Origin of the sequence: Arthrobacter sp. ISL-65 (assembly GCF_018613795.1) — a bacterium.
Lineage (GTDB): Bacteria > Actinomycetota > Actinomycetes > Actinomycetales > Micrococcaceae > Arthrobacter.
On the sequence record NZ_JAGGPN010000034.1, the window covers coordinates 111,058 to 168,610 of the forward strand.

General features: G+C 67.0%; 51 protein-coding genes and 1 tRNA gene (2 of these 52 running past the window's edge). 28 read left to right on the top strand and 24 right to left on the bottom strand.

Annotation, left to right across the window (positions count from 1 at the left end):
* Both topA and J7I85_RS14590 read right to left on the bottom strand, forming a co-directional pair.
* Positions 1-1,660, bottom strand: the 5' portion of a protein-coding gene (gene topA, locus J7I85_RS14585; RefSeq protein WP_214852825.1) for a type I DNA topoisomerase. It extends 1,064 nt beyond the left edge of the window; 1,660 of the gene's 2,724 nt are visible here — the first part of the coding sequence; it begins with the start codon at positions 1,658-1,660; its stop codon lies off the left edge, out of view.
* Between the two features lie 174 nt (positions 1,661-1,834).
* Positions 1,835-2,515, bottom strand: coding sequence for a helix-turn-helix transcriptional regulator (locus J7I85_RS14590; RefSeq protein WP_214852828.1), 681 nt, complete (start codon positions 2,513-2,515; stop codon positions 1,835-1,837).
* Between the two features lie 184 nt (positions 2,516-2,699).
* Here J7I85_RS14590 and J7I85_RS14595 point away from each other — a divergent pair, with 184 nt between their 5' ends.
* A complete protein-coding gene (locus J7I85_RS14595; RefSeq protein WP_214852830.1) occupies positions 2,700-3,014 on the top strand; it encodes a hypothetical protein in 315 nt (104 codons plus the stop codon).
* Between the two features lie 95 nt (positions 3,015-3,109).
* Here J7I85_RS14595 and J7I85_RS14600 read toward each other — a convergent pair whose 3' ends face one another.
* Positions 3,110-4,729, bottom strand: a complete 1,620-nt coding sequence (locus J7I85_RS14600) for a methyltransferase (RefSeq protein ID WP_214852833.1) — start codon at positions 4,727-4,729, stop codon at positions 3,110-3,112.
* Positions 4,730-4,877: 148 nt separating this feature from the next.
* Here J7I85_RS14600 and J7I85_RS14605 point away from each other — a divergent pair, with 148 nt between their 5' ends.
* The 3 genes from J7I85_RS14605 (at position 4,878) to J7I85_RS14615 (ending at position 6,604) form a co-directional block, all read left to right on the top strand.
* Positions 4,878-5,468 carry a hypothetical protein gene (locus J7I85_RS14605; protein ID WP_214852836.1) on the top strand — a complete coding sequence of 197 codons (591 nt, stop codon included), beginning with the start codon at positions 4,878-4,880 and terminating at the stop codon, positions 5,466-5,468.
* A 10-nt stretch (positions 5,469-5,478) separates the two neighbouring features.
* Positions 5,479-5,922 (top strand): hypothetical protein, encoded by a 444-nt coding sequence (locus J7I85_RS14610; RefSeq protein WP_214852839.1) that lies wholly within the window; start codon positions 5,479-5,481, stop codon positions 5,920-5,922.
* A gap of 121 nt (positions 5,923-6,043) precedes the next feature.
* Positions 6,044-6,604 carry a hypothetical protein gene (locus J7I85_RS14615; RefSeq protein ID WP_214852841.1) on the top strand — a complete coding sequence of 187 codons (561 nt, stop codon included), beginning with the start codon at positions 6,044-6,046 and terminating at the stop codon, positions 6,602-6,604.
* Positions 6,605-6,681: 77 nt separating this feature from the next.
* On the opposite strand, the gene J7I85_RS14620 is transcribed toward J7I85_RS14615, so the two are convergent.
* Positions 6,682-7,575 carry a rhodanese-related sulfurtransferase gene (locus tag J7I85_RS14620; protein WP_214852843.1) on the bottom strand — a complete coding sequence of 298 codons (894 nt, stop codon included), beginning with the start codon at positions 7,573-7,575 and terminating at the stop codon, positions 6,682-6,684.
* Between the two features lie 124 nt (positions 7,576-7,699).
* Here J7I85_RS14620 and J7I85_RS14625 point away from each other — a divergent pair, with 124 nt between their 5' ends.
* Complete coding sequence (locus tag J7I85_RS14625; protein WP_111902120.1) at positions 7,700-8,392, top strand: GNAT family N-acetyltransferase; 693 nt, start codon at positions 7,700-7,702, stop codon at positions 8,390-8,392.
* Positions 8,393-8,533: 141 nt separating this feature from the next.
* Entirely contained in the window at positions 8,534-10,930 is a 2,397-nt protein-coding gene (locus tag J7I85_RS14630; RefSeq protein ID WP_214852845.1) for a DEAD/DEAH box helicase, read from the top strand.
* Positions 10,931-11,053: 123 nt separating this feature from the next.
* On the opposite strand, the gene J7I85_RS14635 is transcribed toward J7I85_RS14630, so the two are convergent.
* From J7I85_RS14635 to ssd, 7 genes are all read right to left on the bottom strand, one after another.
* Entirely contained in the window at positions 11,054-11,449 is a 396-nt protein-coding gene (locus J7I85_RS14635) for an Rv3654c family TadE-like protein (RefSeq protein ID WP_214852847.1), read from the bottom strand.
* Positions 11,446-12,000, bottom strand: a complete 555-nt coding sequence (locus J7I85_RS25740; RefSeq protein ID WP_308159493.1) for a TadE family type IV pilus minor pilin — start codon at positions 11,998-12,000, stop codon at positions 11,446-11,448. Before J7I85_RS25740 ends, J7I85_RS14635 begins: the two co-directional genes overlap by 4 nt.
* Positions 11,997-12,284: a DUF4244 domain-containing protein gene (locus tag J7I85_RS14645; RefSeq protein ID WP_214852849.1), complete on the bottom strand. Its 288-nt coding sequence runs from the start codon at positions 12,282-12,284 to the stop codon at positions 11,997-11,999. The genes J7I85_RS25740 and J7I85_RS14645 overlap by 4 nt, the downstream gene beginning before the upstream one ends.
* Positions 12,285-12,577: 293 nt before the next feature.
* Complete coding sequence (locus J7I85_RS14650; RefSeq protein ID WP_214852851.1) at positions 12,578-13,192, bottom strand: type II secretion system F family protein; 615 nt, start codon at positions 13,190-13,192, stop codon at positions 12,578-12,580.
* Between the two features lie 43 nt (positions 13,193-13,235).
* Positions 13,236-14,039: a hypothetical protein gene (locus J7I85_RS14655; protein ID WP_214852854.1), complete on the bottom strand. Its 804-nt coding sequence runs from the start codon at positions 14,037-14,039 to the stop codon at positions 13,236-13,238.
* Positions 14,036-15,541, bottom strand: coding sequence for a TadA family conjugal transfer-associated ATPase (locus tag J7I85_RS14660; protein ID WP_308159496.1), 1,506 nt, complete (start codon positions 15,539-15,541; stop codon positions 14,036-14,038). Before J7I85_RS14660 ends, J7I85_RS14655 begins: the two co-directional genes overlap by 4 nt.
* Entirely contained in the window at positions 15,538-16,848 is a 1,311-nt protein-coding gene (gene ssd / locus J7I85_RS14665) for a septum site-determining protein Ssd (protein ID WP_308159498.1), read from the bottom strand. Before ssd ends, J7I85_RS14660 begins: the two co-directional genes overlap by 4 nt.
* A gap of 224 nt (positions 16,849-17,072) precedes the next feature.
* Between ssd and J7I85_RS14670 the strand changes: the two genes are divergently transcribed.
* A complete protein-coding gene (locus J7I85_RS14670; protein WP_214852857.1) occupies positions 17,073-18,914 on the top strand; it encodes a bifunctional 3'-5' exonuclease/DNA polymerase in 1,842 nt (613 codons plus the stop codon).
* Between the two features lie 343 nt (positions 18,915-19,257).
* On the top strand, positions 19,258-19,449 hold the full coding sequence (locus J7I85_RS14675; protein ID WP_214852860.1) for a DUF1508 domain-containing protein: 192 nt from the start codon (positions 19,258-19,260) through the stop codon (positions 19,447-19,449).
* A 60-nt stretch (positions 19,450-19,509) separates the two neighbouring features.
* Here J7I85_RS14675 and J7I85_RS14680 read toward each other — a convergent pair whose 3' ends face one another.
* From J7I85_RS14680 to J7I85_RS14690, 3 genes are all read right to left on the bottom strand, one after another.
* The gene (locus J7I85_RS14680; protein ID WP_214852863.1) at positions 19,510-20,187 is read right to left on the bottom strand and encodes a CoA pyrophosphatase; all 678 of its coding nucleotides are present in this window, start codon (positions 20,185-20,187) and stop codon (positions 19,510-19,512) included.
* On the bottom strand, positions 20,184-20,951 hold the full coding sequence (nth, locus tag J7I85_RS14685) for an endonuclease III (RefSeq protein WP_214852985.1): 768 nt from the start codon (positions 20,949-20,951) through the stop codon (positions 20,184-20,186). Before nth ends, J7I85_RS14680 begins: the two co-directional genes overlap by 4 nt.
* Positions 20,952-21,134: 183 nt before the next feature.
* On the bottom strand, positions 21,135-22,718 hold the full coding sequence (locus J7I85_RS14690) for a hypothetical protein (protein ID WP_214852865.1): 1,584 nt from the start codon (positions 22,716-22,718) through the stop codon (positions 21,135-21,137).
* A gap of 403 nt (positions 22,719-23,121) precedes the next feature.
* Between J7I85_RS14690 and acs the strand changes: the two genes are divergently transcribed.
* The 5 genes from acs to J7I85_RS14715 all read left to right on the top strand — a co-directional run bounded on the left by acs (position 23,122) and on the right by J7I85_RS14715 (position 29,328).
* Complete coding sequence (acs, locus tag J7I85_RS14695; RefSeq protein ID WP_214852989.1) at positions 23,122-25,119, top strand: acetate--CoA ligase; 1,998 nt, start codon at positions 23,122-23,124, stop codon at positions 25,117-25,119.
* Between the two features lie 176 nt (positions 25,120-25,295).
* A complete protein-coding gene (locus J7I85_RS14700; protein ID WP_214852868.1) occupies positions 25,296-26,606 on the top strand; it encodes an ABC transporter substrate-binding protein in 1,311 nt (436 codons plus the stop codon).
* A gap of 16 nt (positions 26,607-26,622) precedes the next feature.
* Positions 26,623-27,594, top strand: coding sequence for a carbohydrate ABC transporter permease (locus J7I85_RS14705; RefSeq protein WP_214852871.1), 972 nt, complete (start codon positions 26,623-26,625; stop codon positions 27,592-27,594).
* Positions 27,591-28,502 carry a carbohydrate ABC transporter permease gene (locus J7I85_RS14710; RefSeq protein WP_214852874.1) on the top strand — a complete coding sequence of 304 codons (912 nt, stop codon included), beginning with the start codon at positions 27,591-27,593 and terminating at the stop codon, positions 28,500-28,502. Before J7I85_RS14705 ends, J7I85_RS14710 begins: the two co-directional genes overlap by 4 nt.
* 43 nt (positions 28,503-28,545) lie before the next feature.
* Positions 28,546-29,328 carry a DeoR/GlpR family DNA-binding transcription regulator gene (locus J7I85_RS14715; protein WP_214852876.1) on the top strand — a complete coding sequence of 261 codons (783 nt, stop codon included), beginning with the start codon at positions 28,546-28,548 and terminating at the stop codon, positions 29,326-29,328.
* Between the two features lie 13 nt (positions 29,329-29,341).
* Here J7I85_RS14715 and J7I85_RS14720 read toward each other — a convergent pair whose 3' ends face one another.
* Together J7I85_RS14720 and J7I85_RS14725 are read right to left on the bottom strand one after the other, a co-directional pair.
* The gene (locus tag J7I85_RS14720; RefSeq protein ID WP_374102474.1) at positions 29,342-30,361 is read right to left on the bottom strand and encodes a LacI family DNA-binding transcriptional regulator; all 1,020 of its coding nucleotides are present in this window, start codon (positions 30,359-30,361) and stop codon (positions 29,342-29,344) included.
* Positions 30,362-30,387: 26 nt separating this feature from the next.
* Entirely contained in the window at positions 30,388-31,590 is a 1,203-nt protein-coding gene (locus J7I85_RS14725) for a Gfo/Idh/MocA family protein (protein WP_214852882.1), read from the bottom strand.
* A 214-nt stretch (positions 31,591-31,804) separates the two neighbouring features.
* On the opposite strand from J7I85_RS14725, the gene J7I85_RS14730 reads away from it, so the two are divergent.
* The 6 genes from J7I85_RS14730 to J7I85_RS14755 all read left to right on the top strand — a co-directional run bounded on the left by J7I85_RS14730 (position 31,805) and on the right by J7I85_RS14755 (position 39,190).
* Positions 31,805-32,755 (top strand): carbohydrate ABC transporter permease, encoded by a 951-nt coding sequence (locus J7I85_RS14730; RefSeq protein WP_214852992.1) that lies wholly within the window; start codon positions 31,805-31,807, stop codon positions 32,753-32,755.
* Positions 32,756-32,765: 10 nt separating this feature from the next.
* Complete coding sequence (locus J7I85_RS14735) at positions 32,766-33,707, top strand: carbohydrate ABC transporter permease (RefSeq protein WP_214852884.1); 942 nt, start codon at positions 32,766-32,768, stop codon at positions 33,705-33,707.
* A 47-nt stretch (positions 33,708-33,754) separates the two neighbouring features.
* The gene (locus J7I85_RS14740) at positions 33,755-35,095 is read left to right on the top strand and encodes a sugar ABC transporter substrate-binding protein (RefSeq protein WP_214852886.1); all 1,341 of its coding nucleotides are present in this window, start codon (positions 33,755-33,757) and stop codon (positions 35,093-35,095) included.
* Between the two features lie 132 nt (positions 35,096-35,227).
* Positions 35,228-37,435 carry an alpha-galactosidase gene (locus tag J7I85_RS14745; RefSeq protein WP_214852888.1) on the top strand — a complete coding sequence of 736 codons (2,208 nt, stop codon included), beginning with the start codon at positions 35,228-35,230 and terminating at the stop codon, positions 37,433-37,435.
* A gap of 187 nt (positions 37,436-37,622) precedes the next feature.
* Positions 37,623-38,099, top strand: coding sequence for a type II 3-dehydroquinate dehydratase (aroQ, locus tag J7I85_RS14750; RefSeq protein ID WP_214852892.1), 477 nt, complete (start codon positions 37,623-37,625; stop codon positions 38,097-38,099).
* A 2-nt stretch (positions 38,100-38,101) separates the two neighbouring features.
* Positions 38,102-39,190, top strand: a complete 1,089-nt coding sequence (locus J7I85_RS14755; RefSeq protein ID WP_214852895.1) for a DUF2332 domain-containing protein — start codon at positions 38,102-38,104, stop codon at positions 39,188-39,190.
* Between the two features lie 56 nt (positions 39,191-39,246).
* Here J7I85_RS14755 and J7I85_RS14760 read toward each other — a convergent pair whose 3' ends face one another.
* Positions 39,247-40,434: a MarP family serine protease gene (locus J7I85_RS14760; protein ID WP_214852897.1), complete on the bottom strand. Its 1,188-nt coding sequence runs from the start codon at positions 40,432-40,434 to the stop codon at positions 39,247-39,249.
* A gap of 192 nt (positions 40,435-40,626) precedes the next feature.
* Here J7I85_RS14760 and J7I85_RS14765 point away from each other — a divergent pair, with 192 nt between their 5' ends.
* A complete protein-coding gene (locus J7I85_RS14765; RefSeq protein WP_003797871.1) occupies positions 40,627-41,304 on the top strand; it encodes a Crp/Fnr family transcriptional regulator in 678 nt (225 codons plus the stop codon).
* Positions 41,305-41,615: 311 nt separating this feature from the next.
* Here J7I85_RS14765 and J7I85_RS14770 read toward each other — a convergent pair whose 3' ends face one another.
* Genes J7I85_RS14770 through J7I85_RS14780 form a run of 3 tightly spaced genes read right to left on the bottom strand, consistent with a single transcriptional unit; the run spans position 41,616 to position 43,234 of the window.
* Positions 41,616-42,527, bottom strand: a complete 912-nt coding sequence (locus tag J7I85_RS14770) for an NUDIX hydrolase (protein ID WP_214852898.1) — start codon at positions 42,525-42,527, stop codon at positions 41,616-41,618.
* A gap of 16 nt (positions 42,528-42,543) precedes the next feature.
* Positions 42,544-43,077: a RidA family protein gene (locus J7I85_RS14775; RefSeq protein ID WP_214852899.1), complete on the bottom strand. Its 534-nt coding sequence runs from the start codon at positions 43,075-43,077 to the stop codon at positions 42,544-42,546.
* A 1-nt stretch (position 43,078) separates the two neighbouring features.
* Positions 43,079-43,234: a DUF4177 domain-containing protein gene (locus J7I85_RS14780; RefSeq protein WP_003797879.1), complete on the bottom strand. Its 156-nt coding sequence runs from the start codon at positions 43,232-43,234 to the stop codon at positions 43,079-43,081.
* Between the two features lie 37 nt (positions 43,235-43,271).
* On the opposite strand from J7I85_RS14780, the gene J7I85_RS14785 reads away from it, so the two are divergent.
* The 5 genes from J7I85_RS14785 to J7I85_RS14805 all read left to right on the top strand — a co-directional run bounded on the left by J7I85_RS14785 (position 43,272) and on the right by J7I85_RS14805 (position 50,568).
* Positions 43,272-45,608, top strand: coding sequence for a transglycosylase domain-containing protein (locus J7I85_RS14785; protein ID WP_214852900.1), 2,337 nt, complete (start codon positions 43,272-43,274; stop codon positions 45,606-45,608).
* A gap of 2 nt (positions 45,609-45,610) precedes the next feature.
* Positions 45,611-46,558: a metallophosphoesterase gene (locus tag J7I85_RS14790; protein ID WP_214852901.1), complete on the top strand. Its 948-nt coding sequence runs from the start codon at positions 45,611-45,613 to the stop codon at positions 46,556-46,558.
* 157 nt (positions 46,559-46,715) lie between these two features.
* Positions 46,716-48,533, top strand: a complete 1,818-nt coding sequence (locus tag J7I85_RS14795) for an ABC transporter ATP-binding protein (RefSeq protein WP_214852904.1) — start codon at positions 46,716-46,718, stop codon at positions 48,531-48,533.
* A complete protein-coding gene (locus J7I85_RS14800; protein WP_214852907.1) occupies positions 48,530-50,407 on the top strand; it encodes an ABC transporter ATP-binding protein in 1,878 nt (625 codons plus the stop codon). Before J7I85_RS14795 ends, J7I85_RS14800 begins: the two co-directional genes overlap by 4 nt.
* 84 nt (positions 50,408-50,491) lie before the next feature.
* Positions 50,492-50,568, top strand: a tRNA-Pro gene (locus tag J7I85_RS14805).
* Between the two features lie 142 nt (positions 50,569-50,710).
* On the opposite strand, the gene J7I85_RS14810 is transcribed toward J7I85_RS14805, so the two are convergent.
* Entirely contained in the window at positions 50,711-51,064 is a 354-nt protein-coding gene (locus J7I85_RS14810) for a hypothetical protein (protein WP_214852910.1), read from the bottom strand.
* 100 nt (positions 51,065-51,164) lie between these two features.
* On the bottom strand, positions 51,165-51,398 hold the full coding sequence (locus tag J7I85_RS14815; protein WP_214852913.1) for a hypothetical protein: 234 nt from the start codon (positions 51,396-51,398) through the stop codon (positions 51,165-51,167).
* Positions 51,399-51,530: 132 nt separating this feature from the next.
* Here J7I85_RS14815 and J7I85_RS14820 point away from each other — a divergent pair, with 132 nt between their 5' ends.
* A complete protein-coding gene (locus J7I85_RS14820) occupies positions 51,531-52,793 on the top strand; it encodes a helix-turn-helix transcriptional regulator (RefSeq protein WP_214852916.1) in 1,263 nt (420 codons plus the stop codon).
* Between the two features lie 77 nt (positions 52,794-52,870).
* Here J7I85_RS14820 and J7I85_RS14825 read toward each other — a convergent pair whose 3' ends face one another.
* Together J7I85_RS14825 and purD are read right to left on the bottom strand one after the other, a co-directional pair.
* On the bottom strand, positions 52,871-53,809 hold the full coding sequence (locus tag J7I85_RS14825; RefSeq protein WP_214852918.1) for a phosphoribosylaminoimidazolesuccinocarboxamide synthase: 939 nt from the start codon (positions 53,807-53,809) through the stop codon (positions 52,871-52,873).
* 2 nt (positions 53,810-53,811) lie between these two features.
* A complete protein-coding gene (gene purD / locus J7I85_RS14830; protein WP_214852995.1) occupies positions 53,812-55,143 on the bottom strand; it encodes a phosphoribosylamine--glycine ligase in 1,332 nt (443 codons plus the stop codon).
* A gap of 158 nt (positions 55,144-55,301) precedes the next feature.
* On the opposite strand from purD, the gene J7I85_RS14835 reads away from it, so the two are divergent.
* Positions 55,302-56,879: a molybdopterin-dependent oxidoreductase gene (locus J7I85_RS14835; protein WP_214852921.1), complete on the top strand. Its 1,578-nt coding sequence runs from the start codon at positions 55,302-55,304 to the stop codon at positions 56,877-56,879.
* Positions 56,880-56,975: 96 nt separating this feature from the next.
* Positions 56,976-57,553, top strand: the 5' portion of a protein-coding gene (locus J7I85_RS14840; protein ID WP_214852924.1) for an asparaginase. Its footprint extends 439 nt past the window's final position; 578 of the gene's 1,017 nt are visible here — the first part of the coding sequence; its start codon is at positions 56,976-56,978; its stop codon lies off the right edge, out of view.

Sequence of the window (57,553 nt, forward strand, 5' to 3'; positions counted from 1 at the left end):
AGTGCTGTTCGAGGAGCCGCACCACGGAGAAGGCGATCCAGCTCGGCACCAGGGCAGAGCCTTGCTTCCGCACGTAGCCGCGGTCCTGGATGGTGGAGATGGTGGAGGCGTAAGTGGACGGGCGTCCGATGCCCTTTTTTTCCAGCTCGGCGGTCAGGGAAGCTTCCGTGTAGCGCGGCGGCGGCGAGGTCTCGTGGCCGACGGCGATGATCTCCGAGGCGGTGAGACCGTCACCCTTGGCGACGTTCGGCAGGCGGCGGGCCTCGTCGGACTCGTCGTCGCCGCGGCTTTCGTCCTTGCCCTCTTCATAGGCGGCCAGGAAGCCGGGGAACGTGATGACCGTACCGGAGGCGGAGAACTCGGCGTCGCGGCCGTCGGCGGCCAATGCGCCCAGCCGGATGGTGGCGGTGGAACCCTTGGCGTCGCCCATCTGGGAGGCGACGGTTCGCTTCCAGATCAGCTCGTACAGGCGGAATTCGTCCCCGCTGAGCTGCTTGGCCACCTGCGCCGGCGTACGGAAGGAGTCGCCGGCAGGACGGATGGCCTCGTGGGCCTCCTGCGCGTTGGCGGCCTTACTGGTGTAAACGCGCGGCGACTGCGGAACGTATTCGGGACCGTACAGCTCGGCAGCCTGCCGGCGCGCGGCCGTGACGGCCTCGTCGCTCAGCGCCGAGGAGTCCGTACGCATATACGTGATGTAGCCGTTCTCATACAGCCGCTGCGCGACCTGCATGGTGCTCTTGGACGAGAACCGCAGCTTGCGGCCGGCCTCCTGCTGGAGCGTGGAGGTGGTGAAGGGCGCGGCGGGGCGGCGCGTGTACGGCTTGGTGTCCACCGAGCGGACGCGGAAATCGGCGTCCTGCAGCGCGGCGGCCAGTGAGGTGGCGAGTTCCTCGTTGAGGTGCGCAACATTGCGCGAGGTGAGTTCGCCGTCGTCGTTAAAGTCCCGGCCGGTGGCCACCTTGGCGCCGTCAACGGCGGCGAGCTTCGCCTTAAAGGAACCGGCGTCGGAACCGAACTGCCCGGTCAGATCCCAGTAGGACGCGGCCTTGAATGCCATGCGCTCCCGTTCGCGGTCCACCACCATTCGGGTGACCACGGACTGCACGCGGCCGGCGGACAGTCCGCGCGCCACCTTGCGCCACAGCACCGGGGAGATCTCGTAGCCATAGAGGCGGTCCAGGATGCGGCGGGTCTCCTGCGCGTCAACCAAGGCGGCATCGACGTCGCGCAGGTTGTCCATAGCGCGGTGGATGGCTTCCTTGGTGATTTCACCGAAGGTCATCCGGTACACGGGGACCTTGGGCTTCAGGACCTCCAGGAGGTGCCACGCGATGGCTTCGCCCTCGCGGTCCCCATCGGTTGCGAGATAGAGCGCGTCGGCGTCTTTGAGCTGGGCCTTGAGCTCGGCCACCTTTTTCTTCTTGTCCGGGGAGACGACGTAATAGGGCTTGAAGTCGTTTTCGACGTCGACGGCGAACTTGCCCAGGGAGGTTTTCTTCAGGTCCGCGGGGAGCTCGGACGGCTGCGGCAGGTCGCGGATGTGACCGATGGAGGCCTCAACGATGAAGCCCTCGCCCAGGTACTTGGCGATGGTCTTGCTCTTGGCCGGAGACTCCACGATCACGAGTTTCTTGCCGGTTTTGGCCTTGCTTGGCACAGTGCTCCTACAGAAAAAGGTTGCTCGGGCAGATCAGCCCATACTGGCCTAGTTCACCATATTTTGCAGAATTCTGCGCTGTCATGTGGAAAACGGTGGCCCCCGTCACTGCCGTGGCTGCCGGCCGCCCGGGCGTGTCCCCGCGGGCCGGCACGCGCCCGTCCGCCGCGCCCGTCAGGTGCCGCCGTTGCCGCCGGAGGCCCCCGGGAGGGTGCGGTCGTCGGGAATCATTGACCACATGGTGGCGATCCGCTCGGCGCCTGGTGGAATGCGGTTGGGATCCTCCAGCTCGTAGTCCCGTAGCAGCTCAAAGACCCTTTCCGTCAGTTCATTGCGCTGCTCGGCCGTCAGATAGAGAAGGTTGTTGGCGAGCAGCACCGCCGACGCCGGCTCGGCGGACTCACCGCGTTGGCGCTGTTCGTCGCGGGCCCGGGCGTAGGCGCTGGCGCGGCGCCGGAATGCGTCCAGTTCGAGGTCGATCACGGCGAAGTCCGGACCGGCCACCGCCCCGCCGGAGTTGATCGCAAAATCCGTGCCCGCCGCCTTCCACCGGCGTTCGCGGGCGTCGGCCGACGCCTCGGCCGGGACCACGATGCCCCACTTCTGCAGTGCCCGCAGATGGTAGCTCATCGCGCTGGGGGTGAGCCCGGTCTGCTGGGCAAGTTCCGTGGCCGTGCGGCTGGACTGCGTGGAGTACAGCTCGGAGATGACCTCCAGGCGGGCGGCATGGGCCAGGGCCCGGATCGCCTTGGGGTCGGTGATTTCCACCTTCTTTTCCGGCCGGGTCCTGCGGCGCGGGGCGGCTTCCGGCGCCGGTCCCGGGGGCGTCGCCGGTGCCGGCGTGTCAGTACTCACTTCATCAGTTTACGCAGCACCAAGGAGCTCTGAAAGAAATGCTTGATATCCACGGTCCTGGGCCAGCCGGCTTGCCCGGAAATACTAAGCATGCTTTGCTTACATGCGTAAACAGACCTCCCGCAAGCAGTTCGCGGCGGGGCCGCCAGCGTTGGCAGCCCCGTGAGAAGCCCAAAGGATGACCATGATTACCCTCGACGAAGACGCTTTGATGCCTGCAACCCGGCCCGGGGGAGAAATGGCAGGCTCAAGCCTGGACGCGGGCACGGCCACCGACAGCTCCCTGCTGGCGGCAACGGGCACCCCGCGGCACTGCCGGCGGTCAATGAAGCGCCTGGATCAGGAATTCTCCCTGGAAATGGCCATTCGGGTGGACGGCCAGCGCCTGATCCGCTCCATGAAGGCCGTGGGCGCCGCCGACGCCGTGACCTACCGGTGCACGTGCGGCTTCACCATCGACGTTCCTGCTCCCGGGATGGGCCGCGCCCTGATTAACTGAAAGTGCCTGCGCGCTCCCAGCGCGAACGTACAGTTGCGGCCCCGGATCCACTGAGATTCGGGGCCGCAACTGTCCTTCGCGCTACGGGGCCGGCGTCATTCCGGCTCAACAGGCAGCAGGAATCCGTCCCGGACCAGATTGGCCACTTCGGTGAGCAGGCCAGCCCGGAAGGTGCCGCCGTCGAACCCCTCCGTTCCACCCAGCAGCGCCTCAAGGGCGCCGATAATCTGTCCGGCGGTCAGGTCGCCGTCGCACGCGGAGACAAAGCCCGCCAGTTCGGTGCTCAGCAGGTTGGTGCGGCGGAGGCCGGCTCCCTGGCGCAGCAGGATGACACCGGGGTGTTCGGCACCGGGGCGCTGGTGCCGCTCCTCGGTGACGTCCTCGGCCACAAGAAGGTGGGCCGCGGTCACGTCGTGGGCGGCGAGCCAGTCAGCCCGTTCCACCGCTGCCGCCAGGTGCGGGCCGACAGGCTGTTCAATCGGGTAGGTGATCTCTTCGAACCGGCGGATCCGCCGTTCACCGGCCGGCCGGCGCAAAAAGACCATGCCGAAGCCGATGCCGCCGACATTCCGCGACGCGAAGTCGTCCAGGTACGCGGCGTAGGCCTCCTGGTAATGCCGGCGGTCCCGGGTTTCGGAGGCATCCTGCAGCCAGGTCTCGGCGTACAGCTCCGGCCCCACCTGTTCGCGCTGGATGAACCACGCGTCAGTGTCCGGACCGGCCCAGCTTTGCGGCCGCTCATCCCACGCCGAACCCTCCGGGATTTCCCAGTTGCCCAAAAGCTGGGCTGTTCCGCCCGGGGCCAGCACGTCAGGCAGGGAGCGGATGAGCGATGCGACGATATCATCTCCCGGCAGGCCGCCGTCGCGGTAGGTGAACTGGTCGGCCGCGGCCTCCCCCGCACTGCGCGGTGTGATGACAAAGGGCGGATTGGATACGACGAGGTCAAAAGCCTCGCCGGCAACAGGCTCGAGGAGCGATCCGACCCGCAGGCTCACCCGCTCTTCCGGCCGTGCCGGATCAATGGCCAGGGCTTCGGCATTGAGCAGGAGGTTGAAGCGAGTGAATGCGAGTGCGCGCTCCGAGATGTCAGTGGCGGTGACGTGGCCGCTGTGCTGCAGGAGATGGAAGGTCTGGATGCCGCAGCCGGTGCCCAGGTCCAGTGCTCTTTCGGCATGGCGGCGGATGGTGGTCTGGACAAGGGTGGTGGATGCCTGCCCGATGCCCAGGACGTGGTCGTGCCTGAGGACGCCGGGCCGCTGGTGCGCGGCGAGGTCGCTGGCCACCCAGATTTCGACGCCGGCGTTCCCGCCCGACTCCCAGCCGTAGGGGCGCAGGTCCAATTCGGCGGCGGCCTCGGTCCCGGTGATTTTCGCCAGGCCAAGAGCCACCAGGCCTTCGGCGCGGGTCCGCGGCAGCACGGCGTCGAGCACCCCCGCTTCCTGCGGAACGGCCAGAAGCCAGAAACGCACGACGGCGGCCAGCGCCGCGGTGCGCGGCTCGCCGGCGGCTGCTGCTTCAGTCGCGATCAGTGCCGGGATGAGCTGGTCCCTGTTCAGGGCCGCATACGCCGAGTCCCCCAGCAGGTCCGCCACGCCCTCGAGGGTGTAGCCCACCGCGCGGAGGTCTGAGGCCAGGGCCTGCAGAAGGTCGGGCAGGTCGCTGCGCGGTGCGTCGGGAATGTTGCCGGCGGTGAAGTGCGTTGGTTCGGTCACCGGCCAAGTCTATTTCCCGGCTATGCCTGCGTGCCGGTCATGCCCTTCCGGCCACTCCCGCCCTCAGTCCGAGGATCGGGCATGGCGTGTGGTGCCTCCTTATTGTCGGCGTCTGATTATTGTCGGCACCTGAAGCTACAGTTGGGCCATGTTCGGAACCCAGGCGGTGGCGGCCGATCCCGATTGGCTGCGGTACGCGGCGGCATTCGCCCCGCTGCTGGCCGCCGTCATTGCCGGCTGGATCGCCTGGCGCGCGCTCGCCCAGCGGCGCGAGGCGGACCGTCGTGACCAATGGTGGAAGCGGACCCAGTGGGCCATCGACCTTGCCATGGACCGCGACTTCAGCAGGGCCATCGTGGGCCTGGTCGCGCTGAAGCACCTTGCGGCCAGTGATCTGTGCACCGACGAGGACTACGAGATGCTGGACAAAATCGGCGGCGCCAAGATCGATGCCCTGACCCTGTCCGGGGAGAGCGCCAGGCGCGAGGCCGCGAAACCCCCACCCACGGAACCGCAGCGGCCGGCACCGCAACCCCCACATCACGAGACGGCAGTGCCGCCCGGTGCGGGACGGACCACGGTCATTCCCGTGCCCCTGGAGTCACGGGGCGAGCGCGTGCTGGCGACCTCCGCCGGCATGGCCAAAGTGCTGGCTGAGGCAGACAGACTTGTCTCTTTTGTGGCCTCACGGCGGAGCGGGAGGAGGGGAACGGAAACCGGCATTACCTCGAACGGGTAAGTTTGAAGTCATGCCTGACCGTTCTCCTCTGTTTTCCCGTGCCCTGGGCGGGACGGCCGCATCCGCCGTCATGGTTCTGGCAGTTACTGCCTGCTCCCCCGTGGTGTCGATCGAAAATGCCGATGTTCCGCAGTGGCGGGCCACCGCCCTGCCCTCCGACGGCCAGGCAGTGCTGGAGGACGCCGGCAAGATCCTCAACCGGGACCGGATCATCCAGGCGGCAGCCAGCGTCCCGGCAGGCGCGTACACGCTGACCATTACCTGCGACGGCGGCGGGAAGGCGTTCTTCGCGGTGACGCTCGCCGGCAAGGAACTGGCGGAAGCCGGAGCGGCCTGCAACGGCAGCCGCGAAGCCGCGACGATCACCGTACCGAAGGCCGGGCGAATGGAGATCAGCGCCTCCAGCGTGGACGCGCCGCTCCTGTACGCCTACCATCTGGTTCCAGCGCGCTAATCCGGGGCCCATCGGCGGCGGGGCCGCATGGACCCGCAGCTCCGGGACAGCCAAGGGAGAATTTTTTCTCCCGGCGGATTGCCATCTGTACCGGCGCCTCCGCCAGGCCTAAAGTCGGGGTATGCCCACGGTGCGGATCGCCTCCGCGCGTCGTTTCCCGGGGCGGGCGCAACGCACGGTTTGGCTGCGGGCGCCGGCAGCCGCCGTCGTGCTTTTCTTTGTGCTGGTTGCCGCCGTCCTGGGCGGCTGTGAATACAGCTATGACGACGGCCGGGGCGAACTTCCAGACGCCCCTGCGGTGACGGATCCCGTGTTGCCCCGGGACCCGCTGGAGAACGTGCCGGTGTCGGGCGAGGAGCTCACCGAATGGGCGAAGGAAGTCATGCCTGACGCCGAGGGACAGGTTTTCAATACGAACTACGGCAGCGTTGAGAGGGGACACAGCAAGACGGAGTCCACGGGCCAGCTGCCGAGCGGCACGTACTCCCTCACCCTCGCCTGCCGGAGCGAGCGGCGGGTCTCATTCACAGTCCGCGACGCCGAGTTCGCCCTGGTTGACCTGAGCCTCCGTTGCGGCACGTCCCGCGTCAATGTGGTGCACCTGTCCAAGGACTCCGTGCTTCGGGTGACGGTGGAGGTGCGATCGGACGCCAATTTCGCCTACCGGATCAGCCGGATCTGACGCAACGCCTTTGCAGCCGTCCAGGTTGTCCAGGCCGTCCAGGGCAGCCGTCGCTCCAGCCCAGCCGTCCCTGCCGTTCAGGCGGCGCAGCCGTCCGGGCAGCGCAGCGTCTCGGGGTTGGCAGCGCACCCAGCGCAGTACAGGGTGAGCGTGCGGCAGCTCAGGTTCGAGCAGTTCTCGAACTTGCTCGTGGGCGTCTGGCACCGGACGCACTCGCCGATGGTCTTGGCATCTTCGCTGAATTCGAGGTGCATGCGCTTGTCGAAGACGTACAGGGAGCCCTCCCAGAGGCCCTGGTCCTTGAACTTTTCGCCGTAGCGCACGATGCCGCCGTCCAGCTGGTACACCTCTTTGAAGCCGCGGTTCACCATGAGGCTGGACAGCACCTCGCAACGGATGCCCCCGGTGCAGTACGTGACGACGGGCTGGTCCTTGAGGTGGTCGTACTTGCCGGAGTCGAGCTCGGTGATGAAGTCGTGAGTGGTGGCAACGTCAGGGACAACGGCGTCCTTGAACTTGCCGATCTGTGCTTCAAAGGCGTTGCGGCCGTCAAAGAACACGACGTCCTGGCCGCTGGCCTTCCTCGAGTCGACGAGTTCGTGGAGTTCCTCGGGCAACAGATGCGTCCCGCCTCCCACGACGCCGTTATCGTCCACCTTCAGTTCGCCGGGCGCACCGAACGAGACGATCTCGTCGCGGACCTTGACGCTCAGGCGGGGGAAGTCCTCCGCACCGCCGCTGGACCACTTGACGTCGATGCCGTGGAAGCCCCTGTATTCGCGGGTGGTTTTCACGTACTGCTTGACGGCCCCGATCTCCCCGCCGACGGTCGCGTTGATGCCGTCCTTGGAGATAAGGATCCGTCCGGTCAGGCCGAGCTTTTCGCACAGGGCACGCTGCCAGAGCCGAACAGCGTCCGGGTCTGCGATGGGAGTAAAGCCGTAAAAAAGTACGATTCGGTTCAAAGCCACGTATTTAAGGGTACTTGGTGGCTGCCGGGGACGGATTCAGACCCGGGAAGAGCCGCCTATCACAATTGCATAAGCAAGCACCAAAGCCCTGTTGCTTATGACAGCGCTGGAATACTCTCGTCACATGACGCCAGAAGCCATGGTTGGAGACATCACTCATCTGCTTGAAGTTTGGGTAGCCGGTTGGGCTGGTTGCCGGGGCTATGAGACGCGCACCGAGGGACGGTTCCCCGCCGCCCTTCGTGCTGACACGACCGGGGACTGGGAATACTTCGCCTCTGATCCTACGGACGCCGAGTTCGCGGACCTGGCAGCAAAGACTGCCGAAGCCCCCAAGCGGGTCCTGACCATCCTGACCAATGATGTAGGACGCTACAAGCTCCTGGCTGAACAACACAACCTCAACGCCACGTCAGCGTCCCAGACCATGATGGTCGTGGACATGGAAACCCAGGACTCCGAGGACCCGTGGCTCTCGGACGACGACCTGTCCCTGAAAACGTGGGAGTCCGACGGTGTCCACTTTGCCGAAGTTCGATCCGGCGACACGCTGGCCGTGAGCGGCCGTGTGGTGGTCATCAACGGCACCGCGGTGTTCGACAAGATTGTCACCGAACCCTCCTTCCAGCGCCGGGGCCTGGGCAGCTTCATCATGAAGGCGCTGGCGGCGCAGGCGTTTTCACACGATGTGGAGGACGGCCTCCTGTTGGCTTCCTTGGATGGGCAGAAGCTTTATTCACATCTGGGCTGGTCCTCTGTGTGCCACGTCCTGATGCTCTCCGCCTCCGATGAGGGCTCCGACCTCTCCGTGGTCTGACCCTTCCCTGCACACGCCCCTGCCTGATTCCGTCCCGGGCCAGCTGTTGTTTGCAGGTTCGCTGTTCCGTGCCGGTTCACTGTTCCGTGCCGGTTCACTGTTCCGTGCCGGCGATTTTTGCCCGGATGAAACAATGTTGGGGTGAACCCCCATGACTCGCTGATTCCGTTGCTGGGCCGTGGCCCGGACCCGGAGCAGCTCCGGCACGTGCGGACCATTCCGGCCCGCAACGCCGTGCACGAACCGTGGCCGGCCTGGGCACACCCGGACCTTGTCGCGGCCTACGGCAGACTCGGCATCCACCAGCCCTACCGGCATCAGATCCGGGCGGCGGATATTGCCCACGGCGGCGGACACGTGGTGATTGCAACCGGGACGGCATCCGGCAAATCCCTGGCCTACCAACTGCCGGCGCTGGATGCGATTCACCGGTCCGAGCTACGCGTCCTGTCAGACCCTGGAAAAATCCACGACGACGGCGCGGTGACGCTCTACCTCTCCCCCACCAAGGCGCTGGCTGCGGACCAACTCGCGGCGATCCGGTCCCTGAACCTGCCAACCGTCCGGGCTGAAACCTACGACGGCGACACCGACCAGGCCTCCCGCCGCTGGATCCGCGACCATGCGAACTTCATTCTGGCCAACCCCGACATGCTGCACTTCGGCATCCTGCCAAACCATGCCTGGTGGGCGGGGTTCTTCCGCCGCCTGCGCTACGTGATTGTGGACGAGGCGCACAGCTACCGTGGTGTCTTCGGCTCCCATGTGGCCAACCTGATGCGCCGGCTGCGGCGCATCAGCGCTTACTACGCGACCGATGGCAGCTCCGCCGGACCGGTGTTCATCGCGGCGTCTGCCACCGCTTCCGAACCGGAGCAGTCGTTTGGCCGGCTCATTGGCGCCGCCGTCCAGGGAGTCTCCGAAGACTCCTCGCCGCACGGGTCCACGACAGTGGCGTTCTGGGAACCTGCGCTGAGCGAGGTGCGTGGCGAAAACGGGGCCAAGGAACGCAGGACGGCGGTGGCCGAGACCGCCGACCTTCTCGCGAACCTTGTCTCGTCACGGGTCCGCACCATCGCTTTCATCAAATCCAGGCGCGGCGCCGAAACCATCTCCTCCATCACAAAGCGGCTCCTGGACGAAGTCGACCCAAGCCTGCCGCAACGGGTGGCGGCTTACCGCTCCGGATACCTCCCGGAGGAACGCCGTGCCTTGGAAAGGGCGCTGCGGACCGGCCAGTTGCTGGGTATTTCGAGTACTTCGGCCCTCGAACTGGGCATCGACATCTCGGGGCTCGACGCGGTGCTGGTGGCCGGCTGGCCCGGCACCAGGGCATCCCTTTTCCAGCAGATCGGCCGGGCTGGCCGCGCCGGACAGGACGCCATTGCCGCCTTCGTGGCCAGCGACGATCCGCTGGACACTTACCTGGTCAATCATCCGGAAGCCATCTTCGACGTGTCCGTTGAGGCGACTGTGTTTGATCCGTCCAACCCCTATGTCCTGGGCCCGCACCTCTGTGCCGCGGCCGCTGAGCTCCCGCTCGGCGTGGCCGAGTTGCCGCTGTTCGGAGCTACAGCAGAGAAACTCCTCGGGCAGCTGGTGGCACAGGGGTACCTGCGGCGGCGCCCGGCCGGCTGGTTCTGGACCCACCCGCAAAGCGCGGCCGCCATGGTGAACCTGCGGGCCGACGGCGGCGGGCCGGTGAGCATCGTGGATGCCGACACAGGTTCGCTGCTGGGAACCATGGATTCTCCGCAGACGCACTACCAGGCCCACACGGGGGCCGTGTACGTCCATCAGGGCGCCAGCTACGTGGTGGAGGACCTGAACGAGGACGATCACTGCGTGGTGGTACGCCGGGCCAACCCGGACTACTACACGACTGCCCGGGACATCACGCAGATCGAGGTACTCGAGACCCAGCGGACGGAGCAGTGGGGCGATGTTGCCGTGCACTTCGGTGACGTCAAGGTCACAACGCAAGTGGTCTCCTTTCAGCGGAAGGCCCTGATTTCCAATGAAGTCCTGGGTGAGGAACCCCTCGAGCTGGGAGCCAGGGACCTGTTTACGAAGGCCGTGTGGTTTGTGGTGGAGAACCGGTCACTCACAGGCGCCGGACTCATCGAAGCGCAGTTTCCCGGAGCCCTCCACGCGGCCGAGCACGCCGCCATCGGACTGCTGCCGCTGGTTGCCTCGAGCGACCGCTGGGACATCGGCGGGGTTTCGACCGCAATCCATGCCGACACCGGTGTACCCACGATTTTCGTGTACGACGGGCACCCAGGCGGCGCTGGCTTTGCCGAGCGGGGCTTCGAGAAAGCCAAGGTGTGGCTCTCGGCCACGCGAGACGCGATCGAGGCCTGCGAGTGCGAATCAGGTTGCCCTTCCTGCGTCCAGTCCCCCAAATGCGGCAACAAGAACAACCCATTGGACAAGGACGCTGCCGTCACCCTGATCGATGTCCTGCTGAAGGACGCGCCGGACGCGGCAGCGCCACAAGATTCCAGGGCGGACGCGGCGGCGCCCAACGCAGTCTAGTTAACGAACACGGTCTGGTGACAAGCGCCGCCTATGTTGACGCCGGGGTCCGACCTGGAACGGAGCCCCAAGAGTAAGGGTCAAGTACCGTCTAAGCCCCGCGCGTTTGGAGCCGCGCGAAGTTTAGGGCGGCGGCCCCGCCCTGGCGCGGCCGGTGGCGATGCCCAGGAGCTGCCCGGCAGACAGCTCCGTGCTGACTTCGACTGACTGGTCGCCTCCCGCGGTGCAGCTGGTGAGCGTTGCCTTGTGGCGGGCAGCCACCGCAGCAGCCACGAGGCAGGGCTCGCCCGGTGACACGCCGCGGAGTGCGTCAGCCGCCGCCAACGCAGCGAGGTCGGCCGCGGCGGCGGCCTTGGACGCCGCCGCGGACGCCTGCGCCAGCAGAAGGAGCAGTGACATGACCATGACAACCACCATGCCGAGCGCCGCGGCCAGCACAGTGCCTGATCCGCGTTCCGATCCGACTCCCAGCACCGGATTCCAGCGCTGGCCGAGCGGCTGTTTGTGCCGCTGGTTCACAGGGGCCGCCGCCCGGCAGCAACGCCGTATCCGAGGTCGGCCCGTGCCGACCGCACCGCCTGCACCGGTCCCGGCGGCGGTGCCGATGTTGCCGTTTCGCTGCGCGCCTCGGCCCTGGCGGTCAACGTCCAGGGCACCATGCGGCCCAGGGGCCCCGCCGCCCGGTCGGACACCGTGACGCTCATCCATTCACCGCCGGGCACGACTGCCGACGACGCCGAAGGGCCAGCCAGCTTCCGGACAATACCGCCGACGGCGGCAGGATCCTCACCCCTGGCGAGTGCCCTGGCACCGGCCCGGGCCGCATCCTCAAGCCGCAGCTGGGTGATCCCCGCCGCAGACCCCGCCAGCAGCATCGCCAGAAGCAGCAGGACCGCCGGAAGAGCGACGGCAAATTCAGCGGTCACCGCGCCGCGGCTGTTCCCGTGGTCGCTCTCGGCGCCGCGGGCCTTCCCCTGACCGCGGCTGCCGGCCTCATCTCCGGTTGGGTTCCTGTGCTGCCGGCAGGACACAAGTCCGGCCGCCTGAAGGGTCTGCGGAGCGGGTTTCACGGCAGGGCCAGCGCCGTACGGATCAGGTTGAGCAGGAAGCCACGGACTTCGTCGCTTCGCAGGATGAACACCAGGAGCCCGGCGAAGCCTACCGCCGCAAGCGTGGCGATGGCATATTCGGCAGTCGCCATGCCGACTTCCGAGCCCACGAGACGCCTGCGTGGCCGTGGCTTCACCCTCGGCGCCATGCTGGCTCCCGGATAGATCTCCAGCACATCCGCTTCTTCGGAGTCCTGGCGCAAGGCATTGGCGGCTTCACCCGTGGTGTGGTGGTTGAGGGACATGAATTTTCCTTTCTGGAGTCCCGGCGAATTGCCGGTGCATTCGACTCTCCCGTCCGCCGCCCGGACCGGTAAGCCTTGACCTTCCCTAAGTGGAAAAGCGACTAGATCGGCCGCATGTGGAGGGAGAGTACCGGTGTATCCGCGGCGTCCGCACGGGCAGAGTGCCCGCGCGGCAGCGTCAAAATGCGAAACAGCGGTAATGCATGGCAGCGCTGCATTCATGGCAGCGCGACAAAGGCTGGAGATTGCCGCGCGGTCTCACGCACCAACCTGGCTTGTAAGACCGAGGGACCTCAGCTGCCCGAAGGAACCAGGGCGAGCAGCACTGGAACGACTCCCAGGCATATGAAGGCGGGCAGTGAACAAAGCCCCAGCGGAACCACCAGCTTGACCCCGAGGGAGGCCGCCCGTTTCTCCGCGGCCCGGAAGCGTTCCCGCCGCATTCTGGCGGCCTGGGCATAAAGGATGGACGACGACGGCGCACCAGTCAGCGCAGCGAAGCCCAAGGCGTCTCGCAGAGCGAGTATGTCCGGCGAGCACACGTCTGAACTCCGCCATGCCGTCTCCCAGTCGGCACCAATGGCCATGGCTCCCACGACAGGCCGCAGGGCACGGCCGTACTCGGGTGAGGCCGCAGCGGCCACCAGTTCCAGGGCTCGTCCGATGCCCGACCCTGCGTGGAGCATGGCGGCAATCAGCTCAAGCATCATGGCGGTATCCCGCAATCCTGGGGACTGCCCTGACCGATCTTGAGAGTCGTCGACCCCATCCGCAATGCCGTTGCCCGCCGCCCGGCCCCGCTGGCGGAGGAGCCCTGATCTCCCGTTAGCGGTTCGACTAAAGGCGAGGCCTGCGGATGCAGCCAGCGCAAGGAAGATAAGGGCAGCAGCCAGAACTGATCCGCTCATTGGCCCGATCCTGTCATGCAGGGGCAATCCGATTGGTGGGTTTTCATGGCACGGCCTCGCCGGCCGCTGCCCGGACGAGCCTCGCGGACCAGATGCGGCCAGCAACGGTCAGTCCGATGCCCGCGACCAGCGCAGCCATCCCGAACGGCGTACCCAGCAGCATCGCCAGCGGGTCCACGCCGAGGCAGACACCCAGTCCCAGTCCCAGCAGCGGGAGCCAGGTCAGCAGTGCGACCGTCGCTTTCGGTCCGGCGAGCGCCGTCTGCCGGGCTGCTTCAGCGTCGTCTTCAACCTCCAGCTGAGCCGCAAAGCGCATCAGGACGTCAGCCAGCGGACAGCCGCTGGCGGCCGCTATCTCGAAGCAGGCTGCCAACTCAGCCCAGATCCGGGGCTCTCGGCTACCGGCTCCATGACGCGAGGGCCAACATGCAGACCGCATTGCGTCCGCTACCGGCGCTCCCCGCAGGGCCGCTCCCCGGGCGGCTGACAGGACGGCCGCCGATCCGGGGCTGAGCCGTGGTTGGCGGGGGTCGTCATCTTCGGACCCCTGCTCCACGTAGAGCTGCCACAGCTCGTCCCACAGGCGCGACGGAGACCGGCCACCCTTCAGCAGGGCAGCCAGCTGCTGAACCACCACGGTTAGGGACACGGAGGTCTCCTTGCGGCGGCCCCGGGCGCGGCCAAAGCCGCCCCGGCCCGTTGTGGCAGGCCTGCTGCCGCGGCGAACACGGCCGCCAGTTGCGACACCCGGGCCGAAGGCACTGTGTGCCCGCCGAAGTGGCCCACGCGCAGGGCTCAGGATCAGCCACGAGGCAAGCACCAGTACGCCAACAAAGACCGCGGTCATGCTGCTGCCCTGCGGGCTCCACGTTTTTCACTCGTGATCCCCGGACCGTCGAGTCGCGTCGACACGGCGGGCGCGTTCGGCTGCGCCCGCTTCGGCCCGTCAGCCCCTGTCCCACCCAGACCGGCGCTGTTGGCGGGGTAGGAGTCGCAAGCGGGGATGGAGCCGCGTACGTGGCCGGCATCGGGGACAGTGCCTGCATCCAGGGCAAGGCGCGGATCGAGGGCCAGGCCCGGATCCAGGGCCAGGCGCTGGGCAAGGATCCCCCACGCCGGCCCGGGAACCGGCCCGCCGGCTGAAACGTCCAGGGCGCCGGCGACGTCGAGGCCACCCGGCCGCTCGGCCAGGACGCCGATGCACGCGACATAACGCCCGTGCCTTGACCGGGCCACATGCACCACCACATCAAGGGCGCTGGCAACCTGCAGCCGGACCGCATCCTGTCCAAGCCCAGCCAGGGCTCCGAGAGCGGTGAGCCGGGCCGGAACCGCACCTGCGGCGTTCGCGTGGATGGTGCCGCCGCCTCCGGTGTGGCCAGTGTTCATGGCCGTCAGGAGTTCACGCACCTCGGCACCCCGGCACTCCCCCACAATCAGGCGATCAGGCCGCATCCTCAGGGCCTGGCGAACGAGTTCCCCAAGGTCCACGGCGCCGCCTCCCTCGAGGTTGCCATGCCGCGACTCCAGCGAGACGACGTGAGGGTGCACCGGATTCAGCTCCGAGGCGTCCTCGATCAGGACCAGCCGCTCCCCCGGATGGCAGAGCCCCAGCAGGGTGGACAGGAGGGTCGTCTTTCCGGAGCCTGTGGCTCCGCTGACCAGGAAGCTCAGCCGCTGCTCCACCATGCGTTCCAGAACGCATTGAACCAGCGGCCCAAACATGCCCCCGTCCCGGAGTTCGTCCATGCTGAAGACCTGTTCCCGCCGGATCCTGATGCTGAGCAGCGTGCCAGCCGCCGAGATGGGCGGCAGGACGGCATGGACCCGGTAGCCGCCCTCGAGCCGCACATCCACGCACGGCGATCCGTCGTCCAGCCGCCTGCCGCCCGATGCCACCAGCCTGGCGGCAAGGGCCCTGAGCTGCGCCTCCCCTGCGAAGGTCACAGATGTCCGTTCGATGCCGCGGCCCCTGTCCAGCCACACGGAGTCCGGGGCGTTCACGAAGATGTCCGTGACCGACGGGTCCCGGACCAGGTGCTGCAGCGGCCCCAGGCCGTTGAGCTCAGCGCTGATGCGCTCAGCGGCGGCGAGGGAACCGGCTGTGCCCAGCAGCTTCCCGGTGGCCTGCACCGCGGCCGCCACCCGCGACGGGGTCACCGGCCCGGCGTCGGCCATGACCGACTCGCGGACGGTCTCAAGAAGCCCAGCATCCAGGACCCGGGCCGCACGCCGGCGCCCGGCAGTCTCCGCGAGCGCGGCGCGGGAGGCGGGTGCACCGGGAAAACCGGGTGCGGCGCGGCCGCCGGTATCGGCACCGGCCGGGGGCACTCCCAGATGCGCACTCACCGGCCGTCCCCGGCCTGCAGGTCGCCGGCGAGGAGGCCCAGCACCGATGAGGCGAAACGCCGGACAGTCTTCCGCCTTCCCTGGTCGAGCAGGCGGCCCAGCTCGGTGGCCGAGGCCGTCCCCCGCACTTCGGGCATCACTCCGTGCAGGGGGAGCCCCACGGATTCGGCGACCAGTGCGGCGTCAAGAGCAACCCCGGCCTTTCCCCTGATGACCAGGGCCGATTCGACCGGCGGAAGCTCCTGCAGCAGCCGGGCGGCGGCGACTGCAGCCTTCAGCTGGGCCGGTACGACGACGAGGAGGCGGTCGCAATCCCAGGCGAACGTGCGCAGCGGCTCGGCGTTGCGGCCGATATCGACAATCACCACCTCGTAGCCCCGGCGGGCGGCGTCGAGGACGTTTCCTACGGTGACCGGGTCAACGAGCGGCGGCCGTTCCCTGCTTCCGGGCCAGGACAGAAATGAGAACCCGCCGGCCACAGGTAAGGCGTCAGCGAGCTGCTGCGGGTCAATGCTGCCACTCGCATCGGCCAGGTCCGGCCAGCGGAGACCCGGGGATTCCTCCGCTGCAAGTGCCAGTTCGAGTCCGCCGCCCCACGGATCGGCATCGACGAGCAGGACCCGGGCACCGAGTTCAGCTGCTGCCTGGGCGAGCCACGCCGCCGCGGTGGTGGCGCCTGCCCCTCCGCAGCCCCCGGTAATGCCGAGCACCAGGCCTCCGGCCTCCGGTGAACGTGACCGGCTGAGGTACTCGGCCAGCCACGCGGCGGCGTCGGGAAGAACGGCGACGCGTTGTGCACCCAACGCTGCACCCAGATGCCAGAGAGTATCCCCTTCCCCGCTCAGCCCGACGAGGACGGCAGGGGCACGGCGCCGGGGCGGCAGTTCACTGACGTCGCTGCCTACCAGGACGTCGGCGGCGGAATCCCAGAATGGCGCGGCCTCCGCCACGTCGTCCACCACCCGGAGCCGCCCTCCGGCGGCTGCAACAATCCGTTCCACTTCACCCCGCAGGAATTCAAAGCCCGTGACCAGCAGGACGTCACCACCATCAGCGGGAAGCCAGGTTCCGGGTTCAGAATCGGTCAGTGAGCCCACCTGCGCCGGCCCGGGCTGGGCCGCTGGCCGCCGGCTGCTCCGAGGCGCCGGTGAGGGTCCATCCGGGAAGCCGCCCGTCGGCTCTGCCCAAAGTCCGTTTGCACCAGGCGCCGCAGCACCGGGCAGCCTGCCGTCCGGCGGCGCAGCATCCGGCAGCGCGGTGTCCGGGTCTGATGGGAGTCGCCGGTTCCGGGCGTGGTGCCTGCTCATGCAGCAACTGTGCCCAAAGGACCGGCCGCCCGTTAGAGACGAATGAGTGTATGTGGAAAAACCTGCCGCCACCTCGAGCCGGGAAAGCCCAGCTCCCGTGGAGGAGAAGAGGCAGCGGACATGCGGCAGAGGACAGGAGCGGCGGGACCTTGCGGACAATCTGCTGGCCCACCAGACGCTGGCCACGACGCCAAACAGCGCGGCGGCAGGGCAGAATTGGACCTATGTATCTGTTGCTCGCCGCCCACCCCGACGGCGCAGCCATACAGGAACTCACGGCGGAGGGCCTCCCCCACCCCGCCAATCCCGAACCACGGATCGTTCGCCTGACCCCGCAGCGAGCCCACCAGGAAGCCCCGCCAGCCCCGCCAGCCCCGCCACCCGCGGCGCCCCAGACGGCGCCCCCGACCGCACCCCAGACCGCACCCGGCAGCGAAACCGGACTTGCCGGCGTCGTCCGTGAACTCGAGAAGCGGCGCCCACGCTGGATCTGGCATCGCACCCAGGACTGGTACCCGTCTCTGCTGGCGGCGGGCGTGGACGTGGAACGCTGCTACGACCTCTCCCTGTGCGGCGCTATCCTGGCCCATTCCGAGTTCACGGCCCACACCCCGTACGCCAAAAACGCCGAGAAACTCACCCAGGACGACGAGCTGCAGCCGCCCCGGCTGCTCCAGCCGCCCCCTCCGCCTGCGGACCAGGGCGCCCTCTTCGACGACCCGGGCGCGGCAACCGAACCGAGGCAGACCCTGGCCGAACTGCGCGCCGAATACGCTGCTCAGCAGGAGGCCCTCGCGGCCGCCGCGGGCGCAACCGCCGCGAGAGCAACCGCCGCAGGTGACGGCACGCGGCGGCAGCGGCTCCAGCTCCTCCTCGCCGCAGAATCGGCCAGCGCCCTAGTCGCGGCCGAGATGCAGCATGCCGGCGTGCCTTGGCGGGAGGAACTGCACGAGCACATCCTGGCCGAGCACCTGGGCCCCCGGCCGCCGCATGGCCACCGCCCCGCCAAACTCGAGGCCCTGAACACCGAACTCCGGGGCCTGCTGAACGCGCCGTCACTGAATCCGGATTCGCCGCAGGAGCTGATGCGCGCCCTGCACCGCAACGGCATCGAGGTGAAGTCCACGCGGCAATGGGAGCTGAAGGGATCCAGCCATCCGGCCATCGCGCCCCTGCTGGCCTACAAGAAACTGTCACGGCTGCACACCGCCAACGGCTGGGCGTGGCTGGACGCCTGGGTGCGGCACGGTCGGTTCCGGCCCGAATACGTGGTGGGCGGAGTGGTGTCGGGCCGCTGGGCGTCCCGCGGTGGCGGGGCACTGCAGATCCCCCGCCAGGTCCGCGGCGCGGTGCACGCGGACCCGGGGCACAAGCTCATCGTGGCCGACGCGTCCCAGCTGGAACCCCGCGTTCTCGCCGCGCTCGCGCAGGATTCGAGCATGGCTGAGGCCGCACGGGACCAGGACCTCTACGCGGGGATCGCCGCCAAGGGGTTCGGCGGCGACCGGAGCAAGGCAAAAATGGCCCTGCTGGGCGCCATGTACGGCGCCACCTCCGGCGAAGCAGGCCGCCTGATGCCGCAGCTGGCCAGGACCTACCCGCGCGCGGTGGGCTACGTCGAGCGCGCCGCCCGCGACGGCGAAGCCGGCAGGACCGTCACCTCGCGCTTGGGACGCAGCAGCCCGCCGCCGTCGGAACAGTGGCTCCTCAGCCAGCGCTCCACCTCGGCGGAGGAACAGCGCCGCGCGGACTCAATCGCCCGTTCCCGGGGTCGATTCACGCGCAACTTTGTGGTCCAGGGTTCAGCCGCGGACTGGGCCGCCTGCTGGCTGGCCGAATTACGACGGCGGCTGCGCACCATGCGTGCCGACCGTTCGGTAACCGGTGAACTCGTATTTTTCCTGCACGACGAGGTGATGGTCCACGCCCCCGACTCTGCTGTGGACGCCTGCATCCGTGCCATCGAGGAAGCCGCCAACGCTGCGAAGGAGCTGCTCTTTGGCCCCATTCCGGTCGAATTCCCTGTGAGCGTCGCAGTCGTCGATTCCTACGACAACGCAAAGTAACGCGGCCTGTAGAACCGGCCGAACCGAAACGGGGCACTTTGACACGCGACGCGCCGGCCGCCGTCGTAATCACGACGACGGCACGTCCCAAGTGCCCCACGACGGCATCCGTCTGGCGCACCTGCCGACGCGACAGGCTGGCCCCCGGAGCCGGACAATAGCCTCCTCCCACGGGAAACAAAAGTCACATCAGCCCCAGACGGAATAAGCGGTTGTACTGAGTAATGTACCGGCGGGTAGTTCGCATCGTGTGGCGTGGGCCACTAAGCTCTATGGTGGCCGGGCAGTGGCAATAAGTTGGCCCGGCAGTGCGACGAAGCATCAGCAGGGGGTTTCCACGCCAATGGCGGGCAAGTTTGAAGTTCACCAAGACAGCGATCAGTCTTATAAATTCCGTCTCATCGATGGGGACGGAAACGTCGTGGCAGAGTCGCCGCGGTTCAAGAGCGTTTCGGGAGTAGTGGCCGGCATCAACGCATTACGCGAAAACGCTGCCACCGGTCTGGTGGTGGACCTGCGGAAATCGCAGCACTGACAGTGGCGGGATAGCCAGCGGAAACACCGCCCGCGGAACGGCCAAAGCCAGCAGTAGCGCCTACAGGTCCAGCGGGTGCAGCCTGGTCCTGTCCCAGGGGACGGCCCAGCCCAGCTGGTCGAACAGTTCGTTCAGGATCATGCCCGTGAAACCCCAGACCACCAGGCTGTTCACGTTGAACGCCGGGCTCTGGAACGTCTGGTTCAGGCGGGTCACGGCCGCCATGGTGCGGTTTTCGGGGTCCAGCAGGTCCCGGACCGGCACCCGGAAGACCTGCGCCGACTCGCCGTAGTCCACCACTCGGACCGGCGACGGCGCGGCCCACCAGGCCAGGACGGGGGTCACCAGGAAGTTTCCGCGCGGAAGGGCCAGCTCCGGCAGGGCACCCAGCACTTCGACGCCTGAGGGGTCCACGCCGGTCTCCTCCTCCGCTTCCCGAAGCGCGGCCTCCACGGGAGTCTCACCCACATGGATGCCGCCGCCGGGAAAGGCGACCTGCCCGGGATGGTCATCGAGGGTGTGGGCGCGTTCCAGGAGCAGGACGTCCAAGTCGGCGGCAACGAGCGGCTTGCCGGAGGCTGCAGGCACATCGTCCAGGGCGCCGAAAAGGATCAGGACGGCCGCCTTGCGGGCAACGGACTCGTCGACGGTCAACTTGCGCCAGTATGGATTCCGGGCAGGACCTGTTCCCGCCCGGATAGAGTCGACGAGGTCCACCAGGTCCTGGCGCGCTGTCATGAAGTCCTCCGCTGCGATTCCATCCGGATCTCGGCGGCGCGGTGAGTCTCGGCCAGCAGCCTCGCCAGAAGCTCCTCGCTCCCGGGCGCCAGTTCGTACTTCAGCAGCTTCGCGGCCTTGACGGGGTTCGTCTCGCCCGAGCCAAAGCTGGGGCACCAGTTGGCCACGGCGCAGGCCCCGCAGGCCGGCTTGCGTGCATGGCACACCCGCCGGCCATGAAAGACCACCCGGTGGGACAGCATGGTCCAGTCCCTGGGCTCAAACAGTTCCGCCACGTCGGACTCGATCCGGACCGGGTCATCAGACTCCGTCCAGCCGAAGCGCCGCGCCAGTCGCCCGAAGTGGGTGTCCACCGTAATCCCCGGAATGCCGAACGCATTGCCCAGCACCACGTTCGCGGTTTTCCGTCCGACGCCGGGCAACGTCACCAGATCTTCCAGCCGGCCTGGCACCACGCCGTCGTACTCGTCCACCACCCGGTTGGCCAGTGCGAGGAGGTTCCGCGTCTTGGCGCGGAAAAACCCCGTCGGCTTGATGATGGCTTCAAGCTCCGCAGTGTCGGCTTCCGCCATGGCGCGGGCGTCCGGGTAGCGGGAGAAGAGAAGCGGAGTGATCAGGTTGACCGTCACGTCCGTGGTCTGGGCGGAGAGCACCGTGGCCACGAGGAGCTCGAAGGGGTTCCGGAAGTCGAGCTCGGCGTGGGCGTACGGGTACTGCTCGGCGAGGGCCCGGTTGATCCTGCGCGCCCGGCGCTTCAGGGCCAGGGGCGACTCGCCGGAGCGGGCCGGCGGGCTGGCCGCGGGCCCGCTTTCGGCGGGGAGGGCATCCGCGGGAACGCCAGCGGGAGCCCCGGCGGGCACGTCCGCGGGAACCTCCCCGGAAGCAGGTACCACCGGGATGCCCGGCGTGCCGCGCCGGCGCGAAGCGGAATCGGCCACGGCTGCCGGCTAGCCGCGCTCGATATTGCTGAGGTCGCGCAGGACGCCCACCCGGCCGTCCGTGTGCTGGACCAGGAATTCGTCCCCGCGGTCCTCCAGTGCCAGGACCCAGCCCCCGGGCTCGATGCCGAACAGCGGTGCGCCGGTGCGCTCATCAACGGCAGTGCGGTGCTGGGCCACGGCGAACCAGAAGGCCTCGTGGACCTGCTCATGTTCGGACTCCTCCGGCCGGCTGGCCGGGTCGACGGTGGCACCGATCGGTTCCTGCGACCGCACCTGCTGCTGCACGTCCACCCTCGGATGGACGGCGGTGGCGGGCGTGGCCGAGGCAGCCCGCGCAGCCTCTTCCGCAGCTGCACGCTCGGCAGCGTCGGACTTGCCCACTGTGACGGGGACTTCCGCTGCGGGCGCCTCCGTGGCCGCCGCTTCCGCTACCGGCGCTCCTGCGGCAGCCGCCGGTGCGGCCGTGGCTCCGTCCAGCTGGCTCTGCTCGGCCTCCGCGGCGGCCCGCTGCGCGGGGGCCGCGTCGGCTTTGGCGGACGGCACTGTGCCCGCCTGCGCGGCGGCGTCACCGGTCTGCGCGGAGGGCACGACGGCGGCCTGTCCCGTTTCCGGCGACGCTGCGGCGCTGCTCGCCACGTTAGCGGCCGGCCACATCCCGGTGGCCGGCGCTGCGCCGGCAGTTCCGGCACCAGCGGTACCACCACCAGCAGCAACGCCGGCGGTGCCGGCGCCGGCAGCTGCGGCACCAGTAATTCCGGCACCATTAATTCCGGCACCGGCGGTTCCGGTCTGGGCTGCGCCGTGCCCCGGCTGGCCGACCGCCGTCGCACCATGGGATACGTGACCGCGAGACTCAGGACCCTTAGGCGCCGCGCCTGAGGCCACAGCGCTGCCGGCCACAGCGCTACCTGACACCGCACCCGCCGAAGCAGCGCCCTTGGTGGAAGCAGCACCGGGCGTGGCCTGGGCAGCCTTCGGTTCCTTGGGCGCTTTAGGCTTGCGCACGGGAACGGCCGAGTCACGCGCCATGATGTGGGCCGGGACGTCGGGGCGGTCCAGGAAGTCGCCGGCGAAGAACGGGATGAACCGGGCCAGCACTGTGGCGGCCAGCAGCACGAGGGAGCCGATCAGGCCCACGAGCAGGCTGGGAGTGTAGGCGCCGGCAACGGACAGGAAGAAGAAGGCCACCGCAAACGAGGCCACCACAGAGCCGAACTGGTCCACCGAAAGGGATCCGATGCGGACCTTCGTGTCGGGGGCGAGCCGGCGGGCCACAAACAAAGCCGCAACAATGAGCGGCAGCACCACGCCGAGCCCCAGGAAGAACAGGCTTCCGAGGTTCCACAGGTTGTAGCGCACAGCGAACATCGGAATCAGCGATGCGATAAAGAGGACAAGGGTGGCCGCGAAGACGGTCAGGTCCCGGACGGTGAAAGGTCCGGCAACGGCCTCATTCCGCACGCCCTGCTGCTTCATGAAGCTCGGCGCCGCATTGTGGGCTTCCGGCCGCCCGGACGGTCCCGCCCCAAGCGGTGCCTGGCCTTGGCCCGGCTGGGCCGAGCCCTGCTGGGGCTGGCTTTGCTGATTCATTCTGTTCTCCTTAGCGTGGCGGCGCCCGGACGGGTGTCCGCTGCGTGGTTCCGCCCTACGGCCGGAGCCTGACCACAAGCGGTCTGGCTGCCTCCGGCCCCTGTCACGAGTCCATCTCAGCCTAGCCAAGTGGAGGGTGCTTCACTAGCTGACTGGCCGCGGTGCGGCGCGCTCACAGAAGCGGCACAGGTTTCCCATAGAACCATTCACCGCTAAATGGGCACCGCTCACGGCTCCTAATGTGACGCGGCCCACGCGCAGATGCCTGACGCGCTAGTCTGGTCTCGGAACAGCTCTTTGCGGTTTATCCGTGACGGGCCGTTGCCCGACGTCGTGCAGCGGCGGGGCGATGGCCGGGACCGGCGCGCCGCGCAGGAAAGATCGATGAATGATGAGGTTCACCATGTCCCAGGACACCCCCGGCTCGACGGCCACCGCTGCCACTTCCAGCCAGCAGGGCGATGCTCTTGAAAACCTGCTGCATGAGAACCGCAAGTTTGCCCCTTCCGAGGAGTTCGCCGCCAACGCCGTGGTGGGCGCCGAAGTCTACGCAGAGGCAGCAGCCGACCGGCCCGCATTCTGGGCCAAACAGGCCCGTGAACTGCTGACCTGGAACAAGGACTTCACCGAGGCCCTCGACTGGTCCAACCCGCCGTTCGCCAAATGGTTCGTGGGCGGCGAAGTGAACGCGGCCTACAACGCCCTGGACCGGCACGTGGAGAACGGCCTTGGGGACCGGGTAGCCATCTACTTCGAGGGCGAACCGGGCGACACCCGCTCCTACACCTACGCGGAGCTCACCGAGGAAGTGAAGAAGGCCGCGAACGCCTTCGAGTCCCTCGGCGTGGCCAAGGGCGACCGGGTGGCCGTCTACCTGCCCATGATCCCCGAAGCCGTGATCACGCTGCTGGCCTGCGCCCGGATCGGCGCCGTGCACTCCGTGGTGTTCGGCGGCTTCTCCGCCGACGCGCTCCGGTCCCGGATCGAGGACGCCGAAGCAAAGCTCGTGGTCACCGCGGACGGCACCTACCGGCGCGGCAAGCCCAGCGCCCTGAAAACCGCAGTCGACGCCGCCCTCGAGCAGGAGGGCCACACCGTCCGGAACGTCGTGGTGGTCAAACGCAACGGCCAGGACGTCGACTGGCACGAGGGCCGGGACCACTGGTGGGAGGACACCGTCGGGGCAGCATCGGCCGAGCACACCGCCGTCGGGCACGACTCTGAACACCCGCTGTTCATCCTCTACACCTCCGGCACCACCGGCAAGCCCAAAGGCATCCTGCACACCACCGGCGGCTACCTCACCCAGACCGCCTACACCCACAAGACGGTCTTCGACCTGCACCCCGAAACGGACGTGTACTGGTGCACGGCCGACGTCGGATGGGTCACCGGCCACTCGTACGTCGCCTACGCGCCGCTCATCAACGGCGCCACCCAGGTCATGTACGAAGGCACCCCGGACTCCCCGCACCAGGGCCGCTGGTGGGAGATCGTGGAAAAGTACAAAGTCTCCATCCTCTACACGGCTCCGACGGCGATCCGGACGTTCATGAAGTGGGGCCGGGACATCCCGGACAAGTATGACCTCTCCTCCATCCGCGTCCTGGGCTCCGTGGGCGAACCCATCAACCCGGAGGCCTGGATGTGGTACCGCGACGTCATCGGGGGCAACAAGGCACCCATCGTGGACACCTGGTGGCAGACCGAAACCGGCGCCCAGATGATCGCCCCGCTGCCCGGCGTGACCGCCACCAAGCCGGGCTCCGCGCAGGTGCCGCTGCCGGGCATCGCCGTGGACGTCGTGGACGAGAACGGCGCCTCGGTGCCCGACGGGCACGGCGGTTTCCTGGTGATCCGCGAACCGTGGCCGGCCATGCTGCGCGGCATCTGGGGCGACCCGGAACGGTTCAAGGACACCTACTGGTCGCGCTTCGAAACCATGTACTTCGCCGGCGACGGCGCCAAGAAGGACGAGGACGGCGACGTCTGGCTCCTGGGCCGCGTGGACGACGTCATGAACGTTTCCGGGCACCGGCTCTCCACGACGGAAATCGAGTCCGCCCTGGTGAGCCACCCGGCGGTGGCGGAGGCCGCCGTCGTCGGTGCCACCGACGAAACCACCGGCCAGGCCGTCGTCGCGTTCGTCATCCTCCGCGGCGATGCCGTGGACTCCGGCGACGAGATCGTCCAGGACCTCCGGAACCACGTGGGCAAGGAGATCGGCCCGATCGCCAAACCCAAGACCATCCTCGTGGTGCCCGAACTGCCAAAGACCCGCTCGGGCAAGATCATGCGCCGCCTCCTCAAGGACGTCGCCGAAGGCCGCGACGTCGGAGACGCCACCACGCTCGCGGACAACACCGTCATGCAGCAGATTGCGGCCTCGCTGAAGAAGTAGTGCAACCAAACCAGGGCCCGTCCGGAACACCGGGCGGGCCCTGTGTTTTGCCGTCCTAGGGTGCCACACCGCCGGAAAGCCGCGTGTTGTTTTTCGATCTTTCCTGTTCCTTTTTGCGAGGTTATAGTCAGTAATATGTGACAGATGTCACAAGGCTCCATTCCCCGGGAGAGATCATGGCAACACATCCGGAAGCGTCCACCAGCGCCGGGCCAGCCCGGCGGACATTCCTCAAGACAATCGGCGTCGGTGCCGCCGGCTTGGCTGGCGTGCCGCTGTTGGCGGCGTGCACCGGAGGCAGCGGTCCCTCGGCCGGGGGCTCGGAATCCTCGGGCCTGTCGTTCGGTTCCGGCTCCTCCGACGAAGTTCCCAAGAAGGCGTACCAGGCAGTCACCGATGCGTTCACGCAGAAGACGGGCAAGACGGTCCGCACCAACGTGGTGCCGCACAACGACTTCCAGAACAAGATCAACTCCTACCTGCAGGGCTCACCGGACGACGCGTTTACCTGGTTCGCCGGCTACAGGATGCAGTTCTATGCCGGCAAGGGGCTCCTGGCGCCGGTTGATGACGTCTGGGGCAAGATCGGGGGCAACTTCTCCGACGCCCTGAAGAAGGCGTCCACCGGCCCGGACGGGAAGATGTACTTTGTCCCCAACTACAACTATCCGTGGGGTTTCTTCTATCGAAAGAGCGTGTGGGCGGACATGGGTTACGAGGTGCCGGATACCTTGGATGCCCTCAAGACCCTGGCGGCCAAGATGAAGGCCGACGGCATCATCCCGATCGGTTTCGCGGACAAGGACGGCTGGCCCGCCATGGGCACGTTCGACTACATCAACATGCGCCTCAACGGTTACCAGTTCCACGTGGACCTGTGCGCCCACAAAGAGTCCTGGGACCAAGAGAAGGTGACCGACGTCTTCGACACCTGGTCCGCCCTGTTGCCTTTCCAGGATCCTGCGGCACTCGGCCAGACCTGGCAGGACGCCGCAAGGGCGCTTGCGGCCAAGAAGACAGGCATGTACCTGCTCGGCTCCTTCGTCACACAGCAGTTCACCGATCCCGCGGTGCTGAAGGACATCGATTTCTTCGCGTTCCCGGAGATCGCCACCGAGGGGCGGGATGCGGTGGAGGCACCCATCGACGGGCTGCTGCTGTCCACCAAAGGCGGCGGGAACGCGGCCGCGCACCAGTTCATGGAGTTCATCGGCACCCCGGAGGGCCAAGACACCTACGCGGCTGTAGACACTGCCTACCTCGCCACGGCCAAGGGCGCGGACACCTCGAAGTTCACGGCGCTCAGCAAGAAATTGGCCGACACTATCGCGCAGGCGAAGTCCATCAGCCAGTTCTTTGACCGTGATGCCCTGCCCGCCATGGCCAACAACGTCATGATCCCGGCCCTGCAGACCTTCCTCAAGGACGGCAAGATGGACGTCAAGAACCTTGAGGCGCAGGCCAAATCACTGTACGCGGCCCAGTAGCAGTCCGGGGACTCCCATGAGCACAACAGCAAGAGACCTGGTCCCGCCGGAGTCCCGGGCGCCCTCAGGGGCGCCGGCGAAGGGGGTCCGCAGCGGAAAGGTCCGCCGGCTCTCCAAACGCGACAAGGCGGTCCTGTCCCTGATGGTGGGCATTCCCACCCTGATCCAGCTGGTGTTTATCTGGCTGCCCACGGTGATGTCCGTCGGGCTGAGCTTCACGCGCTGGAACGGCCTCGCTTTGAGCGACATCAGGCCGGCGGGCGCGGACAACTACCAGTACATTTCCCAGGATTACCCGCCGTTCTGGCCGGCAATCCAGCACAACCTGCTGTGGCTGGCCTTCCTGGCCCTGGTGGCCACCCCGCTGGGCCTGCTGCTGGCGGTGCTGCTGGACCAGCAGATCCGCGGCAGCAGGATCTACCAGAGCATCTTCTTCGGGCCGGTGATGCTGTCGCTGGCACTGATCGGCATTATCTGGCAGCTGTTCTACCAGCGTGACAACGGCCTGCTGAACTTCCTGCTCGGAACCTCGGGGACGCCTCAGGCCGTTGACTGGTTCGGGGACTCCTCGGTGAACATCTGGGCAGCCATGATCGCCGCCACGTGGCGGCACGCCGGCTACGTCATGCTGCTGTACCTGGCGGGCCTGAAGGGCGTGGACCCCACCCTGAAGGAGGCCGCGGCCATCGATGGGGCCACCGCGGCGCAGACCTTTTTCCGCGTGGTCTTCCCTGCCATGCGGCCCATCAACATCGTCATCGTCGTCATCACCATCATCGAGTCATTGCGGGCGTTCGACGTCGTGTACGTCATCAACCGCGGCACCAACGGCCTGGAGCTCCTCAGCGCCCTGGTGATCCAGAACCTCGTGGGCGAAGGCCAGGTGATCGGCGTCGGCTCCGCCCTTGCGGTGGTCCTGCTGGTCATCTCGCTCGTGCCCATCGTGTTCTACCTCAGCCGCACCTTCGGCAAGGAGAACAGGGCATGAGCACCGCAGTCTCCCCCAGCACGGCCATGACCCGGCCAGCAACCCGCTCCGGCAGCAAGCCGAAGCGGCATTACGGCACGCATATCTTCCTGACGGCCATGGCGGTCATGTGGCTGATCCCCCTGATCTGGGCGGTGTTCACTGCACTGCGGCCGATCGCCTCCACCAACGAGCACGGCTACTTCAGCCTGGCCGGGGACTTCAACTTGGACAACTTCATCCAGGCCTGGTCCCAGGGCGGCTTCGCCAAATACCTCTGGAACTCGGTGATCATCTGCGTTCCGGCGGTACTGCTGGTGCTCTTTTTCGCTTCCATGATGGCGTTTGCCGTCAGCCGGGTGAGCTGGAAGTTCAACGTCACGCTGCTCATCATGTTCACGGCGGGGAACCTGCTGCCGCCCCAGGTGCTGGCGGCGCCGCTGTTCGAGATGGCCAAGCATTTCCAGGTGCCCTACTCCTTCAGCGATTCGGGCAACATGCTGAACACTTACATCATCGTCATTGCCGTGAACATGGCGTTCCAGATGGGGTTCTGCACGTTCGTGCTGTCCAACTACATGAAGGCGCTCTCCGCGGACCTGACCGAGGCCGCCCTCGTGGACGGCGCCGGCATCTGGCGCCAGTACCGGGAAATCATCATGCCGCTGTGCCGGCCAGCCTTCGCGGCCCTTGCAACGCTGGAAGTCATCTTCATCTACAACGACTTCTTCTGGCCCCTGTTGTTCATCCAGAGCGGCGACCGGCTGCCCGTCACCACCGCGATCAACAACCTCCAGGGCGAGTTCCTGAACAACTACAACCTGCTGGCGGCCGGCGCCGTCATAACGGTAATCCCCACCCTGATTGTTTACCTGCTCCTGCAGCGGCAGTTTGTTGCGGGCCTGACTCTTGGTTCCAGCAAGGGCTAGGCGATGATGGCAGTACCAGCTTTCATCCACTGAAAGGATCCCGATGCTTCCCGCGGCCCGCCACCAATCCATAGTGGACGCCGTCCGGCGCGAGCGGGTGGTCCGCGTGTCGGATCTGGCCCAGCAGCTGGGCGTGTCCCTGATGACGGTGCGCCGCGACATCGAGATGCTGGAGGAAAGCGGCCAGGTGGAACGGATCCACGGGGGTGCCAAGCTGCCCGGGGATGCCAGCACGCACGAGCCCGGGTTCGAGCTGAAGTCCACCCAGCTGACCGCGCAGAAACGCGCCATCGCCCTGGAAGCCGCCGCACTGGTCCATGAGGGCATGGCGGTGGCCCTGAGTGCGGGCACCACCACCTGGGCGTTGGCCAAGGAACTTGCCAACGGCCCCCGGATCACCGCGGTGACCAACTCCGTGAAGATCGCCGACCTCTTCCACCATGCCGCCGCGTCGGGGTCCGGGCGCCATGCCTCCACGGTGATCCTCATCGGCGGCGAGCGCACGCCGTCGGACGCCCTGGTGGGTCCCATCGCGACGGCGGCGCTCCGGCAGCTCCACCTGGACCTGCTGTTTCTCGGCGTACACGGCATGGACGCTGAGGCCGGCTACACCACGCCGAACCTCCTGGAGGCCGAAACAAACCGAGCGTTCATCGCAGCCTCCCGCAAGGTGGTGGTCCTGGCGGACCACACCAAGTGGGGCACCCAGGGAATCAGCACCATCGCCAAACTTGAGGAAGCCGACGAGGTGATCAGCGATTCCGGACTGTCCCCCGACGCCCAGCGGATCCTCCGGGACCGGGTGGGCCGGCTCCGGCTCGTTTAGGCCCGTACCGGCTTTACGGGCAGCCGCAGGACTGTCGAACGAGGAGCTTCGTCGGAAAGACGCGGTGCTGGGCTGGCGCGCCCCGGTCCGCCCCGACGAGCGCCCGGACGGCTGCCTCGGCCATGTCCCGCACGGGCTGCTCCACGGTGGTCAGCGTTGGCCAGGAGTATTCGGCGTCCTCTGAACCGTCGAACGAGGCCAGTGCGATGTCCCCCGGGACGGACAGGCCGGCCTCGTGGAGCGCGCGGAGGATGCCGATGGCCTGCATGTCAGAGCTGGCGAAGATGGCGGTGGGCCGGTGTCCGGACGCCAGGAGCCGCTGCCCGGCGGCGTAGCCGCCAACCCGGGTGAAGGCGCTGCGGGCAATGGGGCCCTCCGGCAATCCGGCGTCCCTGAGCGCCTGCACCCACCCGGCTTCGCGGGCGTCCGCTTCGTCGCCGGTGGTGGTGCCCATGGCCAGGCCGATGTTGGTGTGGCCATGCCCAATCAAATGCTCGACGGCGGTGCGCGCACCCTTGGCCAGGTCCACGCCCACCGTGGTGACGCCAGCCGAACTCCCGCTGTGGCTCAGGAGCACGGACGGGATTTCCGCAGTCTCCAGATCGGACAGGTCAGGCTCGAACAACACGCTGGCCAGCACCACGCCGTCCACCTGCCGGGCCGCGAGGTTCCGGATGTTCCGGCGCTCCTTGGCCAGGTTGCCGTCCGAGTTGGTCAGCACCAGGGCGTAGCCGAGGGCGGCCGCCGCGTCCTCCACGGCGTGGGCCAGCATGGAGAAGAACGGGTTGCTGTTGTCCGGAATGACCAAACCGATCGTTTCGCTGGACCCCAGCTTCAGGGCCCGCGCAGCCGCGTTGGGGCGGTAGCCCAGCTGCCGGATGGCTTCCTGGACCTTCGCCTCGGTGGCAGGGGCCACCTTCTTCGGCCCGCCGTTCACCACGTAGCTGACGACGGCGGTGCTCACCCCGGCGTAGCGGGCAACGTCCTTGCGGGTCACCTGGGTCCGCGGGGCGGGCGCTGCCGGAATGGTCATAGTGTCCATGCTAGCTACAGCCCGCCCTAGAGGGAGGCCGGAGCATCACCGAAGTCGCGGATGGGAAGGCGTTCGCCGTTCCTCACGGCGGATTCATGGGCCACGATGCCGGGCAGGGTGAACCGCGCGGCCGTCCATGCGTTGACCGGCGGCAGCGACCCCGTATTCACGGCCGTGACAAAGTCATCCACCAGGAACTGGTGGCTTCCTTCGTGGCCGTTGGGGGCGCCCCGGAACTCCTCCGGCAGCCTGTCGCTGTCATGCACCGGGGCCAGCCCGGACACGAAGGCGTCCCGCAGTTCGGGGGCCACATTGGCGAGCGACGGATCGTCCAGGGCAACGCTGGGCCGGGACTCCACCTGCTCTGAGATGTCGTGAACGTTGGCCTTGTCCTGCCACACCGTCACCTTGGCCAGCTGCTCAAAGCTGGCCTCGGTGCCGAAGAACCGGAAACGGGACTCACGGATGTGCGAGGGGTATCCCACCCGGCGCATTTCATTGGTCCGCATGGCGCCGCCGTCGTTCAGTTCGAAGAGGGCCGTGGCGTTGGAGAAGTCGTTCCCGAACATGCTGATGTCCTTGTCGAACACCCCGTCCTGGCGGTCGTCCTTCACGCCAACGCAGCTGACGCTCACGGCGTGCGCCGGCAGGGCACCGAGGACGCCTCCGATCGCGTGGGTCGGGTACAGCATGGGCGGGTAGCTGGCAGTCTCCTTCCAGCGCTCCCCGCCGCTGTACTGGTAAGCGTCGTAGAAGCCCAGGTCCATGTCGTGCACGTAGTCGCCTTCGGAGTAAAACACCCTCCCGAACCGGCCGGCCGCATGCTGCTGGCGCGCGTAGACAGTGGCCGGGTTGTAGTAACTCGTTTCACCCATCATGTAGACGTTGCGGGTGTCCCGGACGGCGTCGATGATCTTCGCGATCTCGTCCTCGGTGACGGCCATGGGCACGGCCGAGTAGACATGCTTTCCGGCCCGGAGCGCCCGCTCCACCAGCGGTCCGTGGGTCCACCGCTGCGTGAAGATGGCGACGGCGTCGACGTGGGACGCGAGCAGCTCATCGAAGGTGCCGATGGAACCGGCCAGGTCATATTGTCCAACCGCGTCGGCAGCACGGTCCGCCCGCTCGTCCACGACGAAGACCTCGCTGACCCCGGGGTGCAGATTGAAGAGATGGGCGAACTGGCCACCGAACTGCCCCACGCCAACTACTCCGATCGAAAACGCCATTGTTCCTGCCTTTCTAGGCCTAGGCGGCACCGCTTTGCGGTGCGCACACATGTCTGCGCCACAGTCTTACAGCTGAATCTACTCGAGTCAATGATTGCAACGTTGGAGAAAGTTCCACCGGCGACGGCGCCGAAATATCCCTTGCGGTCCCCGATCTACTCGTGTAGATTGTTTGCGATTGTTAGTTCCATCACACACCCAGGAAGGGTCGATGATGACCACCCTTACTAAAAACCCGGCAGCCAGGAGTGATCAGCGTCCGGCGCGGCCCGGCAGGATCCGCCGAGGCGGCCTCCGGCGGTACGGCGACCTCAAGATCGCCCTCTTCTTCATCGCCCCGGCAATGATCGGCTTCGTCCTCTTCTACGTGGTGCCCACCATCCGGGGGATCTACCTGAGCTTCACTGAGTACAACATCCTCGGCGACCCAGAGTGGGTGGGCCTGGACAACTACGCGGCGATTGCCAAGGATCCGCTGTTCTGGAATTCCCTGGCCGTCACAGGGCAGTACGTCCTCATGAACATCGTGCTTCAGACGGCGCTGGCCCTCGGCCTGGCCCTCCTAATGGACAGGGTGGCCAAATCCACCCTGGTGCGGGGTGCCCTGCTCCTGCCCTACCTGATGTCGAACGTCATCGCGGCCCTGCTCTGGTTCTGGATGCTTGACTACCAGATCGGCATCGTGAACCAGTTCATCGAATGGGCAGGCCTTCCCCGCGTCGCGTTCTTCGGCAGCGAGGAGTGGGCAATTCCCACCCAGGCCCTGATCAACACGTGGCGGCACATGGGCTACACGGCCCTGCTGATTTTCGCCGGCCTCCAGTCCATCCCGCAGCACCTTTACGAGGTGGCCAAACTGGACGGCGCGTCACCGTTCCAGACGTTCCGCAAGATCACCATGCCGCTGCTTCGCCCGGTCCTGGTCCTGGTGCTCGTCGTCACCGTAATCGGTTCCTTCCAGGTTTTCGACACCGTGGCAGTGACCACGCAGGGCGGACCGGTCAACGCCACCCGCGTCATCCAGTACTACATCTACCAGCGCGCCTTCACCGAGTCGGACTTCGGCTACGGGTCCGCCATCGCCGTCATCCTCTTCCTCATCCTCGCCCTCGTTGCCTTCATTCAAATGAAGTTCCTCAAGGGCAACGAGTCGGACCTGGACTAAGGAGTCCCGCATGACCACCACCACCAGCCGCGCACCGCAGCCGGCCGCCGCACGCCGCCCGGCAACCACCCGCCGTCGTCCTTTCAACGCCCGCCGCGCCGGCGCCTGGACCCTGCTGGCCCTCGCCATCGCCGTCTCCGTGCTCCCGTTCCTCTGGGTATTCCGCACCGCGCTATCCACCAATGGAGCGCTGGCCACGCAATCGGCCAGTCTGCTTCCGGCAGACTTCACCGTTGGCGCCTTCATGCGGGTGTTCGGGCTGCAGAGCCCCGCCGACGCCGTCGCGGAGGGCGGTTCCGGTGCCGCCATCGACTTCTGGCTGTACCTGCGCAACTCGATCATCTTCTCCTCCATCACCACCGCCGGGGCCGTGTTCTTCAGCGCAATGGCTGCCTACGCCTTTGCCCGGCTGCGCTGGAAGGGCCGGAACGCTGTATTCAGCCTGTTCTTGGGCACCATGCTGGTCCCGCCGATCTTCACGGCCCTGCCCAACTTCCTCCTGATCAAGAACCTGGACCTGCTCAACACGATGCTCGGGATGGTCCTGCCGTATGTCTTCATGACTCCATTCGCCATCTTCTTCCTCCGGCAGTTCTTCCTGAACATGTCCCGTGAAGTTGAGGAGGCAGCCATGCTCGACGGCGCCAAGCACCTCCGCATCTTCTTCCAGATCGTCCTGCCCAACGCCGCAGCCCCCATCGCCACGCTGGCGCTGCTGACCTTCATCGGCCAGTGGAACGAATACTTCTGGCCCCTGCTGGTCGGGTCCCAGGACGAGGTACGCGTCCTTCAAGTGGGGCTCGGCGTCTTCAAGTCGCAGTCCCCGCAGGGGGCACCGGACTGGTCCGGCCTCATGGCCGCCACCCTGGTCTCGGCGCTGCCTGTCCTGGTCCTCTTCGCCGTCTTCGGCAAGAAGATCGTCAACTCCATCGGATTCTCCGGAATCAAGTAAGCACCCGCCTCCTCCTCTTCACCCCCATCCCGAACGGAAAGAAAACAATGAAGAAATCCCTCGGCACCGTCGCCGTCGCCGCAGCCATGGCCCTCTCCCTCTCCGCCTGCGGCGGCTCAGGATCCTCTGCGGAATCGGCCAAGGGCGAGATCAGCTACTGGCTCTGGGACGCCAACCAGCTTCCCGCGTACCAGCAGTGCGCCGACGACTTCACCAAGGCCAACCCCGACATCAAGGTCAAGATCACCCAGCGCGGGTGGGACGACTACTGGAGCACTCTCACCAACGGGTTTGTCGGCGGCACGGCCCCCGACGTCTTCACCAACCACCTCGGGCGCTACGGCGAACTCGCCGAAAACAAGCAGCTGCTGCCCATTGACGACGCAGTCAAGAAGGACAATGTGGACCTGGCCGCCTACAACGAGGGCCTGGCGGACCTGTGGGTGGGCCAGGACGGTAAGCGCTACGGCCTGCCGAAGGACTGGGACACCATCGGGCTCTTCTACAACAAGTCGATGCTCGCAAAAGCCGGCATCTCCGAGGACCAGATGAAGAACCTGACCTGGAACCCGCAGGACGGCGGAACGTACGAGAAAGTCATCGCCCACCTGACCGTGGACAAGAGCGGCAAGCGCGGGGACGAGGCCGGCTTCGACAAGAACAACGTGGCCGTCTACGGCCTCGGACTCAACGGCGGCGGCGACTCCTCAGGCCAAACGGAGTGGAGCTACTTCGCCAGCACCACCGGCTGGTCCCATACCGACAAGAATCCGTGGGGCACGCACTACAACTACGACGACCCCAAGTTCCAGTCCTCCATCGACTGGTTCGCCGGACTGGTCAAGAAGGGCTACATGCCCAAGCTCGAGTCCACGGTAGGAGCGGCCATGGCCGACACCTTCGCTGCCGGCAAGTCGGCCATCAACGCCCACGGCTCATGGATGGTCGGCCAGTACACGGGCTACAAGGGCATCGAGGTGGGCATCGCCCCGACCCCGACGGGCCCGGAGGGCAAGCGCGCATCGATGTTCAACGGCCTGGCCGACTCGATCTGGGCCGGAACCAAGAAGAAGGATGCATCCATCAAGTGGGTGGAGTACCTCGCCTCGGCACCGTGCCAGGACGTCGTTGCGTCCAAGGCTGTAGTCTTCCCGGCACTCAAGGCCTCCTCTGACAAGGCTGCTGCAGCGTTCAAGGCCAAGGGCGTTGACGTCACAGCCTTTACCGAACACGTGAAGAACAAAACCACCTTCCTGTACCCCATCACTGACAACACCGCCAAGGTCAAGGGCATCATGGAACCTGCCATGGACGCCGTCGTATCCGGCAAGCAGCCCGCCAGTTCGCTGACCGAGGCCAACAACCAGGTCAACGCCCTCTTCAAGTAGGGCCGCAACTGGGCGAAAATCAAAGTCCAGGCATCCACACAGCACCACACCTGCGGGGCCGGAACAGCGCACGCAGCGCGCCCGGCCCCGCGGCACCCCTTACACCTAGCTCATCACGAAAGAGACTTACCTATGGATCCCCTGCACCTCCGTTCCGCCGGCACCAGCCTGGTGATCAGCTTCGACAGCGGGGAGGCCGAGGTCGTCCACTGGGGTGCCGACCTTGGCAGCGAACTCCCTGACCTGTCCATGCTCACGGAGGCCATCCCCAACTCCGCCGTCGACGCCACCGTCCCGGCGGGACTGCTCCCCCAGGCGTCCTCAAGCTGGCGCGGGCGGCCGGGCCTGCGCGGGCACCGGATTGCCGACGGCGTCTCCGGACTCGACTTCTCCGTTCGCCTGCGCGCCGTGGGCGCTACAGTCAACGGCCGCTCCGCCGCCGTCGTCCAGCAGGATGCCGACGCCGGCATCACCGTTGAATCCACGCTCACCCTGCATGACGGCGGCCTGCTGGAACTGCAGCACACCGTCACGAACAGCGGAACCACGCCTTTCCAGCTCGATGAACTGGCCGCCGTCCTCCCGGTGGCTCCGGACGCCGTCGAACTTCTCGACCTCACCGGGCGCTGGTGCCGGGAACGGCACCCGCAGCGCCGCCCCATCCAGCAGGGCACCTGGGTGCGCACCGGCCGGCACGGCCGCACCGGGCACGACTCCTCGCTGCTGTTCGCGGCCGGCACCGCCGGCTTCGGCAACCGCCACGGCCGGGTCTGGGCCACGCACCTGGCCTGGAGCGGCAACCACGAACAGTTCGCGGACACCCTCGCCGACGGGCGCACCATGATCGGCGGCTCCGAACTGCTGGGCGCGGCCGAGGTCATCCTCCAGCCCGGCGGAAGCTACGCCACCCCCAAGCTCTTCGCTGCCTACTCCGACCGCGGCCTGGACGGCATCAGCGAGGCGTTCTACAGCTGGTTCCGATCGCGCCCGCACCACGTACTCCCGGCCGCGGGCGGCGGAAAGCCGCGCCCCGTGGTGCTCAACACGTGGGAGGCAGTCTACTTCGACCACAATCTGGACACCCTGATCGAACTCGCGGACTCGGCCGCAGACCTCGGTGTGGAGCGCTTCGTCCTCGACGACGGCTGGTTCCGCGGCCGCCGCGACGACACCGCCGGCCTGGGCGACTGGTTCGTGGACGAGACACTCTGGCCGGACGGGCTGACGCCGCTCATCGAGGCAGTCACGTCCAGGGGCATGGAGTTCGGCCTGTGGGTGGAGCCCGAGATGATCAACCTCAACTCGGACGTGGCACGGGCGCACCCGGACTGGATCGTGGGACCCGCCACCGCCTCGCACAAGGACGGCGGACGCCTGCCACTGGCCTGGCGGAACCAGCACATCATCGACCTGGTGAACCCGGAGGCGTGGCAGTACATCTTTGACCGGATCGACGCCCTGCTGCGCGAAAACAACGTCAGCTACCTGAAGTGGGACCAGAACCGGGACCTCACCGAACACGGGCACGCCGGGCGCTCCTCCGTCCACGAGCAGACCCTCGCCGCCTACCGCCTGTTCGATGAGCTCCGGAAGTCCCATCCCGGCGTCGAGATTGAAAGCTGCTCCTCGGGCGGGGCGCGCGTGGACCTCGGCATCCTCGACCGCACGGACCGCATCTGGGGTTCAGACTGCAACGACGCCCTGGAGCGGCAGACCATCCAGCGTTGGACCGGCGTCGTGGTTCCGCCCGAACTGGTGGGCGGGCACGTCGGCCCCACCACGTCCCACACCACCGCCCGCACCCACGACCTGTCCTTCCGTGCCATCACGGCGCTGTTCGGCCACTTCGGGATGGAATGGGACGTGCGCGAGGTGCAGGGCGAGCAGCGCGAGGAGCTCAAGCGCTTCATCGAGCTGTACAAGGAGCACCGCGGGCTGATCCACAGCGGCCGGATGGTCCGGGCCGACGTCCCTGACGAGTCGCTCATGCTCCACGGTGTGGTGGCCGGTTCCGCTGCTGGTTCCGGTTCCGTTTCCGGTTCCGTTGCTGCCGGCACGACGGCGGCACTGTTCGCCCTGGTGAGCACGCGCACCTCGTTCGCCGAGCAGCTGGGACGGGTCGCCCTACCCGGGCTCGAGGCGGATTGCCGCTACCGGGTGGAGGCCATTTTCCCGGCCCCGGGGGACGCCGATTACGGCCACACCTTCACCCAGGTCCAGCCGCCGGCATGGCTGGCTTCCGGCGCGGAGGCCAGCGGCCGCTTCCTGGCCGAGGTGGGAGTCCCGATGCCCAGCCTCAACCCGGAGCACGCGCTGGTGGTGAAGGTCACGGCCCTCTGAGCGCCCTCTGACCCGGGCGGCTCTGAGCTGCGCGGCCCGCGGGTGCTGCCGCCCGCCGTCGTTCTCCATCCCGCACCATCGCCTCCCGCACCGCCGGCCCTACAGCCGGCGGTGCGGGACGCCGCGTTTTCCGTAACGAAAGCCTCGCCCTCGAAGCCCGGCATCCCGACGCGATAGATTTGCAGGCATGACTGAAGCCCCCTCCGCCACCGAAGCCGGCCGCGGCACCATCCTCGTCCTCAACGGCCCCAACCTGAACCTCCTCGGCACCCGCGAACCCGAGAAGTACGGCACGGCCACGCTGGCCGACGTCGAGCAGCTCGCCAAGGACGCCGCCGCCGCCCACGGGCTCGACGTCGAGTGCTTCCAGTCCAACCATGAAGGCGCGCTGGTGGACGCCATCCACGCCGCCCGGGGCAAGGCAATCGGCATCGTGCTGAACGCAGGGGCCTACACCCACACCTCGGTCGCGATCCGGGACGCCATCTCGGCGGTGCAGGTGCCCGCGGTGGAGGTCCACATCACCAACGTTCATGCCCGCGAGGCGTTCCGCCACCACTCCTACCTCTCGGACATCAGCAAGGCCGTGATCGCCGGTGCCGGGATCATGGGCTACCGGTTCGCCGTGGAGTACCTCGCCGACCTGAATGCCGGCAGGGCCTGACCATGCCGGCGGCGGCCCTCGGCACCGCAGAGTGGTACCGGCACTTCGGCACGGTTGATGCCCCCGGTTCCTCGCCCTGCTACGCCGACTGGTCGCTGCACATCGCCGACGATCCCGGGCTGATCGCCCGGATCGACCGCTGGCCGTACAACAAGCGCCAGCCCCTGCTGATGCTGGCCGCGTCCCGTTTCCTCGGCGCCAAGATCTCCCCGTACCCGGAGTTCCGTACGTTCCTGGACGAGCACTGGGCCGAGGTCTCGCGCACCGTCATGTCCCGCGCCACCCAGACAAACGAGGTGGGCCGCTGCGCCACCCTGCTTCCGTCGCTCGCGGCCATCGCGGCCGCCGAGGGCCGGCCGCTCGCGCTGATCGAGGTGGGCGCCTCCGCCGGCCTCGCCCTGTTCCCGGACCGCTACAGCTACGAGTTCGACGACGGCGCGACAGTCACGCGGCTGGATCCCGGCGCGTTCGGCGAACTGCAGGCCGGGTCCGGCGGACCGTCGGCCGGGTCCGGTCTACCGCCAGCCCGTTCCGGCCATCAGGCAGAGCCTCCCGTCCTGCGGTGCCGGACAGCAGGCCCGGTTCCCCTGCCGGACAGCTTGCCTTCTGTGGTGTGGCGGGCCGGGATCGACCTCAATCCCTTGGACGTACGGAATCCCGACGACGTCGCCTGGCTTGAGGCGCTGATCTGGCCGGAGCAGGAATTCCGCCGTGAGCGTCTGCGCCGGGCCATTGCCGTTGCGCGCCAAGATCCACCTCTACTTGTAGCCGGTGACCTCAACGAACAGTTGCTGTCGCTGGCGGGCCAGGCCCCTCCCGAGGCCGCGCTAGTGGTGTTCCACAGTGCCGTCATGGGTTATGTCAGCGCTGACGGGCGCGCAAGGTTCCGGGCCATCATGCAGAGCCTGGCGCGGGACCGGGGTTGCCACTGGCTGTCCAACGAGGGCGAGACCGTGATCATCCAAAAGGACGGCTCGGCGGTTGTCCCGGAGATGGATTCCGGCCGGCTCCGCGGCAACTTCCTGCTGCTGCACAACGGCCAGCCGGTGGCCATCACCGGCCCGCACGGCCAGAGCCTGGACTGGCTGTAATCGGCTGATCCTTTCGCTGGATGCCCATTGCCGGTTGCCGCTACTGCTGGATGCCGCTACTGCTGGATGCACTGTCCCGACGACACGGGGCTGGACAGGCTCGGCGCCTCTGCGGCCACGGGCCGGAGGTCGATCATCGGAATCGCGAAGCCCAGGGCTGCGTTGGATGTTGTCTTCGCGAAGATGACGCCTGCCACCTCTCCGTTGGTGGTGAGCAGCGGCCCGCCGGAGTTGCCGGGCTGGACGTCACCGGCAAGCTTGTACACCTCGTCCGGAACAGGGTTGTTGCCATAGATGTCCGGCACCAGCACTGTGGAAATGCCCTGCACAGTGGCCGGCTTGGACTGGTAGGGGCCGCCGTGCGGGTAGCCCGCAAACGCGGCGGCGGTTCCCGCGGGCAGGTCCGAGCTCAGCGGCAGCGCCGCGGTGGGCAGTCCGTCCACGGCGAGGACTGCGAGGTCGCGCTTGCTGTCGAAGTACACCACGCTGCCGGGCATGGCACCGCCGCCGGGGACCTCCACCACGGGCTGCGATACCCCCGCAACGACGTGCGCGTTGGTCACCACGCGCCCGGATGACACCACGAAGCCTGTTCCGGTCTGGTTCTGCCCGCACTGGAATGCGGTCCCCGCGATCTTCAGGACCGAACCGGCGGCCCTGTTCAAGGCTGGTGTGTCCGTGTTGGCGTTCGGAACCGGAACCTGCTGCTGGTCCTGGCCGATGCCCTCAATGAGCGTGGGGATGCCGTCGCCCATGACCGCCGAGCGCAGCTGCGCCATGGCGGATTTGACCGGGTTGGGCGTCAGTCCATCTATGAAACGGATCACCTTGGACTCGGCCAGCTGCTGCGAAACGAAGGGCACACCAAGTGCGCTGATACTGAAAGCCAGCATGGACATGACCAGCGCGGACACGACCAGATTCAAGGCCCCGCCAATGAGTCTGTCCACAGCCCGGAGCGGCCGCATGCGGACGGTGCTGCGGATACTGCGCCCGATCATGGTTCCGAGCGCATTGCCTAGGACCACCAGAAGGACGGCGGTGCCAATGATCGCGGTCAGGCGCCACCCACTGTCCTCAACGAAGTCACTGACCAGCGGAACGGAGAGGAACGCGGCCACGGCGCCCGCCGCGAAGCCGGCCAGGCCGCCGACGGTCACCAGGAAGCCGTTGCGCAGGCCGTAGATCAGATAGGACAAAAGCGTGAGAATCAACGCAAGGTCCAGAACGGTCAGGCCAAACACCGGGTCTCCTCACAAGCAGCTAAGCCCCGATTCTACTGGCGAAGTCTGACAGTTTGCCGTGGATGCGCGGAGCCGGCGCTGGTCTCGCGGCGTCTTTTAGGGCGTTTCAGCTGCCAAGTACGTCACAGAACGTTGAAAATTCTGAAACAATGGCACAAGCGCCCCAGACGACACTTTTACTCAGGAGAATTCATGGACATCGAGGTATTGCGACGCGCACCCCTTTTCGCCACGCTGGACGACGACGCGTTCCGCCTGCTGACGGACGAACTGACCGAGGTCGACCTGTCCCGCGGCGCATCCGTTTTCCGTGAGGGCGACCAGGGTGACCAGCTCTACTTCATTGTCTCCGGCAAGGTGAAGCTCGGCCGCACCTCCCCCGACGGCCGCGAATCCCTGCTGGCCATCCTCGGCCCGGGCGAGCTCTTCGGCGAAATGGCCCTGTTCGACCCGAGCCCGCGTACCGCCACGGCCACTGCCGTCTCGGAAACCCGCCTGGCCGGCCTCAAGAACGAGAGCCTGAACTCCCTGCTGCGGACCCGCCCCGAGGTCTCGGCCCAGCTGCTGCAGGCGCTGGCCCGCCGCCTCCGCCGCACCAACGACTCCCTCTCCGACCTGGTCTTCTCCGACGTGCCCGGCCGCGTGGCCAAGGCCCTCCTGGACCTCGCCGACCGCTTCGGCCGTCCCGCCACGGACGGTGTTCTCGTGGCACACGAGCTCACCCAGGAAGAGCTGGCCCAGCTCGTTGGCGCGTCCCGCGAAACCGTCAACAAGGCCCTGGCTGAGTTCGTCCAGCGCGGCTGGCTGCGCCTTGAGGCCCGCGCCGTCGTGATCTTGGACATGCAGCGCCTCCGCCAGCGCTCGCGCTAGGTCACAATGCCCAAAGGCCGCCTCCACGTGGGGGCGGCCTTTTGCTTTTGACTCACCACCGGCTGATAACGGCCCTTCGGCGTCGCCTCGTCGAAGGCAACTGGAAGTCCGCTGGTTGAGTTTGTCGAAAGCGCTCTCCAAACCCTCGATCTCGACAAGAACTGAGGAAGCGTCAGGAGAAACCCGACAAGAACTGAGGAAGCGTCAGGGAAAAGGCGACAGGATCTGAGGAAGCGTTGGTTCCTTAATCGCGAGCCGGGCTGCGGGCCTTCGGCAAGGAGCGCATCGCGGCGCATCGGGGTCCGGAAAGCTTAGCGCTCGCGCTGGGGCTCCCCTGCTACGGTCTTTGCTGCTTCGACTTCGAGCATGAGTGTCCCGTTTTCGTCGACGAGCCGGGGCTGGTACACGTGCGGGGTGCGCTTGTAGCTGAGGTAGGCGATGCAGCCGTTGGCCTTGGCCATCTTCTCCAGCATGATCTCGGAGCCGGGAACCATGAGCTGGCCGAGGGTGAGGCCGACGGTGTTCTCCTGGCCCACCTCGTCACCCAGCGCGGTCGTGTCGCGCTCGGCGATCGCCTTGGTAGCGCACACCCACCGGCCCCAGACGCCTTTGCTCTCCAGGATGGACGGCTGCTGGTTCATGGGGACGGTGGCGGCAAAATACCGGGTGTTGAAGCGCCGGTGCGCGAAGTCCGGGCTCAGCCAGTTCACGAGCGGCTTAAGCAGGTCGGTGCGCAGGGACAGGCCCCGCTTGGCCAGCTCCTCTGTGAACGACTTTTCCTGCGACGCAACCGCTTCGCGGGCCTTCATCCACTCCACCGTGGACGTGGCCTCCACGGTGGAGGACAGGTCCGGGCCCGCCAGCAGCACGCCGGTCTCCTCGAACAGCTCACGGACTGCACCCACCACGTGGCGGCGGGCCAGGCCGACGTCGTCCGTTCCCATTTGCTCGGCCCAGTGCTGGGGCGAGGGCCCCAGCCAGCCGACGGCGTCGTCGTCTGAGGCGTCCAAGGAGCCACCCGGAAAGGCCAGGACGCCCAGCGGGGACGAGCCGGGACGGTAACCGAGCCAGGTTTCCAGGCCGGTGGGCGAATCCCGGAGGAGTACAACGGAGGACGCGAAACGGGGTTTGCGCGGAGTCCGTTCGCCGTGTTCGAGCCAGCTTTGTGCCGCCCCTTCAAGATCGGGAGGAAGAACAAAGAGCCGGCGTGCTAGCTGGGGCAAAGGAACCTACTGCTCCCTAACTGAATTCGGCGATCAGTTCGACTTCCACGGGAGAGTCGAGCGGCAGGACTGAAACGCCGACGGCAGAACGGGCGTGCTGGCCCGCGTCACCGAAGACCCGGCCCAGGAGCTCGGAGGCGCCGTTGATGACGCCGGGCTGGCCGGTGAAGGACGGGTCGGAGGAGACGAAGCCCACAACCTTGACGATGCGCGTGATGCGGTCGAGGTCGCCGATGACGCTCTTCACGGCGGCCAGGGCGTTCACGGCGCAGACGGCGGCGTATGCCTTCGCGTCTTCCGGAGACACAGTCGGTTCGTCCGAGGTGCCCTCGGTGCCGGCGGACACTTTGCCAGTAGCTTCGAGTTTGCCGTTAATAAACGGCAGCTGTCCGGAGGTGTAGACGTGGTTGCCGGAGACGACCGCCGGTACGTAGGCGGCGACGGGGGCGGCAACTTCCGGGAGGGTCAGTCCAAGCTCGGAGAGACGCTGTTCGACGGCGGACGACGGCGTCAGATCAGCGCTGGAAGCGGTTTCCTGGGGGGTGGTCATGCTACTGCTTCTCCCTCTTGAGGTAGGCGACAAGGCCGTTGCCGTCGGGTCCGGGGACTACCTGGACAAGCTCCCAGCCGTCGTCTCCCCACTGGTCCAGAATCTGCTTCGTGGCGTGGATGATGAGCGGAATCGTGGCGTACTCCCATTTGGTCATGAAATAAAGCCTAATCGTTGCCGGTAAACTGGAGAACATGGCGACTCGTAAGAACCCCATATTCGACACGGCCACCACCCTCGGAAAGATTTTTGGCTTCCTTGGCGTGAGCGCTATTTGTGGCGTCCTCGTGGCCGGCCTGCTGGTTCCCGCAGCCGCCGTCTCGGGCAGCACAGCCAGCGGCTCGATCGAATTCTTTGACACCCTGCCCGCTGAACTCCAGGTGGACCCGCCCAGCCAGTCCACCAAGATCCTGGCCGCCGACGGGAGCGTGATCGCCAACCTGTACGCGGAAAACCGCACCCGCGTTCCGCTGGACCAGATCTCCCCGTACATGAAGGACGCGGTGATCGCCATTGAGGACAGCCGGTTCTACGAGCACGGCGGTGTGGACACCACAGGCATCCTCCGCGCCTTGGTCAGCACGGCGCGGGGCAACAAACAGGGTGCCTCCACCATCACTCAGCAGTACGTCAACAACGTCCTCAACGCCAACCTTGAAGCCGAAGGCAACTCCGACGCCATCAAGCTCAACGGCGTTAACAAGGGCGTCGGCGACAAGCTCCGCGAAATGAAGCTCGCAATCGCCCTGGAGAAGAAATTCACCAAGGAGCAGATCCTTGAGGGCTACCTGAACATCGTCTTCTTCAATCGCGACGCGTACGGTATTGAGGCCGCCTCCAAGTTCTTCTTCAGCACCACCGCGAAGAACCTCACGCTCCCCCAGGCCGCGCTGCTTGCCGGCCTCGTAAACAGCCCTTCGGCCTTTGACCCGATCAGCAATCCGGATAACGCCAAGAAACGCAGGGACCTGGTGCTGAGTGCAATGCTCACGCACGGCAAGATCACCAAGGCCCAGTACACCGCCGCCGTTGCCGCCCCTGTCACGCCGAAGGTGACCCCGGCACGGCAGGGCTGCGCCTACTCGCCCACCGCCCCGTACTTCTGCGACTACGTCCTGCACCTCCTGCTGAACAACCCGGCCTACGGCGCGGACGCCACCGAACGCGAGAAGAAGGTGTTCCGTGGCGGCCTGACCATCAAGACCACCCTTGACCCGAAGGCGCAGAAGACCGCACAGGACCAGGTGAACACCGCTGCCGGCTCGAACCCGGACAAGTGGGGCGCCGCACTGGTTTCCGTTGAACCGGGCACGGGCAAGATCACGAACATGGCCCAGAACACCTCTTGGTTTGCCGGCAAGGGCAAGTTCGATTCCCAGATCAACTTCAGCGTGGACCAGTACGATGACCAAGGCAATGACCTGAACGGCCTGGGCGGCGCGCAGCCCGGCTCCACCATGAAACCGTTCACGTTTGCCGAGTGGCTGAACGAAGGCAAGCCGATGAACACCATCGTCAACGCCTCCCAGCGCCGGTACCAGCAGGATTTCCCGTGGCAGAACACCTGCCCCACCCCCACGGTGGGCTGGTATGACAGCACGAACGGCACCGATGACCTGCAGAACGCCGAAGAGGGCTATTACCGTCCCATGAGCGTGCTGGATGGCCTGAAGAACTCCATCAACACGGCCACGTTCGCCTCGGCGTCGCAGGTTGACCTGTGCGGCATCCAGAAGGTTGTGGACGCTGTCGGGCTGCACGGCGGCCTCCCGACAAGGGATAAGGAAACCAACGCGGTGGTCGATGCGAACCCGAGCATCACCATGACCACCCTTGGCAACCTGCTGGGCTCCACGCAGACCGCGCCGCTGACCATGGCCACCGCCTTTGCCACGTTCGCGAATGACGGCAAGTACTGCGCGCCGATCGCCATCACGTCGGTGACCGACCAGACCGGCGCGCAGCTGCCGGCGCAGTCTCCCGCCTGCCGGGACGCCCTCAAGCCCGAGGTGGCGCGCGGCGTGAACTATGCCCTGCAGCAGGTCCTCAATGAAGGCTCCGGCTCGCTGATCGAGCCGCGGATCTCCACCCGGACCAACTTCCCCATCGCGGCCAAGACTGGAACGTCGAACAACAACGGCTCCACCTGGGTTGTCGGCCACACCATGGGCCTCGCGACGGCTGCCTGGTTCGGTGACGCGCTCGGCTCCCAGGGCCGGGCCGGCCAGAACGTGACGGTCAACGGCAGGTTCTACACGGGCATCGACGGCTACATGATCGCCGGCCCGATGTTCTCCAACTTCATGTCGCAAATCGCGCCGGGCTACGGCACGGACCCCTTCCCGGAACCGCCGTCGAACCTGCTTTACGGCACGCCGCAGTACCAGCCACCCGCCCCCGAGAACCCGTTCCCGGGCGGAAACACCGGCGGAAACACCGACACCGGCAACAGCGGTGGAAACACCGGGGGCAACAGTGACAACAGCAGTAATGACAAAGGAAACGGCAACAGCAACAAGGGCAACGGCTGACCGTGACTGACCTTTCACAGGTGGCTAGCCGCGTCCGGAGCATCGGGCGCGGCTTTGCCGTCACCGCTGGCGCCGGGACCGCTGCCGCCCTCGCCGCCACGGCCTACGGATTGTGGGAAAAGAACCAGTTTCTCCTCCGCGAGGAGACCGTCCCGGTCCTTCCTGCGGGAAGGGCCCCGTTCCGGATCCTGCATCTGAGCGACATCCATTTCGTGCCCGGCCAGAAGGCCAAGGCAGAGTGGTTGCAGTCGCTGGCGGCGCTCAGGCCCGACCTTGTGGTGAACACGGGTGACAACCTCAGCCACCCCAAGGCCGTGGACCCGCTGCTCAACGCGCTGGCACCGCTCATGGAGTTCCCGGGCGTGTTTGTTCCGGGCTCCAATGACTACTATGCGCCCAAGCTGAAGAACCCCGCCGCCTACCTCATGGGCCCCTCGAAGGCCGCGCCGGACCGGGAGGAACTCGACTGGCCGCGCCTGCGGGCCGGCTTCGGCATGGGCGGCTGGATCGACCTGACCAACCGCCACCAGTCCATCGTCCTTAACGGCATGCGGTTCGACTTCTCGGGTGTGGATGATCCGCACCTCAACCGCGAACGGTATGCCGGCTGGCCGCGCGGCACCAGGGGCCAGAACGCCAAGGACCACCTGCGGGTGGCCGTCATCCATGCCCCCTACCAGCGGGTCCTGGACCACTTCACGGAGGACGGCGCGGACCTGCTCCTGGCCGGCCACACGCACGGCGGCCAGTTGTGCATCCCGGGCTACGGCGCCGTCGTCGCGAACTGCGACATCCCCACCTGGCGGGCCAAGGGCCTCAACGACTGGAGCAGCAACGGGCGTACGACGCCGGTCAACGTCTCGGGCGGGATCGGCACCTCGCGCTTTGCGCCAGTCCGTATCGCCTGCAAGCCCGAGGCCGTCCTGCTGACGCTCACCCCCCGCGCCTGATTGCCTGCGCCATCATTCGTCCGGGAGAGCCGCTGCTCCTCCGGTGACTGACCGCCTGTTAAGGGTGCAGCCCATGGCATAGGGTAGTTGCTACGGGAGACTACACACAGTTGATTTCACGCAGCTGATTTCACACAGTTGAGTTCAAGAAGCGGGCATGGCCAAGCAGAGTTCATTTTTTCGATCCGTCAGCCGTCTCTATCCGCACGTGAAGCCGGTCCTGCCGCGCCTGTTTATGGGCCTGCTGTCGGCGCTCCTGGCCAGCGTGGTTGCCCTTGCCATCCCGCAAGTGCTGCGCGTGCTCATCAACGATTCCCTCCGGCCCGGGGCCACCGCAGAAGCCGTGTGGGGCTCGGCCGGCCTCATCCTGGCCTTGGGCGTCGCGGAAGCGGTGCTGGTTGGCCTGCGCCGCACGTTCGTGATCAACCCGGCCACCACCGTGGAGACCCGGATGAGGGTCTCGCTCTACGGCCACCTGCAGGACCTCCCCGTCTCCTTCCATGATCGTTGGGGCTCTGGCCAACTGCTCTCCCGCGCCATGACGGACCTCAACTTCATCCGGCGCTGGATGGCATTCGGGGCCATCATGCTGGTGGTGACCACCCTGACGGTGGTGATCGGCGTCGTCGTCATGTTCACCATGAGCTGGCAGCTGGCCCTGATCTTCGTGGCCGCCGCGGGACCCGTGATGGTCTACGGGTTCCGGTTCCGGACCCGCTTCAGCAAGGTCACCCGCCGCAGCCAGGACCAGGCCGGTGACCTCGCCACCACGGTTGAAGAATCTGTCCACGGCATCCGCGTCCTGAAGGCCTTCGGCCGCAGCCGCGAAGCGCTGGAAACCTTCAACGGCCAGGCCGAGGAACTGCGCCAGACCGAGATTGCCAAGGCCCGGCACCAGGCCGTCTTCAGCATGGTGGTGACGCTCCTGCCCGAGCTGGCGCTGGGCGCGGGCCTGGTAACTGGAATCATGCTCGCAGCCAGTGGCCAGCTCAGCATCGGCTCCCTCGTGGCCTTCTTCGCCACCGCAGCCGTCATCGCCGCGCCCGTCGAGTTCTCGGGCATGCTGCTGGCCATGGCCTTGACGGCGAAAACTGCGCTGGACCGGCACTTCGAGGTCATGGATTCCCAAAACACGATCACCGGCGCGGCCGAGCCCCGCCGCCTGACCGACGTTAGAGGCGCGCTGAGCTTCAACAACGTGGCGTTCGCGTTCGACGACGCCCCGGACAAACCGGTCCTGAAGGACATCCGGCTGGATATCCGTCCGGGCGAGACCATGGCGCTGGTGGGCATCACCGGCAGTGGAAAAAGCGCGCTGCTGCAGCTGGTGCCCCGGCTCTATGACGTCACGGCGGGTTCCATTGAGCTCGACGGCGTGGACCTGCGGGACTTCAGCGTCGAGGAACTCCGCACCCTGGTGGCTGTTGCCTTCGAGGACACCACCCTGTTCTCCAGCTCGGTGCGTGACAATGTGCTGCTCGGCGTCCGGTCCGAAGACACCGACACCCGCGAAAAGATCCTGGCGGAGGCACTGGACACCGCCCAGGCACACTTCGCCTACTCGCTGCCTGAGGGGCTGGACACCCTCATCGGCGAGGAAGGCCTCAGCCTGTCCGGCGGCCAGCGCCAGCGCCTCGCCCTGGCGCGGGCCATCGCAGCCGCGCCCGCCGTGCTGGTCCTGGACGATCCCCTCTCCGCCCTGGACGTGAACACCGAGGAGCTCGTGGAAAACCGCCTGCGGGAGGTGCTGGCAGTCACCACGACGCTCATCGTCGCCCACCGCCCGTCCACCGTGGCCCTGGCCGACAGGGTGGCGCTGCTGGAGGACGGCCGCATCTCCGCCGTCGGAACCCACACCGAACTGCTGGCCGGCAACAGCCATTACCGTCACGTGATCGCGAGCCTGGCGACGGAGCCCCGTGACCTGGACTCCGAGCTGTCGGCCCTCGACGACGCCGAGGAGGTCAGCCGGTGAGCAACACAGCCTTCGGTACCGCCAATGAGGACAACGCCAACCTGAGCAAGAGCGACAGCAAGGCAGTACGGCGCCGGTCGCTCGCCTTGTTGGGGTCGCTGATCCGGCCGGTGCGGTTGCGTTTCTGGCTCACGATCGCCATGGTGGTCCTGGCACAGGCGGCCCGGGTGGCCGGCCCGGCGCTGATCGCCTTCGGCATCGACCATGCGTTGCCCGCCCTCCGCGCGGGCAACAGCCTCCCGCTGGTGCTGGCCGGCGTCGCCTACCTCATCACGGCACTGGCGGCAGCCGGACTCACCGCCCTGTACGTAACGTCGACGGCGAGGCTCAGCCAGGCCATGCTGCTGGACCTGCGGCTGTGGGTGTTCCGCCACACCCAGCGGCTCAGCCTCGAGTTCCACGAGAAGTACACCTCGGGGCGGATCATCGCGCGGCAGACCTCGGACCTGGAGGCCCTACGTGAACTCCTGGACTCGGGGGTCAGCTCGCTCGCCTCCGGCCTGCTGTTCATGCTGTTCACCGCCGTCACCGTCTTTGCCCTCGACTGGCGCAGCGGACTGGTAGTGCTGGCCGCGGCCGTCCCCATGTTTTTCCTGGCCCGCTGGTACCAGAAGCACTCGCAGAAAGCGTTCCGCCAGTCCCGGGTGGTCTCGGCCCGGCTTATCGTGCACTTCATTGAGACCATGACCGGCATCCGCGCGGTCAAGGCCTTCCGCAAGGAACGCGAAAACGCCGGCCGCTACGGCGAACTCGCCGAGGACTACCGGCGGGCGACCGTCCGCTCCATCAACCTGAACGGCGTCTTCCAGCCCGGCCTGGTGCTGATCGGCAACGTCTGCGTGGCCGCCGTGCTGCTGTTCGGCGGCTTCCGGGTGCTGACCGGTGACCTGGCCGTGGGCGTGCTGCTGGCCCTGATGCTCTCCACCAAGCGCTTCTTCCAGCCCGTGGACCAGATGGCCATGTTCTACAACTCCTTCCAAAGCGCGCAGGCCGCGCTGGAGAAGGTCTCGGGCCTGCTCGAGGAGGTGCCCACGGTGCGCCCGCCGCGGAACGCGGTGGAACTCCGCGACGCCCGCGGCGCCGTCGAATTCCGTAACGTTGAGTTCCGCTACGGCACCGGGCCGCTCATCATCCCCGCGCTGAACCTCACCATTCCGGCGGGCCAGACCGTGGCGCTGGTGGGCCAGACCGGGGCGGGCAAGTCCACGCTCGCCAAGCTGATTGCCCGCTTCTATGACGTGTCCGCGGGTTCTGTGACGCTCGACGGCGTGGACGTCCGGCAGCTGGCCACCGCGGACCTGCGGCGGAACATCGTGATGGTGACGCAAGAGGCCTTCCTGTTCAGCGGCTCGGTGGCGGACAACATCGCCCTGGGCCGGCCGGAGGCACCGCGTGAGGAGATCGAGGCCGCCGCAAAGGCCGTGGGTGCGCACGAGTTCATCATGGAGCTCCCCGAGGGATACGACACCGACGTCAACAAGCGCGGCGGCCGGGTCTCCGCGGGCCAGCGCCAGCTGATCAGCTTTGCGCGCGCGTTCCTTGCCCGGCCGGCGGTCCTGATCCTGGACGAGGCCACGTCCTCGCTGGACATTCCCTCCGAACGGCTCGTGCAGAGCGGCCTGGCCGGGCTTCTGCGCGGAATGGACGGCACCGGCCGCGCAACTCCGGGCACGCCGGCCGCCGGCGGAACGTCCCGCGGAACCGCGCGCACGGCGCTGATCATCGCGCACCGGCTGTCGACCGTGGAGACCGCGGACAGGGTGCTCGTGGTCCATGACGGACAGGTGGTGGAGGACGGAACCCCGGACGAACTGATCCTCGGCAAGGGCCGCTTCGCCCGCCTGCACAGCGCCTGGAAGGACTCGCTGGTCTGAGCCACAGCGGCTCTTCCGGACCCCGATTTCACATGTTGGCCCAGTATCGGATATTCTTGTTCAGTTGCTTTCACAGCAGCGGATCGGGATGTAGCGCAGCTTGGTAGCGCGCTTCGTTCGGGACGAAGAGGTCGCAGGTTCAAATCCTGTCATCCCGACCAAAAGGAAAGAGGGTCTCCCTAGGGAGGCCCTCTTTCTGTTTCTTCAATGACCGCGTAGGTCCCGCCCCCCCTAGGTAGCAGCAGAGGGGGTTCTCAGCGCTGGCAAGGCCCACAACTGCTACCTCGTTGGGTCCATGGTGGCTCAGTTTCCGCCGAGGCTCTGGTGGTTAATGTTCTGGGTCGCCTGCCCGTCACCCAGCAGGGGGATCCTCGGCCGGCGGGACCCGTCGTCCGTCAGGTAGGCTCCCCGGCTGTCGTAGCTTTGGACCTGGTTCAGGTAGCGGTGGCGCAGACGCAGGCCGACGGCGAAAAGCACCAATGACTCCAGCAGCGCCGCAATGCCGATCAGCCCCCAGACGAAAGTCCCGGCGTCGGCCGTTCCCTTGAACACCTCAACCACAGCGGCTCCGGCAGCGGCTGCCACAATCAGTGACGTGCCGGCGATGGTCCAGAGGAAAAAGGCCCGCTGCAGGCCGTCGGCTACTCTCCGTGTCATGGTCCCCACTCCTCAGTTCCGGCTGCTGGTTTTGGGAAGAAAAACGGCCCCGGAACATGATGTGCGCATGTTCCGGGACCGTTTTCCTCATGGAAGCTATTTACATGGGATCGGGCCAGTTGCCGATGGTGGTCTCTGACACCATAGGATCAGGCCAGTTGCCGATAGTGGTCTTGTTCACGTCCTTGACGCGCATCGGATCCGGCCAGTTGCCAATGGCAACCGAGGTGCCCGCGTTGTCCGCCATCGAGCCTGCAGACAGAACGGCGGGAGCCGCAGCAGAAAATGCAAGGGCCCCTGCCAAAATGGCGGCGGCTGCTATCTTCTTTAACATGTGAGAGTTCCTCAATACGAGTCGGATTTGCTACCAAGTCAGCACAGTCCTTGTTGACATACATTGTAAAATGTTGTCCACAGAGGGTGTCAAGCATTCTGTACAAAGGCTGTCCGGAATAGGAGGAACTCAGTGGGCAACGGATTCGGGGAGAAGCTCCGCGCTGAGCGGCTGGAGCGCGGACTGACCCAGGCCGAACTGGGCAGGGATCTGTACTCCCCCAGCTACATTTCCCTGCTGGAGACAGGCCGGCGGGAACCCACAGCCGACGTCATCGAAGAGCTCGCCCGCAGGCTGGAGCTCGCGCCCAAGGCGCTCGAAGCGTGGAGCCAGCCCATCTCGGTAAGCGACGCCGAATACGTGCTGGCCGGCCTCTATGCCCGGCAGGCCTGGGACCTGCGCGACTACGGCCTCGCGGCCGAACACGCCGCCAACGCCGCCCGGATCGCACTCGACGGCAAGAACACCAGCGCCTGGTGGAACATGACCTACATGCAGGCCGAATGCCTCATGAAGCAGGGCCAGCTCAAGGAATGCCAGAAGATCATGGAGCACCTCTCCGAGCACCCCATGGCCACGGAATCGGCCGGTCTGGGTGTCCGGGCGCGCCAGATGCTCGCCGCCCTGTGCCACGGGCAGGGCCAGCTGGGCACCGCCGTCGAACACGCCGAGAAGGCCGTGGAGCTGTGCGGGCAGCTGCCCAAAGGCTCAACACTGATCATCGGGGCGCTCCGCGCGCTGATCGGGGCGCTGGCCGAGAGCGGCCGGCTCGACGAGGCGTGGAAGTACTGCCAGGACATGAACGAGCAGATGGACGAGCATTCGATGTCCCAGCTCGCGGGCGAGGTGGCATGGGTGATCGGCAATGTCGCGTTCATGCGGCACGACTACCCGGAGGGCATCAAGCACCACGAGCGGGCGGCGAAGCTGCTCTCGCCCGCCAACGACATTGAGCTGTGGGCCCGCTTCAACAAGGCGTCGGCCGCCGTCCGCCTCTCCTCCGGAATCGTTGAGCCGGAGACCCTGTCCGCCATTGAACGCGCCGAACTCGCGCTGTCCATCGTCGGCGGGAACAAGACGGACCAACTGGAAGTCGCCTTCATCCGCGCCCGCTGGCTTTACCTCACCGGCGACATTGTGGCTGCAGTCCAGAAGCTCCGCGACATCCACGCCGAACGCACGGACCTGGCCAAGCACACGGCCGGCGAGGTTTCGCTGCTTCTCGGCAAATCGCTGAAGGCCGCGGGCGAAGGGGATGAGGCGCTGGTGCATCTGCAGGAGGCGCAGAAGGAATTCAGTGCCGCCGGCGCGCAGGACCGGGTCCAGCAGGCCCTCGATGCCGTGCTGGAGATCCGGCTCGCCCAGCGCCGTGCGGCAGCGGCCGAAGCCAGCTAGCAGGCACAACGCAAAACAGGAGGCACCGCCGGGACCGTGCCCGAGGGCGCCTCCTGTTTTTTAGAAGCCTGGATCGCCTAGCTGAACGTGCGGCCGGTCAGCTTCTCGTAGGCCTCGATGTAACGGGCCCGGGTACGGTCCACGATGTCCGCGGGCAGGGCCGGCGGCGGCGTGTCGGAGGCCTTGTCCCAGCCGGATTCGGCGGACGTCAGCCAGTCCCGGACAAACTGCTTGTCGTAGGAGGGCTGCGCTTTGCCGGGCTCGTACGTGGCGGCGTCCCAGAAACGGGACGAGTCCGGCGTCAGGACCTCGTCGCCCAGGGTGATGGCCCCGTTCACGACGTCGTAGCCGAACTCCACCTTGGTGTCGGCCAGGATGATGCCCCGTTCACGGGCGATCCCCTCGGCCTTGGTGTAGATGCTCAGCGTCAGTTCGCTCAAGCGCGCGGCGATGTCGTCGCCCACGATGGACACGACGGCGTCGTAGGTGATGTTTTCGTCGTGCTCCCCGACCTCGGCCTTGGCTGACGGGGTGAAGATGGCGTGCTCCAGGCGGGAGCCGTCCACCAGGCCTTCCGGCAGCGGGATCTCGCAGACGGTGCCTGACTGCCGGTACTCCACGAGGCCGGAGCCGGTGAGGTAGCCGCGGGCGATGCATTCCACCGGGAACATTTCCAGCTTCTTGCAGATCATGGCGCGGCCCTCGACCGCTGCCGGCACGCCGTCCTCCACCGTGGACGCCAGGACGTGGTGTTCCACATCCAACTGGTCGAACCACCAGAGGCTCAGCTGGGTCAGGACCCGTCCCTTGTCCGGGATTTCACTGCTGAGCACGTGGTCATAGGCGCTGATGCGGTCGCTGGCCACCACCAGCACGCATTCCTGCCCGAACTGCTCGTTGATGGAGTCGCTGGCCGGGACGTACAGGTCGCGGACCTTGCCCGAGTAGACATGGTTCCAGCCGGGCAGCTCGGCGTGGGGGGTGTCCAGGCCGCGGGTGCTTTCGTGTTCAGCCAATGTCACGCCTTCTCTTCCGAAGCGGAGCCGGCCTGGGCAGCCGACGGGGCGGTGACGGCGGACGACACCTTGATTTCACCGCGTGCGGCCTTGCCTCCGATGTCCGTGCGGAACTGGGCGCCTTCCAGCTGAACCAGCTCCACGCCGTCGTACGCCCTTTCCCGGGCCTCCACGAGGTCGGATCCGAGCGCCACCACGGCCAGCACGCGGCCGCCGGCGGAGACCACCTTGCCCTCGCCGTCGAGCGTGGTTCCGGCGTGGATCACATGGACACCCTCCAGCTCGTCAACCTTCTTGAGGCCGCGGATGCGGTCCCCCGTCCGGGGGGTGTCGGGGTAGTTTTCAGAGGCGACGACGACGGCGACTGCTGTTTCCTTGGACCAGCGCAGCTCTTCTGCCTGGTCCAGTTCGCCCTTGGCGGCTGAGAGGAGCAGGGAACCGAGGGGCGTCTTGAGCCGCGCGAGCACAGCCTGGGTTTCGGGGTCGCCGAAGCGGACATTGAATTCGATGACGCGCGTGCCGCGCCTGGTCAGCGCCAGGCCAACGAACAGCACGCCGACGAACGGGGTGCCGCGGCGGGCCATCTCGTCCACGGTGGGCTGGGCGATGCGGTCGATGACCTCCTGGACCAGGCCTTCAGGAGCCCAGTCGAGCGGGGTGTAGGCACCCATGCCGCCGGTGTTGGGGCCTTCATCGTTGTCGTAGATGCGCTTGAAGTCCTGCGCCGGGGACAGTGCCACGGTGTTGCGGCCGTCGCACAAGACGAACACGGAGACCTCCGGGCCGTCCAGGAACTCCTCGATGACCACGGTTCCGCCGGCGTCGAAGCAGCTCTGGGCGTGCGCCAGGGCATCGTCCCGGTCGTTGGTGACCACCACGCCCTTGCCTGCGGCCAGGCCGTCGTCCTTGACGACGTAGGGTGCGCCGAAGGTGTCGAGCGCCGCGGCTGCCTCGTCTGCGTTGGCAGCCACCAGCGCCATCGCCGTGGGAACGCCGGCTTCGGCCATGATCTGCTTCGCGAAAGCCTTGGAGGCCTCGAGCTGGGCGGCGTCCTTGCTAGGCCCGAACACCGGGATGCCGGCATCGCGCACGGCATCCGACACACCGGCCGCAAGGGGGGCTTCGGGACCAACCACCACCAGGTCGACGTCGAGCCGGGTGGCGAGCGCCGCCACCGCGTCCGGATCGTTCCCGTTGATCGCGTGCGTGGGGACGAGCTTACTGATGCCGGCATTGCCCGGAGCCGCATGGACTTCGGAAACGTTGGGGTCAGCAAGGAGGGAGCGGACAATGGCGTGTTCGCGGCCGCCGGGGCCAATGACGAGTACCTTCACAGTCTCCAAGCGTACTTTGTGCACCGTGCTGGCTCCTAAGCTGCGACCGGGACGCACTTGTGGCCGGGTCCCCAAGTGTGACCTGCCCTCGCCTGTGACTTGCCCTCAGTTTGTGACCGGCGGACAATCCGGGCGGCCTGCCGCTACGAACCAATGTCATGAAGAAGCTCATGAGGTGGTTCAGGGGACCAGCCGCGATGGCGGCCCTTGCAGGGGTGGCTGCCGCCGCCGTCGTACTTTCCGTTGCGGAACTGGCAGGGGCGTTCTTTACCGCCCGCGCCACTCCCCTGTATGCCCTGGGTTCGACGTTCATCGACTTCACACCGCCAGGGCTGAAGGACTTCGCGATTGCGACGTTCGGCACCAATGACAAGGCCGCACTTTTCGCCGGGATGGGCCTGACAATTTTCGTGCTGGCGTGCGTGCTGGGTGTGGTGGCGTACCGGAGATGGGCGCTGGGCGCGGCCGGCGTGCTGTTCATGGGGGCGGTGATTGTGGCCAGCGTGGTGACCCGCGCGGGCGTCAGGCCGCTGGACGCCGTACCCTCGCTCCTCGGAACCGTGGCCGGGCTGGTCGTGCTGCGGCTGCTGGTCTCGCGGCTGTGGCGGCTGCAGGCCTTTCCGGATGCTCCGGCCGATGTGGCGGCCAAGGCGCCGGAGCGCCCGGCCACCTCCCGGCGGGCCTTCTTCGCGGCCACCGGCCTCACGGCGGCCGCGGCGGGCGTCGCAGCCACCGGGGGCCGGCTGCTCAGCGCCGCGCGCAGCAATGTAGCCCAGGCTCGGGAGTCCCTCCGGCTGCCGGCGCCAGCCCGGCCCGCAGCCGCGGTGCCCGCCGGCGTGCAGTCAGCTACGCCGGGCGTGACGCCGTGGCTGACGCCCGGCAAGGACTTCTACCGGATTGACACCGCCCTCAGCGTCCCGGAGATCAAGGCGGAGGAGTGGGAACTGCGCGTGCATGGGCTGGTGGAGGAGGAGGTCCGGCTCACCTTCCAGGACCTGCTCGACGCCGACCTGATCGAGTCCCACGTGACCCTCACCTGCGTGTCGAATCCGGTGGGCGGCAACCTCGCCGGCAACGCCAAGTGGCTGGGGCTCCCCATCCGCGAGGTGCTCAAACGGGCCAGGCCCACCGCCGGCGCGGACATGGTGCTCTCCACCTCCATCGACGGCTTCAGCGCATCCACGCCCCTGGAGGTCCTGCAGGACGGCCGCGACGCCATGCTCGCCATCGGCATGAACGGCGAGCCGTTGCCGCTGGAACACGGCTATCCCGTGCGCATGGTGGTGCCGGGACTGTACGGGTTCGTGTCCGCCACGAAGTGGGTGGTGGACCTGGAGGTGACCCGCTTCGCCGACAGCAAGGCCTACTGGACCCAGCGCGGCTGGTCGGAGCGCGGCCCCATCAAGACCATGGCCCGGGTGGAGGTGCCCAAATCCTTCGCCGTGGTGCCGGCCGGGAAGGTGGCCATTGGGGGCACCGCGTGGGCGCAGACCAGGGGCATCACCAAGGTGGAGGTGCAGATCGACGGCGGCGACTGGGCCGCAGCCGTTCTCTCGGACGAGGCCTCCGTGGATACGTGGCGGCAGTGGTCCTTCGCCTGGGACGCTCAGCCCGGCTCGCACTACATCAAGGTGCGGGCAACGGACGGGACCGGCGAGGTGCAGACGGAGAAGCGCGCCGATCCCGTGCCGGACGGCGCCTCCGGCTGGCAGTCGGTCATGGTCACCGTTGAGTAGGCGGTGCTGTTACTGGGCGTCTTGGCGCTGCAAACGCCGGCCGGCCGCCCCGGACGGCTCCCGGGGAATGCCGCTGCCGCACCATAGACTGGGCCCATGGCCCTAACTTCGCACGCCACGTTCACTGTGGATTCCGCCGTCGAACTCGCCGTGGTTGAACGAAGCGGATTCGTGGAGTCCCGCCATATCGGGGCGGCCGTGGTGCTCGCCGCAGACGGCCACGTGGTCACCCAACTGGGCGACATCTCCACCCCCATCCTGGCCCGCTCCACGCTCAAGCCCCTGCAGGCGCTGGCGGCCATGCAGTCCGGCGTTCCACTGCGCGGCGCCCAGGTGGCCCTCGCCTGCGCCAGCCACACCGGGTCGCTCGACCACATGGACGTCGTCGAAGGCATGCTCAAGGCCGCGGGCGTCAAGGAGGACCAGCTGCAGTGCCCCGCCGCGTGGCCGCAGGACGAGACTGCGCGGACCTGGCTGACCCGGTCTGAGCGGGGCAAGTCCCGGCTGGCCTTCAACTGCTCGGGGAAGCACGCGGCTTTCCTGTGGGCCTGCACCGAAAACGGCTGGGACACGCACAGCTACCTGGAGCCCAACCACCCGCTGCAGCAGCGCATCCGCACCGTGATCGAGGAGTACTCCGGCGAGCAGATCGCACACCTGGGCATCGACGGCTG

Excerpts from the sequence above, each read along its gene's own strand:
- J7I85_RS14615 (WP_214852841.1), top strand. The coding sequence starts at position 6,044 with ATGCCCACGGTGCGGATCGCCTCCGCGCGTCGTTTCCCGGGGCGGGCG.
- J7I85_RS14625 (WP_111902120.1), top strand. The coding sequence starts at position 7,700 with ATGACGCCAGAAGCCATGGTTGGAGACATCACTCATCTGCTTGAAGTT.
- J7I85_RS14835 (WP_214852921.1), top strand. The coding sequence starts at position 55,302 with ATGAAGAAGCTCATGAGGTGGTTCAGGGGACCAGCCGCGATGGCGGCC.
- aroQ (WP_214852892.1), top strand. The coding sequence starts at position 37,623 with ATGACTGAAGCCCCCTCCGCCACCGAAGCCGGCCGCGGCACCATCCTC.
- J7I85_RS14700 (WP_214852868.1), top strand. The coding sequence starts at position 25,296 with ATGGCAACACATCCGGAAGCGTCCACCAGCGCCGGGCCAGCCCGGCGG.
- J7I85_RS14690 (WP_214852865.1), bottom strand. The coding sequence starts at position 22,718 with ATGAATCAGCAAAGCCAGCCCCAGCAGGGCTCGGCCCAGCCGGGCCAA.
- J7I85_RS14740 (WP_214852886.1), top strand. The coding sequence starts at position 33,755 with ATGAAGAAATCCCTCGGCACCGTCGCCGTCGCCGCAGCCATGGCCCTC.
- J7I85_RS14645 (WP_214852849.1), bottom strand. The coding sequence starts at position 12,284 with ATGTCCCTCAACCACCACACCACGGGTGAAGCCGCCAATGCCTTGCGC.
- J7I85_RS14650 (WP_214852851.1), bottom strand. The coding sequence starts at position 13,192 with ATGAGCGGATCAGTTCTGGCTGCTGCCCTTATCTTCCTTGCGCTGGCT.
- J7I85_RS14780 (WP_003797879.1), bottom strand. The coding sequence starts at position 43,234 with ATGACCAAATGGGAGTACGCCACGATTCCGCTCATCATCCACGCCACG.
- J7I85_RS14785 (WP_214852900.1), top strand. The coding sequence starts at position 43,272 with ATGGCGACTCGTAAGAACCCCATATTCGACACGGCCACCACCCTCGGA.
- J7I85_RS14605 (WP_214852836.1), top strand. The coding sequence starts at position 4,878 with ATGTTCGGAACCCAGGCGGTGGCGGCCGATCCCGATTGGCTGCGGTAC.
- J7I85_RS14795 (WP_214852904.1), top strand. The coding sequence starts at position 46,716 with ATGGCCAAGCAGAGTTCATTTTTTCGATCCGTCAGCCGTCTCTATCCG.
- J7I85_RS14725 (WP_214852882.1), bottom strand. The coding sequence starts at position 31,590 with ATGGCGTTTTCGATCGGAGTAGTTGGCGTGGGGCAGTTCGGTGGCCAG.
- J7I85_RS14745 (WP_214852888.1), top strand. The coding sequence starts at position 35,228 with ATGGATCCCCTGCACCTCCGTTCCGCCGGCACCAGCCTGGTGATCAGC.
- J7I85_RS14775 (WP_214852899.1), bottom strand. The coding sequence starts at position 43,077 with ATGACCACCCCCCAGGAAACCGCTTCCAGCGCTGATCTGACGCCGTCG.
- J7I85_RS14610 (WP_214852839.1), top strand. The coding sequence starts at position 5,479 with ATGCCTGACCGTTCTCCTCTGTTTTCCCGTGCCCTGGGCGGGACGGCC.
- ssd (WP_308159498.1), bottom strand. The coding sequence starts at position 16,848 with ATGAGCAGGCACCACGCCCGGAACCGGCGACTCCCATCAGACCCGGAC.
- acs (WP_214852989.1), top strand. The coding sequence starts at position 23,122 with ATGTCCCAGGACACCCCCGGCTCGACGGCCACCGCTGCCACTTCCAGC.
- J7I85_RS14755 (WP_214852895.1), top strand. The coding sequence starts at position 38,102 with ATGCCGGCGGCGGCCCTCGGCACCGCAGAGTGGTACCGGCACTTCGGC.
- J7I85_RS14715 (WP_214852876.1), top strand. The coding sequence starts at position 28,546 with ATGCTTCCCGCGGCCCGCCACCAATCCATAGTGGACGCCGTCCGGCGC.
- J7I85_RS14680 (WP_214852863.1), bottom strand. The coding sequence starts at position 20,187 with ATGACAGCGCGCCAGGACCTGGTGGACCTCGTCGACTCTATCCGGGCG.
- J7I85_RS14765 (WP_003797871.1), top strand. The coding sequence starts at position 40,627 with ATGGACATCGAGGTATTGCGACGCGCACCCCTTTTCGCCACGCTGGAC.
- J7I85_RS14730 (WP_214852992.1), top strand. The coding sequence starts at position 31,805 with ATGACCACCCTTACTAAAAACCCGGCAGCCAGGAGTGATCAGCGTCCG.
- J7I85_RS14710 (WP_214852874.1), top strand. The coding sequence starts at position 27,591 with ATGAGCACCGCAGTCTCCCCCAGCACGGCCATGACCCGGCCAGCAACC.
- J7I85_RS14815 (WP_214852913.1), bottom strand. The coding sequence starts at position 51,398 with ATGTTAAAGAAGATAGCAGCCGCCGCCATTTTGGCAGGGGCCCTTGCA.
- J7I85_RS14810 (WP_214852910.1), bottom strand. The coding sequence starts at position 51,064 with ATGACACGGAGAGTAGCCGACGGCCTGCAGCGGGCCTTTTTCCTCTGG.
- J7I85_RS14735 (WP_214852884.1), top strand. The coding sequence starts at position 32,766 with ATGACCACCACCACCAGCCGCGCACCGCAGCCGGCCGCCGCACGCCGC.
- J7I85_RS14675 (WP_214852860.1), top strand. The coding sequence starts at position 19,258 with ATGGCGGGCAAGTTTGAAGTTCACCAAGACAGCGATCAGTCTTATAAA.
- J7I85_RS14720 (WP_374102474.1), bottom strand. The coding sequence starts at position 30,361 with ATGACCATTCCGGCAGCGCCCGCCCCGCGGACCCAGGTGACCCGCAAG.
- J7I85_RS14655 (WP_214852854.1), bottom strand. The coding sequence starts at position 14,039 with ATGACCGCGGTCTTTGTTGGCGTACTGGTGCTTGCCTCGTGGCTGATC.
- J7I85_RS14670 (WP_214852857.1), top strand. The coding sequence starts at position 17,073 with ATGTATCTGTTGCTCGCCGCCCACCCCGACGGCGCAGCCATACAGGAA.
- J7I85_RS14705 (WP_214852871.1), top strand. The coding sequence starts at position 26,623 with ATGAGCACAACAGCAAGAGACCTGGTCCCGCCGGAGTCCCGGGCGCCC.
- J7I85_RS14595 (WP_214852830.1), top strand. The coding sequence starts at position 2,700 with ATGATTACCCTCGACGAAGACGCTTTGATGCCTGCAACCCGGCCCGGG.